Annotated in this window: 40 protein-coding genes (2 of these 40 running past the window's edge); 22 read left to right on the forward strand and 18 right to left on the reverse strand. The window is 60.1% G+C overall.

The window, feature by feature from the left end; genetic code table 11:
- Both KQI84_17905 and KQI84_17910 read left to right on the forward strand, forming a co-directional pair.
- Positions 1-167: the end of a type 1 glutamine amidotransferase gene (locus tag KQI84_17905; protein ID MCB2156755.1), read on the forward strand. The gene continues 430 nt to the left of window position 1, outside the view; 167 of the gene's 597 nt are visible here — the last part of the coding sequence; its start codon lies off the left edge, out of view; its stop codon occupies positions 165-167.
- A 111-nt stretch (positions 168-278) separates the two neighbouring features.
- Positions 279-1193, forward strand: a complete 915-nt coding sequence (locus tag KQI84_17910) for a SpoIIE family protein phosphatase (protein ID MCB2156756.1) — start codon at positions 279-281, stop codon at positions 1191-1193.
- A gap of 20 nt (positions 1194-1213) precedes the next feature.
- Here the strand turns inward: KQI84_17910 and KQI84_17915 are convergent, their stop codons facing one another.
- A complete protein-coding gene (locus KQI84_17915) occupies positions 1214-1873 on the reverse strand; it encodes an LON peptidase substrate-binding domain-containing protein (protein MCB2156757.1) in 660 nt (219 codons plus the stop codon).
- A gap of 394 nt (positions 1874-2267) precedes the next feature.
- Here KQI84_17915 and KQI84_17920 point away from each other — a divergent pair, with 394 nt between their 5' ends.
- Together KQI84_17920 and KQI84_17925 are read left to right on the forward strand one after the other, a co-directional pair.
- Positions 2268-2414: a hypothetical protein gene (locus KQI84_17920; protein ID MCB2156758.1), complete on the forward strand. Its 147-nt coding sequence runs from the start codon at positions 2268-2270 to the stop codon at positions 2412-2414.
- A gap of 211 nt (positions 2415-2625) precedes the next feature.
- Complete coding sequence (locus KQI84_17925) at positions 2626-5076, forward strand: right-handed parallel beta-helix repeat-containing protein (GenBank protein MCB2156759.1); 2451 nt, start codon at positions 2626-2628, stop codon at positions 5074-5076.
- Positions 5077-5083: 7 nt separating this feature from the next.
- Here KQI84_17925 and KQI84_17930 read toward each other — a convergent pair whose 3' ends face one another.
- A complete protein-coding gene (locus tag KQI84_17930) occupies positions 5084-7627 on the reverse strand; it encodes a heavy metal translocating P-type ATPase (protein MCB2156760.1) in 2544 nt (847 codons plus the stop codon).
- A 104-nt stretch (positions 7628-7731) separates the two neighbouring features.
- Between KQI84_17930 and KQI84_17935 the strand changes: the two genes are divergently transcribed.
- Positions 7732-8976 (forward strand): glycosyltransferase family 4 protein, encoded by a 1245-nt coding sequence (locus KQI84_17935; protein MCB2156761.1) that lies wholly within the window; start codon positions 7732-7734, stop codon positions 8974-8976.
- Between the two features lie 127 nt (positions 8977-9103).
- Entirely contained in the window at positions 9104-13549 is a 4446-nt protein-coding gene (locus KQI84_17940) for a lamin tail domain-containing protein (protein ID MCB2156762.1), read from the forward strand.
- Positions 13550-13561: 12 nt separating this feature from the next.
- Here the strand turns inward: KQI84_17940 and KQI84_17945 are convergent, their stop codons facing one another.
- The 4 genes from KQI84_17945 to KQI84_17960 all read right to left on the reverse strand — a co-directional run bounded on the left by KQI84_17945 (position 13562) and on the right by KQI84_17960 (position 18215).
- Complete coding sequence (locus KQI84_17945; GenBank protein MCB2156763.1) at positions 13562-14524, reverse strand: hydroxyacid dehydrogenase; 963 nt, start codon at positions 14522-14524, stop codon at positions 13562-13564.
- An 89-nt stretch (positions 14525-14613) separates the two neighbouring features.
- A complete protein-coding gene (locus KQI84_17950; protein ID MCB2156764.1) occupies positions 14614-15759 on the reverse strand; it encodes a PLP-dependent transferase in 1146 nt (381 codons plus the stop codon).
- 156 nt (positions 15760-15915) lie between these two features.
- Positions 15916-17367 (reverse strand): NADPH-dependent glutamate synthase, encoded by a 1452-nt coding sequence (gltA, locus tag KQI84_17955; protein ID MCB2156765.1) that lies wholly within the window; start codon positions 17365-17367, stop codon positions 15916-15918.
- Positions 17364-18215 (reverse strand): sulfide/dihydroorotate dehydrogenase-like FAD/NAD-binding protein, encoded by an 852-nt coding sequence (locus KQI84_17960; protein ID MCB2156766.1) that lies wholly within the window; start codon positions 18213-18215, stop codon positions 17364-17366. Before KQI84_17960 ends, gltA begins: the two co-directional genes overlap by 4 nt.
- Before the next feature lie 811 nt (positions 18216-19026).
- On the opposite strand from KQI84_17960, the gene KQI84_17965 reads away from it, so the two are divergent.
- Positions 19027-19842 carry a ferredoxin--NADP reductase gene (locus KQI84_17965; protein MCB2156767.1) on the forward strand — a complete coding sequence of 272 codons (816 nt, stop codon included), beginning with the start codon at positions 19027-19029 and terminating at the stop codon, positions 19840-19842.
- A gap of 57 nt (positions 19843-19899) precedes the next feature.
- Here KQI84_17965 and KQI84_17970 read toward each other — a convergent pair whose 3' ends face one another.
- Positions 19900-21459 carry an AAA family ATPase gene (locus KQI84_17970; GenBank protein MCB2156768.1) on the reverse strand — a complete coding sequence of 520 codons (1560 nt, stop codon included), beginning with the start codon at positions 21457-21459 and terminating at the stop codon, positions 19900-19902.
- 214 nt (positions 21460-21673) lie between these two features.
- Here KQI84_17970 and KQI84_17975 point away from each other — a divergent pair, with 214 nt between their 5' ends.
- The 5 genes from KQI84_17975 to KQI84_17995 all read left to right on the forward strand — a co-directional run bounded on the left by KQI84_17975 (position 21674) and on the right by KQI84_17995 (position 25357).
- Positions 21674-22216, forward strand: a complete 543-nt coding sequence (locus KQI84_17975) for a hypothetical protein (protein ID MCB2156769.1) — start codon at positions 21674-21676, stop codon at positions 22214-22216.
- Positions 22206-22991 carry an ABC transporter permease subunit gene (locus KQI84_17980; protein ID MCB2156770.1) on the forward strand — a complete coding sequence of 262 codons (786 nt, stop codon included), beginning with the start codon at positions 22206-22208 and terminating at the stop codon, positions 22989-22991. The genes KQI84_17975 and KQI84_17980 overlap by 11 nt, the downstream gene beginning before the upstream one ends.
- Entirely contained in the window at positions 22988-23761 is a 774-nt protein-coding gene (locus KQI84_17985; GenBank protein ID MCB2156771.1) for an ABC transporter permease, read from the forward strand. Before KQI84_17980 ends, KQI84_17985 begins: the two co-directional genes overlap by 4 nt.
- Complete coding sequence (locus tag KQI84_17990; protein ID MCB2156772.1) at positions 23761-24717, forward strand: hypothetical protein; 957 nt, start codon at positions 23761-23763, stop codon at positions 24715-24717. The genes KQI84_17985 and KQI84_17990 overlap by 1 nt, the downstream gene beginning before the upstream one ends.
- 73 nt (positions 24718-24790) lie before the next feature.
- The gene (locus tag KQI84_17995) at positions 24791-25357 is read left to right on the forward strand and encodes a redoxin domain-containing protein (GenBank protein MCB2156773.1); all 567 of its coding nucleotides are present in this window, start codon (positions 24791-24793) and stop codon (positions 25355-25357) included.
- 135 nt (positions 25358-25492) lie between these two features.
- Here the strand turns inward: KQI84_17995 and KQI84_18000 are convergent, their stop codons facing one another.
- Both KQI84_18000 and KQI84_18005 read right to left on the reverse strand, forming a co-directional pair.
- On the reverse strand, positions 25493-26272 hold the full coding sequence (locus KQI84_18000; GenBank protein ID MCB2156774.1) for a hypothetical protein: 780 nt from the start codon (positions 26270-26272) through the stop codon (positions 25493-25495).
- Between the two features lie 37 nt (positions 26273-26309).
- Positions 26310-27731: a hypothetical protein gene (locus KQI84_18005; GenBank protein MCB2156775.1), complete on the reverse strand. Its 1422-nt coding sequence runs from the start codon at positions 27729-27731 to the stop codon at positions 26310-26312.
- A 229-nt stretch (positions 27732-27960) separates the two neighbouring features.
- Here KQI84_18005 and KQI84_18010 point away from each other — a divergent pair, with 229 nt between their 5' ends.
- The 3 genes from KQI84_18010 to KQI84_18020 are packed head-to-tail and all read left to right on the forward strand — an operon-like array spanning position 27961 to position 30962.
- Entirely contained in the window at positions 27961-28980 is a 1020-nt protein-coding gene (locus KQI84_18010) for a zinc-binding dehydrogenase (GenBank protein MCB2156776.1), read from the forward strand.
- A 26-nt stretch (positions 28981-29006) separates the two neighbouring features.
- Positions 29007-30320, forward strand: a complete 1314-nt coding sequence (gene hisS / locus KQI84_18015; GenBank protein ID MCB2156777.1) for a histidine--tRNA ligase — start codon at positions 29007-29009, stop codon at positions 30318-30320.
- Positions 30321-30374: 54 nt separating this feature from the next.
- Positions 30375-30962, forward strand: a complete 588-nt coding sequence (locus KQI84_18020) for a TlpA family protein disulfide reductase (GenBank protein MCB2156778.1) — start codon at positions 30375-30377, stop codon at positions 30960-30962.
- Positions 30963-31064: 102 nt separating this feature from the next.
- Here the strand turns inward: KQI84_18020 and KQI84_18025 are convergent, their stop codons facing one another.
- Positions 31065-33311, reverse strand: a complete 2247-nt coding sequence (locus tag KQI84_18025) for an ATP-dependent RecD-like DNA helicase (GenBank protein MCB2156779.1) — start codon at positions 33309-33311, stop codon at positions 31065-31067.
- Positions 33312-33515: 204 nt separating this feature from the next.
- Here KQI84_18025 and KQI84_18030 point away from each other — a divergent pair, with 204 nt between their 5' ends.
- The 3 genes from KQI84_18030 (at position 33516) to KQI84_18040 (ending at position 36227) form a co-directional block, all read left to right on the forward strand.
- Positions 33516-34271 carry a hypothetical protein gene (locus tag KQI84_18030; protein MCB2156780.1) on the forward strand — a complete coding sequence of 252 codons (756 nt, stop codon included), beginning with the start codon at positions 33516-33518 and terminating at the stop codon, positions 34269-34271.
- A gap of 517 nt (positions 34272-34788) precedes the next feature.
- Positions 34789-35745, forward strand: a complete 957-nt coding sequence (locus KQI84_18035) for an ABC transporter permease (GenBank protein ID MCB2156781.1) — start codon at positions 34789-34791, stop codon at positions 35743-35745.
- Positions 35746-35756: 11 nt separating this feature from the next.
- Positions 35757-36227, forward strand: coding sequence for a hypothetical protein (locus KQI84_18040; protein MCB2156782.1), 471 nt, complete (start codon positions 35757-35759; stop codon positions 36225-36227).
- Between the two features lie 7 nt (positions 36228-36234).
- Here the strand turns inward: KQI84_18040 and KQI84_18045 are convergent, their stop codons facing one another.
- Together KQI84_18045 and KQI84_18050 are read right to left on the reverse strand one after the other, a co-directional pair.
- On the reverse strand, positions 36235-37644 hold the full coding sequence (locus KQI84_18045; GenBank protein ID MCB2156783.1) for an MBOAT family protein: 1410 nt from the start codon (positions 37642-37644) through the stop codon (positions 36235-36237).
- Positions 37641-38729, reverse strand: a complete 1089-nt coding sequence (locus KQI84_18050; protein ID MCB2156784.1) for a hypothetical protein — start codon at positions 38727-38729, stop codon at positions 37641-37643. The genes KQI84_18045 and KQI84_18050 overlap by 4 nt, the downstream gene beginning before the upstream one ends.
- Before the next feature lie 163 nt (positions 38730-38892).
- Here KQI84_18050 and KQI84_18055 point away from each other — a divergent pair, with 163 nt between their 5' ends.
- The 3 genes from KQI84_18055 to KQI84_18065 all read left to right on the forward strand — a co-directional run bounded on the left by KQI84_18055 (position 38893) and on the right by KQI84_18065 (position 44091).
- Complete coding sequence (locus KQI84_18055) at positions 38893-40494, forward strand: radical SAM protein (protein MCB2156785.1); 1602 nt, start codon at positions 38893-38895, stop codon at positions 40492-40494.
- A 168-nt stretch (positions 40495-40662) separates the two neighbouring features.
- Positions 40663-42105 carry a PAS domain S-box protein gene (locus tag KQI84_18060; GenBank protein ID MCB2156786.1) on the forward strand — a complete coding sequence of 481 codons (1443 nt, stop codon included), beginning with the start codon at positions 40663-40665 and terminating at the stop codon, positions 42103-42105.
- Positions 42106-42165: 60 nt separating this feature from the next.
- The gene (locus tag KQI84_18065) at positions 42166-44091 is read left to right on the forward strand and encodes a response regulator (GenBank protein ID MCB2156787.1); all 1926 of its coding nucleotides are present in this window, start codon (positions 42166-42168) and stop codon (positions 44089-44091) included.
- Here KQI84_18065 and KQI84_18070 read toward each other — a convergent pair.
- The 4 genes from KQI84_18070 to KQI84_18085 form a co-directional block, all read right to left on the reverse strand.
- A complete protein-coding gene (locus KQI84_18070) occupies positions 44085-45620 on the reverse strand; it encodes an ABC transporter permease (GenBank protein ID MCB2156788.1) in 1536 nt (511 codons plus the stop codon). The genes KQI84_18065 and KQI84_18070 overlap by 7 nt on opposite strands.
- A 9-nt stretch (positions 45621-45629) precedes the next feature.
- A complete protein-coding gene (locus KQI84_18075) occupies positions 45630-47309 on the reverse strand; it encodes an ABC transporter permease subunit (protein ID MCB2156789.1) in 1680 nt (559 codons plus the stop codon).
- Positions 47310-47389: 80 nt separating this feature from the next.
- Complete coding sequence (locus KQI84_18080) at positions 47390-49669, reverse strand: hypothetical protein (protein ID MCB2156790.1); 2280 nt, start codon at positions 49667-49669, stop codon at positions 47390-47392.
- A gap of 194 nt (positions 49670-49863) precedes the next feature.
- Entirely contained in the window at positions 49864-50625 is a 762-nt protein-coding gene (locus tag KQI84_18085) for an alpha/beta hydrolase (GenBank protein MCB2156791.1), read from the reverse strand.
- A gap of 348 nt (positions 50626-50973) precedes the next feature.
- Here KQI84_18085 and gyrB point away from each other — a divergent pair, with 348 nt between their 5' ends.
- Positions 50974-53571, forward strand: a complete 2598-nt coding sequence (gyrB, locus tag KQI84_18090) for a DNA topoisomerase (ATP-hydrolyzing) subunit B (GenBank protein MCB2156792.1) — start codon at positions 50974-50976, stop codon at positions 53569-53571.
- A 1188-nt stretch (positions 53572-54759) separates the two neighbouring features.
- Here the strand turns inward: gyrB and KQI84_18095 are convergent.
- Both KQI84_18095 and KQI84_18100 read right to left on the reverse strand, forming a co-directional pair.
- Positions 54760-57465, reverse strand: coding sequence for a formylglycine-generating enzyme family protein (locus KQI84_18095; GenBank protein MCB2156793.1), 2706 nt, complete (start codon positions 57463-57465; stop codon positions 54760-54762).
- Between the two features lie 87 nt (positions 57466-57552).
- Positions 57553-57671, reverse strand: partial view of an O-antigen ligase family protein gene (locus KQI84_18100; protein ID MCB2156794.1) — the end only. It continues 1315 nt past the right edge of the window; only the last 119 of its 1434 coding nucleotides appear in the window; the start codon falls outside the window, past its right edge; its stop codon occupies positions 57553-57555.

The raw sequence follows: 57671 nt of genomic DNA on the forward strand, positions 1-57671 counted from the left end.
GCAAGACCTTTACCAGCGTCGGCGCGATCAAGACCGACTGTGTGAATGCTGGCGGGAAGTTCGTAAATCGCGAAGTCGTCGTGTATGAGAACCTTGTGACCTCGCGCGTCCCGGACGATCTTCCGGCCTTCATGCGCGAGATTCTGAAGAAGCTGGGCGTCTCGTAGAGCGACCGGGCGACGGCCCCCGTCGTTCTCTGTCAGCGGGCACATTGCCTCTTGCCAATGTGCCCGCGGGGCTGCTCCCCTTTCGCATCTTAATTCGGATTGGGTCAGTTCTTGTCGCCAGAGAAACCTAATCGCTTTGCCCAGGAGTTAGAGCTGCTTCATTCGCGTATTGAAGCGCTGAAGGCAGATAATGCCAAGTTGCGCCAGCAGGCCGAACAGGCCGCCGCCCAACTGAACAACGGTAACAGCCACCAGGACATGAAGCACCTGCTCGATGCCAGTCGTCGGCAGATGCACGAGATTTCCCGCGTCCATTCGCGGTTCCTGCCCATGCGGTTTCCGATGATGGGCGGGTTGGAGTTCGCCGCCCACTGTCGGCCTTGCGCCGACGTCGGCGGCGATTTCTATGATGTGATCAATCTGCCCGATGGTCGCATCGCCGTGGCAATGGCGGACGTTTCCGGCCATGGTGCCTCGGCCGCGGTGGCGATGGCGACAGCGCGGGCGCTGCTGCGTGCCGCCCTCGCCGACGCATTTGGCGACACCGGTCCAGCGGAAATCCTCATGATGCTGTCCCGCTGGATGCAGGGCCAGCTTGAGATTGAGCAGTTCGTGACCATGTGGCTCGGCGTCTGGGATCCGGCCTCCGAGGAACTCCAGTACGCCAGCGCCGCCCATCCCCCGGCCGTCATCTGGAACAATGAGGATCGGGACCCCACGTACCTCCGAGTTTCCTCCACCACGCCACTTGGTTTGACCGGGGTGGAGCCTCTGCCGGCGGAGGAGGGCAGCGTGAGCCTGGAAATCGGCGACCGCGTATTCCTGTACACGGACGGCTGGAACGAATCGCCATCTGTCAGCGGTAAGTTCCTTGAGGGCGACGCGTTCCTGGAACTGCTGGCCAATTCCGAGGGCCAGCCGGCCTCGCAGGTTCCGCTCATGCTCTTCACGGAATTCGAGCGTCACGCCGCCAACTCGCGCATTCGCGACGACATCAGTTTGTTGGTTTTCGATCGTTTACACTGAGAGAAGTTGGGGAAACGGCCTTACTCTTCCCGCTGGGTCTCGTGCTGGCGGGAGGAGGCGTTTCGTTCCTGCTCGATAGTGGCGCGCAGTTGGACGTTGACGAGCTGCAGCCGGCGGAGGACCCGGCGTTCCTCCAGGATGCTTTGCCGATCGTAGGCATCCTTGATCAGGACCGAGGCCACTTGGTCGGCGATGATGCCGGGGTGAAGGTGGGTATTCTCCAGATTCGTCAGCGAGTGCCGCAAGTTGGGGCGCAGGGCAGCGAGCCGTTCGGCGTTGCGAACGAGATGCGCGGTGGCCTCGTCGATGCCGGTCCGGTCGGCCTCCGGCATCAAGTCAACCAGCGAGACCACCTTGGCGCGGCGATAGGGGCGGCCTTTCAGCTCCTGGACGACCGCGGCGCGCTCGATGCCCTCGAGCAAGACGTCGAAGCCGCCATCGTCGGGTTCTTCTTCGAACAAGATACGGGCGATCGTGACGGTGCGGAATACGGGCGGCCGGCCGAAGTAGTTCTGCTCCCAGCCTCGGCGCAGTTGAGCGGTGGCTACGCGGCGCTCGCCGGCGATGGCATCCTGGATCATCTTCACGTAGCGGGGCTCGAAGAAGTGCAGCGGGATCGTCGTGCGCGGGAACAGGACGAGCCCTGGGAGCGGGAATAGTGGAACTATCTGGTGATTCACAGCCGCAACCGCCTCTCTGTGTTGTCGATCGTTTGCCCTTCCCGGGTGTTGGTCGCAGCCGGGGCGATGGCCGCACATCAGAAGCATAGGCCCATAGGGGCCTTCTTCGTCAAGCCGCCAAGGGGAGAAAAACTCACCGAAGCTCACGTCAGGGAATGTTGCATATGTGCATCCTTGATTTGCGACTCGCATTGTCGCCTTGCATCGGGGACTCGCGTCCCAGAGCCAACTCGGCCTCGTATGACAACTGATCTCATTGGGCTTAGGGCTGTTTTTGAATTTTGGGTGAAATTCCCGTGAGCTGGTACGAGCGTTGATAACTCTAATATTGGCAAGTGAATGAGGACAGGGGTTCGAGAACGAACGGAAGCAAGCAAAAGGGGGAATATCAAAAATGTCTGAGAAAATCGATCGATGTGCCGATTGGTGGCTGGAAAATCGCTTACAAGTGATGTCGGGTGTGAAATGGGGGGTGCTACTGCTGGCTGGATGCGGCTTTATCTACTTTCTCACCCAGTTTGACTGGTCTACCCTGACCTGAAGCGCGCGCAAGGACAGTTTGGAATCTCTAATCGAGTGGGTTCGATTCCCCCGGCCATGGCGGCCGGGGGAATCTGTTTTTACTGCTCCTCCGGCTGTTAGACCTTGCAGCTTTCCCTCGACAATGTGCGGGCGCAGCCCACAATCGGCCCATCAGTAACATCATATTCCTGCCCGCTCCATCGCGGTGACGGGTCCTTCAGGAGCCTGCCTTGAAACAAAAGCTGATCAACTGTCTTCCTCTTTTCCTGGGAGCCCTGATTCTCGCGCCGACGGCTCGCGCGGCGAATGTTGATTTCCAGGCGGCCATCAACGGCGCCGCCGGTGGGGTGCTGAACCTGGATGCGGGGAACCTGTATGTCGGTCCCGCCTATCTGGGATCGGACCTCGTGATTAATGGCAATGGGGCCACCGTCGATTTGGAGATCGGGGCGGATCCGGGAGAGTCGCTTTGGCTGATGGCCGGCGAGGGGGTTACGCTGACGATCAACGATCTGACGTTCATCAATGGCGAAGTGGGGGTCCTTTTTGGCGGGGGGGCTGTTGGCACTCTGACCAACGTAACCTTCGAACAGATTAAGACCGGCGGCCAGGGCGTCAGCGCCGCCGGGGGCGGGGCGCTGGATCTGACGAATTGCACGTTCGACGGGATGGATCATGCCGGTATGTATGTGGGCTGGAACATGGCTGCGTTTGGCGGAATCGCCATGACCGTGGATCAGTGCAATTTTACGAACGTTGGCAGCGGCATTATCGGAAATGGCGGGAGCCTGACGCTGACATCGACGGATTTCCAGGTGAGCGACGTCGGTGTTGCAATGGGCGGCAACACGATAACGGCCTCGGGATGCACCATTCAGGGGACGCCGGACTACGGGTTTCATCTTTACGTTTTCGACAGCACAAACCCGACCCTGACGTTGGAACAAACCACGATCTCGAATGCTGCGACTGCGGTTCAGATCGCAAATGGCGATCTGACAATTCGGAATTGCCAATTCTCGAACGGCGTACAGGGCATCTCGGCCATCAGTGGTTTGGGATCACCCGGAAAACACGCGGTGATTGAGAATGTCGACATCACCGGCGCCAGCCTTGTTGCTTTCAACGTTCCGAATGGAGGCTATGTCGATATTACCGGCGGTGCCTGGAATCAGTGTCAGGGAACGATGTTTCTCGACAACGGTGTGCACGCAACTGTGGCGAATTTCTCCGCCAATGTGGAGCCCGTTCACACGCCTGGAGACAGCATCCGCTTCCAGAATGGCTCGACGATGACGATCACAAACTCGGTTCTGACGGGTGGGGTGAATAACCTGAAGTTCGTCAGCGATTCGACTTTAGTCGCTCGAAATGTTCAATTCATTCGTCCGTATTTCTCCGGCATTATCTGTGAAGACAATTCCAATGCCGATGTCGAGAATTGCGAGTTTATCGACAATGGAATGGACGGCTTCTATACCGGGCTGGCCGTCCTGAATCGGCCGAGCAATGGACGAGTCGTGAATAACCGAATTACAAGGGCTGGCGCGGGCGAGCCGGATGAATCCATCGGTCGCCCTGTTCAGGCCGGCTCCGGGATTGCATTGGCTGGCGAAGGCAACTGGACGGTGACGGATAATGACATTGTCGGCTCTTACGATGTGGGAATCAGCCTTGGCAATAATACCACTTCCATCGTCCGGAGAAATAGCATTGTAGACAATCGTCTGAGCGGAATTACAATTCACAATATTGCATACACTGCGATCGAAGACAATTTGATCGTCGGGCATACCGGCGATGGGCAGTCGGGGATTGTTCTTCTGAATGCAACCTCCGGTGGGATAAACATTCAGCGAAACCTGGTGGCGGAGAATCGGTTTGGCATTTCGGCGTCCCAGGTGGGTGATTCAATTACGATCAGCGATTGCTTGATTCCTTACCAGGATGTTCAAGGCATCGTAATGAACGCTGGGACGGCCTCTGCGTATCGGTGCGGTCTTGTCAATGCGACGGACTTCCTCGTTGTCTTTGCCGGTCCCGCGGCGGGCGTGATTCATGACTCCTCGCTGATGTCTACCGCAAATCTGGGTGTGTACCAGGGAACCGGCGGACCCGCCGATGCAACGAGTAACTACTGGGGGCCGAATGGAGCAACATCCGGTCGCGCAAAGACCGTTTACCACAATGCGAACGTGAATCCGACTCGTTCATCGTCGCCGGTGGAACTGTATTATAGCGGCGACACTTTCTCCGGTCGCGCACCAGTCACTGTAACGAACTCTGGCAGCACGTGGGCGAATGTCTCGAGTCCCGCCGCGACCGAGTCGCGAACGGTGATGGGAATGATGCGCCGGATTTCGGACTTGGCAGACACCCCGCCGACCGGAGTTTCGGATGCACGCGCGATCTCTCTTTGGACGTCAGAGAACTGGCGAAAGCGAACGGATCTCGTGACGATCGATGTGCAGACAAGCGCCGATCGCGATGGGCTGGTTCTGGCGCTCTACGATCGGGATGCGGGTGAGTTGATTCCCGTTGCTCTGACAACGCCGAAGGGCGGGACGACGGATCATGTGGAGTTTTCTATTCGCGCATCCGATATGAAATGCGGCACGTACTATCTGGCCGACATTCCCCTCACAGTGGGGGCAACGGGATTCATGATGACCGGTCCGTAAGTCTCGCTCAGTCGTCGAGTCGGAAGCGTTTCAGGAGCAGCGAATTGCTGACGACGCTGACGCTTGAGAGGGCCATGGCGGCGGCGGCGAACATCGGCTGCAGCACGCCGGACACGGCGACCGGAATCAGAATGATATTATAGATGAATGCCCAGAAGAGATTCTGCACAATCTTGCGCATCGTCGCACGAGACAGGCGAATCGCGCGGTCCACGCCGAGCAGATCGTCGCCGATCAGCGTAATGGAAGCGGACTCGATCGCGACGTCAGTTCCGCTGCCCAGCGCGATGCCGATGTCGCTTTGCGCCAGCGCCGGGGCATCGTTGATTCCATCGCCAACCATCGCAACGAGACCATCGGTCTCTTTCTGCAACTGGCGAATCTTATCTGCCTTGTCGCCCGGCAATACTTGCGCGAGGACGTGCTCTTCAGAAATCCCCGCCTCGCGCGCGACGGCTTTTGCCGTTCGTTCATTATCGCCGGTGATCATCCAAACCTGCATGCCGGAGGCGGAAAGGCGCTCCACCGCTCGATGGCTGGATGCCTTGATTCGATCGCCGATTGCAAGGAAGGCAAGGAGCGAGCGTTCTTCCAGGTCAGTCAGGCACACTGTTGTCTTGCCTTCGCCTTCAAGTTCCGCCTTGCGCTGGGTTTGTTCATCCGAAAGAGCGATTTCATATTTCTCCAACAGGCGTGTTGTTCCGATTGCGTAGCGCCGGCCGGCGACATCGGCGATGACTCCCGCGCCGGTTTCGGACTGGAAGTTCTGCGCTTCTTCCAGCTCAACCTCTTCATCGGACGCGGCATTGACGATTGCCTGCCCCAGTGGATGTTCGCTCGACTGCTCGATGCTGGCAGCGATTTTCAGCAGTGACTGGCGATCATCGCCGTAGACTTCGATGTCGGTCAGCTTTGGTTTGCCTTGCGTGATTGTGCCTGTCTTGTCGAGCACGACAACACCGAGACGTTTTGCACGTTCGAGAGATTGTGCGTCGCGAATGAGGATTCCGTGCTGTGCACCGAGACCCGTGCCGACCATAATCGCCGTCGGTGTCGCGAGCCCCAATGCACACGGACAGGCAACGATTAGCACGGCCACGGCGTAAATCAGTGCGGCCGTCCAGGACGAACCCAAAACGCCCCAGCCGAGAAATGCCAGCGTTGCAATCGCGATTACGGTTGGAACGAAGACGCTTGAGACTTTGTCGGCAATGCGCTGGATATTGGCTTTGCTGGCTTGCGCTTCTTCGACCAGTTTCACGACCTGCGCCAGCATTGTGTCGCTTCCAACGCGTGTGGCGCGTAATTTGAGTTGTCCGCTTCCGTTGATGGTCGCGCCGATCACCTCGTCGCCATCGGACTTGTCGACGGGCATCGGTTCGCCGCTGATCATCGATTCGTCGACGGACGAGGAACCGGAAACAACCTTGCCGTCGGTCGGGATCTTCTCGCCTGGACGCACGAGCAGCACATCGCCCTGCTGGACGTCTTCGATGGCAACTTCCACGTACTCGCCATTGCGTTCCACGCGCGCCGTCTTCGCGCCGAGTTCGAGCAACTTCTCGATCGCATCGCCAGCCTTGCCTTTCGAGCGCGCTTCGAGCCACTTGCCGATGCTGATAAACGTGAGAATCATCGCGGCGCCATCGAAGTACACTGCCCCGCCGCCGATCTTCGTTCCCAGCCAGAGCGCAATCAGGACGGCAACCGAATACAGGTAGGCCGCGCTGGAACCCATCGCGATCAGTGTGTCCATGTTGGTGCTGCCATGGCGCAGCGATTTGAGTGCGCTGACGATAAACGGCCAGCCGACGAACACCATCGCGGCCGTCGCCAGTGCGAGAATGATCACCATTCGCCCGAGGAAATCGAAACCGCTTCCAAACCAATGAGGCCCCATCTGCAGAACTGCCAGCGGGATGGAGACGGCGATTCCGATCAGCATCCGCCGTCGCCATTGCATGGCATCGCGGTGCCGGCGTTGGGCACGCTCTGATCGAAGTTGCATCGATTCGGCATGGGTGCTGTGCGACTCATCCGCGATCGATTCGACGGAGTAACCCGCGTCGCTCACGCACTGGCGCAGATGGGGCTTGATGTCGTCCGGATCGGCTCCTTCGGCCAGGGACACCGTTGCCTGCTCCGTGGCGAAGTTGACTCGCGCGGCAGTCACACCGTCCTGGCCGGCCAAGGCCTTCTCCACGCGGGCCACGCACGAGGCGCAGTGCATCCCGCCGATGTCCAGCGTCAGTGTCGCGGCGCCTTCGGGCAATTCCGGCACCTCCCGCTCGGTTGGGGGGACCGGGCATTCGGCCGGGGCCTCTTCCTCATCCCACGGCCTGGCCGAGTAATCCTCCTCGGCCAGCACCGCGTTGATTGCTTCGATTTCGGGGCTGGCACCCTCGGCATTTACGATCGCGCGGGGCGGTTCGAGCGTAACCTCGGCGGACTCCACGCCGTCCATGGCCTCCAAGGCCTGCTTCACGGCGCGCACGCAGTGCTCGCACGTCATTCCGTCGATGCGATAGCGGCGTTCTGTGAGCTCCGGCATGGGGGAATCCTCGGGGCGCGGGAGTGGTAAAGGTGCGCCGGTAATGTATCGGTGCAAATTCCGCGCCGTCGTCTTGCGGCTTGCCGCCGCGAGGCGATCCTGTCATGATTCCGCAAGTTCCGCAATGGGAGCAATCCGTGCGCATTCTCCACGCACTCAATTCCTACGAAGAGGACGGTCCAGGACACCTGCTGTTCCGGCTGTGCCAGCGCTGGCGCCCGATGGAAGGGTTGCAGATTGGCACAGTGGCGCTCAGCCGCGGCGGGCCGCTGGAGGATCGATTCCGCGAGTTGGGCATCTCGACGGAATTGGTCGAATCGCGCGGTACGGCCGGGCTACTGCATTTGAAGGAGTGGGCCCGCGGCCTATCCAAGCGCCTGGATTCCCCGGACGTCATCCACAGCCATCTCTTGTGGCCGGACCTTTCGTTGCGGCTCGTGCACAAGGAACTTGGCAGGATCCCACTCGTGTCAACATGCCACGGGCTGCACGCGCTGGACGAGAAGGGAATCGTCAAGGGTCTCGCGTACCGCGTGATGGAGCGCTCGACCCGGAAGCACTGCTCGGCGTGGATCGCGATTTCCGAATTCGTGCGCGAGCAGATGCTGGCCGCGGACTATCCAAAGGAGCGCGTTCACCTGGTTCGCAATGGCGTGGATTGCGTGCAGACGTACCCGATTGCCTCGCACAGGAAGCAGCAACTGAGGCGCATGTTGAACTTGCCGCTGGAGGTCCCTCTGATCGGTGCCGTCGGTACGATGCGCGCGTTGAAAGGGCACGACTATCTGCTGCGTGCGATGCCGGCGATTCTGGAGAAGCATCCGGAAACGCACCTGCTTTTGATCGGTGCGGGACCGGCAAGGGACGAAATCGAGAGCGAAGTCAGTCGGCTCAATCTAGACGACCGCGTGACGATCATTGGTCCGCTGTCGACGATGCTGCCGCAGATTATGTCATTGTTGGATATATTGGTACATCCCAGTTTGATTGAGGCGTTCGGTCTCGTTGTCGCCGAAGCGCAGGCCTGCGGCACGCCCGTGATCGGCAGTCGCGTCGGCGGTATTCCGGAGAATATCGTCGATGGGGAAACGGGCTTCCTTGTCGATCCGGCCAGCCCGGATCAGATCGCCGAGAAGGTCATCCTGCTGCTGGACGATCCGATGCTCCGGGCGCAATTGGGGGCACAGGGACGCGCTTTCATCAATGAAGAGAGGGAGTTGGGCACCACCGCTGAGGGCTACGTGGAGTTGTGGCGCCAGATCGTCGGCTGGACCGAATCGTCTCTCTTTCCCGAAGATGACGAAGAACAAGAGCAGGCCTTCGATACGCGCGAGTTCAAGCTGGACTGATTCCAGAACAAATGACCGAAATTCTGTCGGGTTTCGTTGCGCGGGCGCGCGAGCCGTTATAACGTTAATGTCAATGCGTCGCGCCGTCGGGGGGCGCGTGCCATTCGATTCAGGAGATTCGCGCGATATGAAGAGACGATTCAGTACGGGGACTTTGCTGGCCTGCGGGCTGGCCGCGATGTTGACGGCGACCAGCGCGCCGGCCGGCGAAGTGATTCTGCAGTACTTCGAAGGCAAGTGGGAAACCATCGAGCGCCGCGCGCCGGATATCTTCATGGCCGGTTACGATGCGGTGTGGGTTCCGCCTCCGGGCAAGGCCGACAGCGGCGGTTATTCCGTCGGCTATGATGTCTTCGACCGATTCAACCTCGGCACGCCCGGCGATCGAACGCTCTACGGCACGGAGCAGGGCTTCCACCGTATGTCGGAGGAGCTCGATCGCGCTGGTATGAGTCTGTTCATCGACACCGTGCTGAATCACAACGGATTCCGCGATGCCTCGACAACGGACTTCGAAGCATATGGCGGCTATCCCGGCTTTGTAACGACGTTGCCGGAAGACATCGATGGCGACTTCCACAGTTCCTACGCCGGTGGTGATATCGAAGGTCGACTCGCCGGGTTGATCGATATCGCGCAGGAAAAGAACCATCGCTTTATTCGCAACCCGGTTCCGGGTTTCTCGAATCTGATTCCGAATGAAACGCCGCGTGAATCGAATCGCGCGTTGTATCCCGATCTCGATCTGCCGGAGGAATACGGCCGGCATCCGTTCAATTTGGCGAGTCCATTGGCGGGCGATCCCGTGGAGGAAAACGCGACGGGACTGCTGCAGCGCTACTGCCAGTGGATTTCGGAAGTTCACGGCGTGGATGGCTATCGACTCGACGCCGTGAAACACGTTCCGACGTGGTTCTGGAATGGCTACTTCGACCCCGCCGTTTACAACGTCGGGCGCAATCCAATCGATGGGTTGGCGCGTACGCCGTTCAGCTTTGGGGAGAACTTCACCGGCGACTTCGGTTTGCTCGCGGCGTATTGCCGCAAGGACGGCTATGGCAATCGCGACACGCTGGACTTCCCTTTGTTCTTTGCGATGAAGGGTGTTTTCGATGCAGGCGGCTTCGGCGACATGCGCAATCTGGAGTACGCCAGCTTCGACGGCGTGGACGGCAATGCGAACGATGGAACGTTCGGCGTTCTGTTTGCCGCCAGTCACGATGAGTTCGGCCCCGGCAAGTTCAATGGCTTTGACAATATCCCGCACGCGCACATTCTGACGCGAACGGGTTATCCCGCGGTCTACTACAATGCCCATGAGTTCGGCACCAATCGCGACTTCCCGAAAGACGGTCGCGGCGATGCGATCGGCAACTACGGCGTGACTCTTCTGCCGACGCTTGTGCGAATCAACGATGTGTATTCGCGCTCCGGCCACAACACGCGCTGGATCGACGAGGACATCTATATCTACGAGCGCTGGAATTCAATGCTGGTCGGTCTCTCCGATCGCGGCGACGATGGCTACGATGAGCGCACTGTCCAGACGGCGTTCGGCGCAGGCACGGTCCTGACTGAGTTGACTGGCAATGCGACCGATGCCACCGTTGATCCGGGTGACGATCTTTTTGACACCGTGACGGTAAATGGCGACGGAACGGTGACCATTCGTGTTCCGCGCAACTCATCGAATGGCACTCAGCACGGTCGTGGCTACGTGGTCTACGGTCCTGCGACGCCGGCTTCGACGCTGGTTGTGACAAATGAAGCCAGCGTGATTCCGCCGGATTCCGCGAGCAAGGAACCGGAGTGTACGAAACGTCTGACGCCGTTGCATGTCGTCACGGACGATACGATCGACGTGGAACTGACCGTTGTCACGACAGCGCAGACCCCGAGCGACAATGCGCTGATCAAGGTCAACTTCGGCGAGGTCGACGTCGATGGAGACAACAGCCGGAATCCCAATGGCGAGTTCGCCGGGTTCGAGAGTTTCCAGAACCACACGGAGGATGCCGGAACGCACACCTATACGGCGAGCATCGATGCGACGGGCCTGCAGGAAGGCTACACATATCTTGAGACGGCGGCGTTCCTGCAGCGGTCCGAAGGACTTCCAACGTTGTTCAATAACCAGCGGATGGTCGTGTGCCTCGATCGGTTACCGCCCGAGCAATCCCTCACCTATCCGGGGCAAACCGGTACGGCCGACATCACAAGTGCCGACTATGAAGCGGTGATCTCCACCGACCACACGGTTACCGACGTGCGCGTGATCAAGAACCCAGGCGCAGGAGCGACGGACGAAGACCTTTACAATCAGGCGATCGCCAACAGTTCGACGCAGGCCTGGCATCACGATCGGCTCGAGTACCGCTATCTGCTGAGTGGCCTCGTGAACGGTTCGCTCGAACTGGCCGTCGTGGCGATCGAGGAAACAGGTAACTATTCGGTGCAGCGCTACACGAACATCGATGTAGAAATCGCGGAACCCGAGATGGCCCTTGGCGTCGATGTCGACACGAGTTCCGGAAGCGTAAACTTCCAGGGCATGCCGGGCAGCATCTCTGTTCCTGCCTACGAAAACGACATCGTCGTTCGCGTGAAGCCGCAAGCAAACGGTCAGCCGATCAGCTTCCCCAGCGACTTCACGGTTTCACTGCAGGTGGACGATGGCGATGTGATGATGGCAGTTCCCTACAACCCAAGCCTCCTTCCTCCCGTCGGGCGGCTTGTTCAGAACGATCAGAATCTCGGCGACGAGTTCGACGAGTATCGCTTTGTCTGGCGGGGCTATTCGACCGGATCGCATACGTTCCGGGCCACGGCGCAACTGACGGCTGGCGGCTCGCAACCGAACGTCGCGATCGGAACAATCAATGTCTCGGAGTCAACATCAGGACCCGCGGTAACGATCATCTCACCGACGCCTGGGTCAACGGCCTCGGCGCCGGCCACTATAACTGTCGAAGCGCAATTCGACGACAATGCGGCGAGCGGCGCAAAAGTCTTCTTCGAGCCGGCGAGTGGTTCAAACTCGTTCTTGCTGGGAACTGTTTCGAGCAACACGCCAAAGACCTTCAGTGTCAGTCGCGCGGCCTCGAGTTTCACTAGCGGCGACACAATCCCGGGCGACTCCGTCCCTGTTTCCGAAGGCCTCTACAACATTCGTGTCGAGGCTTCGACTGGGCCAAATGGCACCGGCATTGTCGGCACGGCGGAATCCGATCTGACGATCGAAGGCCTTCCCGCCTTCCCGCAATTGCCTGTCGTGAAGATCGATGGCGATGCGGACGATGTCCTGACTCACGCGCCGGCGATCGCCGTGTCGATGGCCGACGGACCGAATGGCGATGCGTCACCACTGGACTTCGGTGCTGATGGGACGCTGACAGAACTGCGGGCGCTTGTACGCGATCAATCGCTGTTTATGGCGCTGCGTGGCGACATGTTCGGCGAGACCGGAACGGAAAACAACGACAACGCCTCGCTGTTGCTGGTCGATACGGCGTTCGGTTCCGGAAACGGCGCGACAAATCTCGTCAACGATCTGACGGACACACAGGATGGCCTTCGCACGACGGTCAGCAGCGCGGCCTTCTCGCTTGCGACCGATCTTGTGACCGGCGGCGGTGGCTTCGATACCATGGTTGCCATCACACAGCCTGACATCGGCGTTGGATACGGTCTTGGCACCGACGGTGTGGAGGGCGCATTCGACAACCTGAAATACCAGTCGACCGTGCAGGTTTCGTACGACGATGCAGCAGGTGCACCCGCCGCCGCAGTCGGCACCAGCCATGCCGGATCGGACGCCGTGGAAGTGCGATTCCCGTTGTCGGATCTCGGCAACCCGGACATCCACGCGATGCGTTTCGCGGCGGTGACGCTGAGCGATTCCGGCTACTCGAGCCCAAACACGTTGCCGGAAAACGCAGGCGATTCGTTCGAGGCAACCCCCAACGCACAAGTGCTCGATGCTCTTGCGCAGATTCCTGCCGCCGCGGATATCGTGATCAACGAAGTCTTCGTCGGCGACTCCGACTGGGTCGAGCTCTACAACGGCACCGGCGCCGCGGTGGACATTAGCGGTTGGTCCCTACGCGTCACCGACCAGGCAGGCGTGACGACGTACTACTTCATTCCACCAGGCACGACGATCGCTGACGGAGCGTACCTCGTCCTGTCCGACGATGGCATGTTCACCCCGCAGGTTCCGCCGGCCGGCGAATTGGCTGTTGGGTTCAACATTCCGTGGGATGAATCGCGCGGCGGCGCGGTTGCCTTGCTCGATCTGTTTGGAGTCGGTGTCGACTATGTTGTGTGGCGCGATGCGGACGACGAACCGTCGAGTGATTTCGGTTCCGCGCCGTACGGCACTGCATTCGCCGGAACCATTGCCGGGCCCACCAGCAGCACGTTCGGCCACAGCCTGGCGCGCGACGCGAGTTCGACGGACACCGATGCCGCGTCGGATTGGGATGCGCTCAGCGGTGTCGACGCGATCTTCCCGACGCGGGGGGCGCAGAACAGCACTCCGCCGATCGATTCGAATGGGTGGTTGTTGTACTAAGTCAGGACGACATCAGTATCTCGCGTTGACATCGATGCGATTCGGGATGGGTTTGCCGGCGGCTGCCGCGTTGAGAAGTTCCGCCAACGCGTTCAGCCGCCGGTCCATATCTTCGCCGGTCAAGCCGCCGCGATGTGGGCTGAGGACAACGTTGTCGAGTTCGTGAAAGACAAATCGCGATGGACGATTCGATGATTCGCCGCTCATCAGGTTGCTTGGGTACTGCCACCAGACGTCGAGTCCCGCCGCATCGATGCGTTTGTCGCGCAGCGCGTTAAAGAACGCTTCCTCGTCGATCACTGGGCCGCGGCCGACGTTCACGACAATGGATGGCGACTGCAGTTGCGCCAGTTCGCGTTCGCCAATCAAGCCGATGCTCTCCGGCGTTTCCGGCAGACAGACAACCAGGACGTTTGCGCCATCGAGCGCTTTGTCCAGATCGGCCACGGCGTGGACCGGAACGCCATCGACTTCGTCCGACGACTTTCTTCGCACGCCGCGGACAGTCATCCCGAGCGCACGGCAAACGTTCCCCACACGTTGCCCGATCGAGCCGTAGCCGAGAATCACCGCAGTCTTGCCCTCCAGGCAGATCGCAGAGTGATCGGCCCACATGCGCGCGGGCCAGCCATTGGCGCGGAAGTCCCGATCGCGCGACATCAACGCCTTGGCAGCGGACATCAGGAGCGCCACCGCCATCTCTGCCGTCGCGGACGCATTGTGGTGAAGATTGTGAGCCGTTAAATGGGGACGGAGTTGCAACTGTTGCGTCAGGCGCTCCGGCGGACCGGCCCAGGGGATGATCACGGCACGCAGCGATGGAACGTCCAGCGCTTCGTCTCTGATCCGACCACCGATGGCGATCTCGTAGTCTTCGGGTGGATCGCCCATCGAGAGCTGGATCCCATCGCTGATGCGCCCTTGCAGATCGCGAAACTCGTCGTCTTCGATGTGGAACATCACATGAACGCGCATTGCTTTACCCCTGGTGTCCGGTTCATCGAATCCGCCAGTGCGGACAGGATGAGGACCCTATCACGGTGCGCCTGCTGTTCAAGCCGGGATTACTTGTGGGCTGCTTTGAACGCCTGCTCCAAGTCCGCGATCAGGTCCTCGACATTCTCGATGCCAACGGAGAAGCGGAGCAGGTTTCGTTCCGTTGTGGATTCGGGCCCCTCGGCCGACGCGCGATGCTCCATCAGGGACTCTACGCCGCCAAGGCTGGTTGCGTTCGCAATGATGTGCGTGCGGCGCGCGATGTCCTTCGCCACCGCTTCGCCGGCGGCCACCAGAAACGAAACGACGCCGCCGAAGTCTCGCATCTGGCGCGCTGCCAGTTCGTGGCCGGGATGATCGGGAAGTCCCGGATAGAAGACACGCTCAACCTCGGGACGGCCGATCAACCATCCGGCAATCGCCTTTGCATTCTTGCAGTGCTGCGCCATCCGCAGCGGCATCGTCATCAGCCCGCGCCGCGCGAGCCAGCAATCGTGAGGCGATGGAACTCCACCGCCCGCGATCTGAATCTGCCGAATGCGATCGAGGAGTTCGCCCTCTTGCGGAATAACGATCAGACCAAGCAGCACATCGCTGTGGCCGCCAATGTACTTCGTCGCGGAGTGCATGATCAGATCGGCACCGAGTTCGAAGGGGCTTTGCAGCAATGGCGTCGCGAACGTGTTGTCGGCGGTCATGATTGCACCGGCTTCATGAGCGACTTCCGCCAGCGTCGCGAGGTCCGAAATCCGAAGGCACGGATTCGACGGTGTCTCCACCCAGAGCATTGCCGTCTCCGCGCGCACGCGGCTGCGCACGAAGTCGACGTTCGTCATGTCGACCTCTTCGATATCGAGACGATCGTGGAAGAGCTGCTTCAGGGTCGAGCGTGTGCCGAAGTACATGTCCTGCGGCACGAGGACATGCTTGCCCACGGGCAGCATCGAGAATACCGCTGCGATCGCGGCCGTTCCGGAGCCAAACGCGACGGACGCCGCGGCATTTTCCAGTTCGGCGACAGCGACTTCGAGCGCGTGGCGATTCGGATTACCCATGCGCGTGTATCGCGGCCGATCGGGCGCATCCTCGGGTGGATGCTCGAAGATCGTGGACAAGTGAATCGGCTGCGTCACCGCGCCGGTGGTCTTGTCCATGGCGATGCCCGAATGTACGCATCGTGTGCGATTGCCGTGGGGGAGAGGCTTGTCGGTCATGTTCGGCTCCAGACTCAATAATCCCTGATGTGATTGGGGCGCAGGCGAAGAGTCAAGTGTTGTGAGCGCTGATCCGGCGAGCGCCAGCAAACAAAGAAGCGGAAGGCTGATCGCCTTCCGCTTCTCTCATCTTGCTTCGATGTTTCCCGCTGTCGGTCAATCTTCCCACTCGCCGGTTTCGAGGTACTCGTGGATTGCGCGAGCGGCGGTGCGGCCGTCGCCCATGGCGAGAATTACGGTGGCCGCGCCGCGGCTGACATCGCCGCCGGCGAACACGCCCTTCTTCGATGTGCGCATTGTGCCTTCCTGGAACTGCACGGTGCCGCGCTTCGAAACGTCGATGTCCGGCGTTGTGCGCGGGATCAACGGGTTCGGCGCGTTGCCGATCGCAATGACCACAGTCTGCAGCGGAACCACGTGCTCGCTGCCTTCAATGGGCACCGGGCGGCGGCGTCCGGAATCGTCCGGCTCGCCGAGTTCCATCTTCATGCACTTCAGGCCCGTCACCCAACCATCGTCTCCGGCTTCGATTTCCATCGGGTTCGTCAGCAGCATGAATTCGACGCCTTCTTCCTCGGCGTGATGGATTTCCTCAACGCGCGCGGGCAGCTCTTCCATGCCGCGGCGATAGACGATGAGGGAACGCTCGGCGCCCAGGCGCAGCGCCGTGCGCGCGGAGTCCATGGCCACGTTGCCGCCGCCGATCGTCGCCACCGTCTTCAGATTCTGGATCGGCGTGTCGTGCGTGGGGAATTCATAGGCCTTCATCAGGTTTGTGCGGGTCAGGAACTCGTTGGCGGAATATACGCCCAGCGCGTTCTCGCCCGGAATGCCGAGGAACCACGGCAGGCCTGCACCGGTCGCGATGAACACCGCATCGTAGCCCTGCTCATCAAGCAACTCATCCACCGTATCGGTCATGCCGATGATCTGGTTGCAGCGAATCTCGACGCCCATCTTCTTCACGAGCTCGACTTCGGCTTCGACGATGTCCTTCGGCAGGCGGAATTCGGGAATGCCGTAAATCATCACGCCGCCGGGCTTCTGAAGCGCCTCATAAATGATAACCTTGTGCCCAAAACGGGCCAGGTCCGCCGCGGCGGTCAGGCCGGCGGGGCCGGAGCCGACGATGGCGACCTTCTTGCCGGTTGGCTCGGCCACTTCCGGAACCTTCACCTCGCCCTCGTTCCGTTCCCAGTCGCCGATGAAGCGCTCGAGACGGCCGATTGCGATCGGTTCGCCCTTCTTGCCAATGACGCAGAGCTCTTCGCACTGCGTTTCCTGCGGGCAAACGCGTCCGCAGATAGCGGGAAGCAGATTGGTTTCTTTCATCGTGCGCGCGGCGGCGCTGAAGTCGCCATCGGCGATCTCCGAGAGGAACTTCGGAATGTTATTTTCCACGGGACAGCCGACGACGCACTTCGGGCGGCCGCAGGCCAGGCAGCGCGTGGCTTCAGCCACGGCTTCTTCCACGCTGTAGCCGGTGGAGACTTCGTCGAAGTCGCGGGCGCGTTCCTTCGCGTCACGTTCGCGCATCGGCATGCGCGGCGTGTTCATCTTCTCCTTCGTCGTCATTTCCTTCCGGGCTACCGGTTTCTTGTCGCTCATTTAGCCTTCTCCAGATTGCAAACGTGGGATTTCTGAAAACGATCCAACGCCTCCCGCTCCTGCTGCTTGTACATGGCCTGGCGGCGAACCAGCAGGTCGAAGTTGACCAGGTGGCCGTCGAATTCCGGACCGTCGACGCAGGCGAACTTGGATTCGCCGCCGACTTCGACGCGACAACCGCCGCACATGCCTGTTCCGTCTACCATGATCGGGTTCAGGCTGACCAGTGTCTTGATTTCGTACGGCCGCGTGACTTCGCACACAACCTTCATCATGATCGCCGGGCCGATGGCGACGCACTCGGCGATCTCGCGGCCCGCATCGATCAGTTCCTGCAGCGCCTGACTGACGAAGCCCTTGCGGCCCTTCGAGCCGTCATCGGTACAGATGATCAGTTCGCTGGCGATCGCGCTCATTTCCTCTTCCATGATCAGCATCTCGTCATTCCGCGCGCCCAGGATGCAGATCACTTCATTGCCGGCTGCCTTGAAGGCCTGCGCAATCGGGTGCAGCGGGGCGATTCCGATGCCGCCGCCCACGCAAACCACCGTGCCGACCTTGCCGATGTGAGTCGGTGTGCCGAGCGGACCGACAACGTCCTTGAACTCGTCGCCCACGGACATGGCTGCCATCTCGGCCGTCGTCTTGCCCACTTCCTGGACCACCAGGGTAATGGAGCCGCGCTCGGCATCGGCGTCGGCAATGGTCAGGGGGATGCGCTCGCCGTCGGGGCTCGGGCAAACCAGCACAAACTGGCCGGCCTTACGCTTCTTGGCGATCTTCGGAACCTCGACCACGTACTTGGTGACCTTCGGTGCGAGGGTCTTTTTTTCCAGGATCTTGGGCATTCGTTTTCTTCTCCTCTCCGATATTGAGGAATGTCTACATAGACATATCGGAGTAGTATTGTCTTCTTTCGGAAGGCCTAGTGGAGCTCTGCGCCCATGTCAAGCGGCGCGCGAAAGAAGAACACCTGTAGTAATGAAATTCAGAGAACTTCAAAACCAGACCGTTTTGGTCCCCTATTGGAACCCCGGCAAATCGGGGCGGAGGATATGTACTCGGAGGTGGCGGTCGCTGCACTCCTTTTTTTGAGGTGTCGGAGGTCGTGCGTACCTCTTCGCCCCCTTCGGGGACGGGCGACCCATCTGCGCCAACCCCCGGGTTCCCTCCCGTTGGTCGGTCACCCGGGGCCATTCAGCTTTGCCCCCCTGCCGGGGGACATCATGCGAATCCCCACTAATCAGTTGGGCGAAGCCAACAGGATTTCGATCCCGGTATGCGTCGATGGATTCGTTGAGCCCGCCCATCGATCAGTTGAGCGACTGTTGTACGGCCTCCGCAGGACTCCTCCGAAGGAGGATCAGTTGAATAGCCCCGGGCGACCCGCTTGTCCGCCGAAGCGCAAAGCGCGCAGGTGGACGGGAGCCCGGGGAAGAAGATCGACCTCATCCCGGTCCCCGGAGGGGGCCAACACGACCAAGGGCGACTTGAGTGCTCGCGCTCAGCGAAGCGGTGCTCGTAATCGAAATCGATCCGCACCATCCCCCCGCGATTTCTCGGGAATGGCCCCCCTTTTCTCCTAGCGGCCTCCGCCCGAACCTCCCAATACTCCCTATGACGCACCGTCCGGAAATGCCGGGTGCAAGGAGGACTGACGTGGGAAACATGGAGCTGAACGCAGTCGTGACCCAACGGCACACGCTTGCTCCGGGGCTGATGATCATGCGCGTGGCACCCGACGGGTGGGAGCTGCCGGAGTTTCAGCCGGGGCAATTCGCCGTTCTTGGCCTGCCGCCGACCGCTCCGAAGTGCGAGGAATCGGACACTGCAGATCCGGACCTCAAGCCGGACCGCCTGATCCGCCGGGCGTACTCGATCGCCTCCTCCTCCAAATCACGTCAGTACGTGGAATTCTTCGTTGTCCTCGTGAAGTCCGGCGCCCTGACCCCGCGGCTGTTTGCGCTGGAACCAGGCGACAAGGTCTTCCTCGCACCGAAAATTACTGGAATGTTCACGCTACAGGACTTGCCGGACGGCAAGAACGTCATTCTGGTCAGCACCGGTACGGGCCTGGCGCCCTACATGAGCATGCTGCGGACGTACCTGGCCCAGCACCACTGGGAGCGCGTCGCGACCCTCCACGGTGCGCGGCATTCGTGGGACCTGGCCTACACGGCGGAATTGGACACGATGGCGGCCCTGGCGCCGAACTTCACCTACATCCCTATCATCAGTCGCCCGAGGGACGAGGCGATCCCGTGGGAAGGCTGGTCCGGCTATGTCCAGGATCTCTGGACGAACGGGGTGATCGAGAAGCAGTGGGGATTCAAGCCCGAGCCGGAGAACACACACGTCTTCCTGTGCGGCAACCCGGCAATGATCGACACGATGGTGAAGGTTCTAGAAGGCGAAGGGTTCAACGAGCACACCCGCAAGGGACCCGGCAACATTCACCTGGAGCGGTACTGGTAGGGGAGACGCCTGTTTGAGGTGGCTTGGACATCCTTGTCCAAGCGCATTCCCGAGCGCTTAGCCCTCATCCCACTCGAAGAGCTCTTCCTGATCGGCGGTGCGCCACTTGGGCTCCAGCGCCCAGGCGTATTCGACGATTTGGCGGGCAGCCTCGATGTCGGCATTGGCGAAGGCGCGCTGGGCCAGGCGGCGCAGGGCGAAGAGGCGGCGGGCTCGCAGGCGGGCGCGTTCGGCGCAGCCGACTTCCTCGATCGGCCAGAGCTGCCAGCCGGGCCGGGTGTAGCCGAGCCATGGGGCTTCGTCGCCGTTGCCCGGGCAATTGCTGGCGGCGACCAGGAGAATTTCACGGCCTTCAGCCACTTGCTCGTCCCACCAGGCGCGCAGACTGCCGTCCTCGAGCATCGCCGCGTCGGCCGCGAAGCGTTCCGTCTGGCCCATGGCAATCGAGTAGGCATCGACCTCCAGCCAATCCCAGAAAAACTCCGGGTCCTTAGCGTCGTCGCGAGCGTTCGGCAGGTTCAACCCGAGCGGCGCCAGTCGCCAGTGCCCTTCCTCGTCCTTCATCAGATGACAGTCGAGAGCAATGATATCGGAGGCGCATCGCCAGAAGGCGGTGCAGTCGGCCAAGTCGGCGCCGACCTCAGCCAGGTGGGAGGATAGCCCGGGCCGTGGACCGTGATTCCATTCCGGCAGGATGAGACGCCCGGTTCCGGAGTCCGGAGCGGCTCCGAGCAGATCGGCGGCGGCTTCCTGGGTGCGGGAGAAGATGGCAAGGGCGCGCTCTCCGGCGGAGCAGGCGCGGAACAGGCCGCGGCGGAACCCGGCGGCTTTCAGGCGCTCGACGACTTCGTCGTAGCAATCATCGGGATCGGTCGTCTCGACGGGTGCTGGGGCAAAGGGGGCCGGGATCGAAAGCTGCCACGGCAGGTCGTCGGGCACGGTGCCGAGGCGCTTGCGGGCGTCCTGAAGTTCCTCTTCCTGCGGGGCAGCTTCTTCGAGCTGAACGCGGGCCTCGCGGACGAAATCTTCTTCGACGATGTGACCGGTGCCGTGCCCGAGCGGACGCGGCGGGCGAACGGTCAGGCGGTCAGGCGGACGAACGAGGCCCTGGGCATCGATGACAAGCTCCAGCCCGCGTTCGGCGAGCGGATCGACCTGGAATGTGCCGGCGAAGCCCTCCAGTGGCAGCGCCATGCGGGCCACGCGAAGTTCCTCGAACTGGCGGGCGAGCACGCGGCGGCCGACCTGACGCCCCCGCGAGCGGTCGCGCGCAAGGCATTGTTCCAACGGAATATCGAAGACGACGGCATACGCGGGCAGGTCATAGCGCTTGGCGAGTTCCAGCAATGGTGCCCGGGCGCGGCGGATCAGCCCGGTGCTGTCCGCGACGGTCAGGCGGCCGAGGCGAAGGCGCTCTTCGATCAGGAAGTAGAAGGTGCGAAAGGCCGCGGCGGTGCGATCCGGGTGGAAATCTTCCGTGTCGGAGACCAGGCGACGACACTCGTCCGAGGAGACGATTTGGGTGCGTTCAAAGAACCGGCGTGAGAAGGTTGTCTTGCCCGCGCCGGCAGGGCCGACGAGCACCACAAGGGCAGGATATGGGAGGCGAAATTCCACGGGCAGGGGACCGGATCAACAGTGGCTGGTCCTCACGGCTAGCGCCGTGGCGCCCGGCGGGCAAGAGGCGTTTCAGGAAAGTTTCTGAGGGCCGGAGCGCTGAGTTGAGAATCTGTGAATATCGCCATGTTTCCTGTCGTGTCAGCTCGCAAGAACGGCCCTGTTTATGCTAGCTCTCGTAATGGAGCCATGTGACTTTGGAGGTAGGTGAATCATGAAGACCACTTCCTTGTTTATCGCACTGTTGAGTGCGACAATTCTGCTCCTCGGATGCGGGAGCGACGAGTCGCCGGCCCCCGCTGGCGGAGAGACTCAGCATGCCGAACATGCGGAGACGCACGACGGGCATCATCACGCTCACGGTACCGTGGGGCCGCACGGCGGGCCGTTGTTCCATCTGACGCCGACCGCCCTGGCGGAGATCTTTGTGGATCCCGAAACCGGCGACGCGGCGGCATACCTCTTCAGCGAGCAAATGGACCCGCTGCAGATTGAGGTAGCCCGCGGCGAGGAACTGACAATCACGGCGAGTCCGGCCGTGGGCGATCCGATCACGGTGGATCTGGCGCCGGATGCCAGTTCTCTGGACATCACCGCGACCAGGCTGAAGGGAAATGCGCCGGAACTGGAAGGCATCGAATCGTTCGAGGGCGTGCTGGTAGGGCACCTGAATCTGATGTCGGAGAACACGACCATTCACGCGACGTTCCACTGGCCGGCGCCGCATCATGATGATGAGGCGGATCATGCTGAGTAGTCTGCGCAACTTGTGGCTGATCGGGAAAACGATCCTGATCGAGTCCGTTCGCCGACGCGAGATCTACATCGTCGTGCTTGTGGCGCTGGCGATGATCATCTCGCTTCGTTTCTTCAGCTTCTTCGATCTGGAGGGGCTCGGGAAATTCTATCGCGAAGTGGCGATGAAGATCATGAACGTCGCGACGGGCCTGACCGTGATTGTGTTGTCCGCACGCCAATTGCCTCGCGAGTTCACACAACGAACGCTGTATCCGCTGCTCGCGAAACCCGTCTCGCGCTTCGCGTTCGTGATGGGCAAGTTCTTCGGAGTGCTGATGGCTGCAGCGTTTTGTTACGCGATCTTTATGGTCATCTTCATCCTTGGAAACCTGACGCTGAAGACTCCGTTCAATGTGCCCCTCTTCATTCAAGGCATCTACCTGCAATTGTGGAGCCTCGCCATTCTGGCCGCGATGTCGTTTCTTCTTTCGCTGCTTTTGAACACAGATGCGGCCGTGACGATCGCCACGATCCTGTACCTTGGATCGCAGATTCTGCTGGCGATGCTGACCTATGTGTATCCGGAGATGGGGCCGATCTATCGCAAGGTGATCGTTGTTGTGTTATACGCGATTCCACAACTGACCTTGTTCGATGCGTCGGGTCGAATCGTGCACGGTATCTGGGATGCGCTGTCGCTAAAGACGATGATGGGGCTGACGCTCTACGGCGCGATCTACACGGGCCTTTACCTGGGGCTGGCAAGCTGGCTGTTCAGGAGGCGTGCGCTATGAGATCCACGCTTCTCGTTACCTGGGGTGTCTTCATCGAATTCCTTCGCCGGCGGGATTTCTACATCATGCTGATCCTGCTGGCGCTGTACCTGACCGGCGTCGTTGCGATGCGCATCATTGGCGTGGAGGATGTCTATACGGCGCGATTCCTGATGAGTCTCGGCCTTTCGCTCAGTGCATCGCTGGCCGCGATTCTGACGGCCGTGTTCACTGCTCGCGAGTTGCCCGACGAGTTCGAGAATCGAACTATCTATCCGATGCTCGCGAAGCCGATCTCGCGGTTCTCGCTTTTGCAGGGCAAACGGCTTGGCGTGCTCACAATCGGCGTCCTGACGCTATGGGGGTTCTCGCTGCTGGCGTGGTTGCCTGTGCCGAATGCACCGGATCAGCAATTCAGCCAGTTGTTGTTGGTGCTCGTTCTGCGGAGCCTCGCGCTCTGGTTGCTGGCAGATTTTGTAATGTTGCTGTCCATTCGTCTTTCAGCCGTCGTTTCGGCCAGCCTTGGGCTGGCGTTGTGGTTTGTCGGCAGTCCCGTGATCAACATGGTTGTGCGCGAGTTCGATTCGTTGCCCTCGCTGCAAACGATCATGCAATACGTGCTCTCGATCTTGCCGGACTTCTCGATTTTCGATTTCACGCAGAACTACGTGCAGGGTCTGGCGCCCGCGGTGACAAGTTCCACATTGGGCGGCGTGCTGCTTTACTTCGTCGGGCTGGCAATCCTCTACAACGGTGGAGCCATCTGGTTCTTCAGCCGGAGGAGGTTGTGATGAAGGCAACTCCCGTGGCGATGATTCTTGCCGGCCTGCTGATCGCAGCCGCGGCCGGTCCTTCCGTGCGTGCCAAAGCGGACGCCGATCGCAAGCGCGCGTTCGAAGGGCTGACCACTTACGAAATCGAGAAGCGAAATACGAATCCCTTTGCCGTTATCATGGGCGAGATGCGCACCAGCGCCGCAGACTTGATGTACGTGAAAACGGAGCGCTACATTCACTCCGGTGTTGGCTACACGCCGCATCTTTCTACGGAAGAGATGGCGCGCAGTGGTGCCGTGACGACCGGGACCGCCGATGAATCTGGCGGATCCACTACGATCATCCCGACGGTGCGCGATGACTTCCGTGGACCGATCGGCGATCTGGAACGCGCCGTCAAACCCTACGTCGATCCGTCAAAGGAACACATGGCACACATCGGCGGAGAAGAGGTCCTACCCTGGTTCCGAGTCATGACCGCAGCCGATCCCCATTTCATACGCGGCTACCGCATCGGGGCGATGTGGCTGATCAATACGCGCAAGTGGGATCAGGCTTACGACTTCATCCAGGAGGGAATTCGCTACAACGAAGGAAACCCGGAGCAATTCCGCCTCTACACGTCCCTCATCACGTACTACATCAAAACCTGGACGGTTCGCGACAGTCACCAGGGCAACGATTGGGTGGAGCCCGCCCTGAAGGCCGCGCGCACGGCGTATCGACTCGGGCTGGCGGAGCGCCCGCCGCTCGGCGAGGAAGGCGCGATGGGCAAGCACGTTGTCTGGACCACTGACCTGGAAGAGGATTTCCTTTCGGCGGCACGCTACGTGCCGATCTTCTTGCGCCGCCTGGGGCGCAACGACGAGGCACTGCAGTTCGCGCGACAAGCCGTGAAACAGGCGCCAACAGACGGCCCGTTGTCCGAGATTCTGCGGGATCTCGAAGCAGAAGCGGCACCAGCCAACTGATCTGGCCGCTTGTTTGCTTCACTGAACCCTGCAAGCAAGCAACGACTGATTTGTGGTCAAAGGAGAACTCCAAATGAAGTATGTTTTGATAAGCGGTGGACTATTGGTGAGCCTGGCAGTCCTAGCGTTCGTGCTCGTGGGCTGCATCAGCACGGTTCCGGCAGGAGGGGGATCAAAGAGCGCTTCGGGCGTCGAGCGCGATCCGTCGGAGATTTTGCCCGTCGGCGTCGAGGCCCCCGATTTCGAGGAAACCGACCAGAACGGCAACGTCGTGAAGCTATCCGACTTCGCCGGCAAGAACAACGTGGTCCTGATTTTCTATCCGGGCGACATGACACCCGGCTGTACGAAGCAGCTTTGCACGGCGCGCGACGATTACTCGAAGTACCAGAATCTGGACGCCGTGGTCTTTGGTGTGAATCCCGCCGGCGCGGGCTCGCACATGAATTTCGCCGAACGCTACGAGTTCCCCTTCCCGCTGCTGGCGGACGAGGACGGCTCGATGGTTCGTCACTACGGGTGCCGCGGAATCGGCGGCATCACCACGCGCACGGTCTACGTGATCGACAAAGAAGGCAAAATCGTCTTCGCCGAACGCGGCATGCCGTCGACACACACCATTCTGGAAAGTCTGAAGTAAGAGGTCGTACAACTAGATCGCTGAAGGGGCAGGCGGCTGGTTCGCCTGCCCCTTTCTTCATTTTACAAGACGACTCGCCAGGCCGGAGCATTCCGCCTCCCTCAAACTCCAGGAGTGCTGAGCGGACGAGGCGCTTTACACGAATCTCTCGTACTTGCCGCTCGTTGCTTCACCCAGGATGTCGCAAACGTCGTCCAGGCACTCCTCAATATCTTCTGGTCTCAGACATTCTTCTTTGGCATGGTCGAAATCTCGGAATTCCATTTCGTTGAGCAGTACTACGTCTTCGGGAACAGGCCATTCCGGGGCTGCGGTCTCCCAAACTCTCCAACCGAGCGATTCGATGTGATTGAGGCGATTGAAGAAAGGGAGCGCAACCTGGCGGAGCGCACGACCTGTTCTCAGAGACGCCTCGATCTTCTCACTTGCTTTCTTATTCGGTGAATCAATCTTCGGAATGAGCCAGAGGCTGTCGATAATCCGAGGTGAGCCGTCTCTCGGATAGGACGACCATGCGTAGTGCGCCTGCAGAATCGTCCAACTGGAGATTAGAAAAGGCGGGGCAAGCTGCAGATTCTCGTGCATCGCTTCCTCGGCGGATTGGCCTTCGGCCAAGCGGCTCGTCTGGCGGCACAACATGACAGGGCCGTCTGCCGGCGAACCAGCGCCAGCAAGAGCAAAATCGTAGAGCCCCACCATGTAGCGGAAGCGATCGCCCGAGAAGTGCTTATGCAGGGCAAGACGACGCAGGGCTGACTGAACTGTGTCCCTGATCCCTTCGAGCGTGGGTACGCTGCAACGTATCCCAATGCGAAATGCCCGGAGCGGTTCGCCGTCCCTGCTCTCAACGACAAGCGGATCGACGAGCACGCCCATCGGGGGATCGAGTGTTCGAGGTGCAGGGGTGAGGGGCATAGTGATGAAGGTCCAGAGACTCTAATGAAGGCCACGATTACTGGATGCCCTGCCGGTACGCAATCACGACGGCGTTGAGTTCGCTGGTTGTCAAGATTCCGTTGCCATCGGCGTCAGCACTTGAGGGCACCGGGGCGAGGCCACGGAAGGCGACCACTGCTGCGTTGAGTTCGACCAGTGTGACGACTCTGTCGCCGTTTGCATCGCCTGGCGTTGGGCTGATTGAGTACGTGATCCATTCGAGATCGTAGCCGCCATCATCGGTGTCGCGTCCCGTTCCATTGTTCCAGATGGCGACCGTTCGTCCAATCGTGTTGCGGGCAAGGCTGAGGTAGTAGCCGTAGTCCGGCGGCGGCAACTCGTGACGCGGCCGTTCCTGGAAATCAGGCATCAGATCGAACACCATCCCGAACCATCGTTCCGGATCTACCGAGTCAGCCACCGACCAACCGACGAGATATCCACTGCTGGATGGGATGGCCGAGATTCGCGCCAGATCCGATACACCCCATGGGCCATACTGGGGGTGATCAATTGCAAGGTCCATCGCGAGCGTTTGAGAAGTTCCCCCGTCATTGACCTGAAATGCTCCGATGCTGCGGCCGCCGCTTCCATCGGATTTCTGGTAGAAGAGCTTCCAGTGATCGGACTCGGGCGCGACTCCGAAGAGGCGGGAGTAACCTTCGTTGGAAACCTCCGCAGGTACGGTATCCAGTACGGATCCATCGCTGCCGACGCGCATGGCTCGCAGCCCGTATACCGGCCACCCATCATCGTAATAGCTAAGGAGAAAGCGACTTCCACTTGCCGAGACATCGACGCGCTCGGCCTGCGATGCAGCGGAGAGCACAACCGAGTTCATCAAGACAGTTCCATCCGGCGAGATCAGAGACCCGCATACACCGACGCTGGTCTTTCTCCAGGCCAAGAGGATGTTCTGGCCATTGTATGCGCAATCGAAGCTACTTAACGTCGCGTAATCGCCTGCCTGACCCACCAGCGTCGGCGTCGTGACGGTGCCCGAGTTCGCTGTCACCTTTGATCCATACATGCGCTCGAATGGCCAGTCGCGGCTGAAAAAGACCCAGTAGTCTTCACCGGTCGCACAAACCGTTGGATACATCTCCGGATTATAGTTCAAGGCTGCATCGATGAAAATCCCGTCCGGATCGAGGACGTTTCCCTGCTCATCAATACGCGCCACGTAGACATCGGCCCAGTAGCCTGTATCCGTGCCATAGTACTGCTCGTACCAGGCAACCAGGAAACCGGTGCCATTGGTCGCGATCTGTGGGCGGTACTGGCGGTTGTTGTCATCTTTGAATCGGGGAGTAGCTGGGGACTGAAGCGGGTAGTTGACGAGGTTCTGACGATTCGAGAGGTCGAGCAGTTCGCCGCGCGTCGTCGTTGCCAAAATCAGCAGGCCGATCGCCAGCCAAGAGGAATATCTGGAGGTCATGATTCCCTCCCTCCGGGGCGTTGGACACCAAGGGCTCCTCATCCCTCGGATTGCGCCGTGGATGTTCAACACTCACCAGACTCCGATTTGCGGCAGAGGTCAACCGAGATGGCGGAATTGAGAAAGGCGTCTGGCCCTCCCCAAATGTGGCCGACTGGCGCCACAGCACTTGCGCTCGCGGCGGGACTCTGCTGATGTGGGAGAAACTCCTCGTTCGGGGGCAGCGCTCATGAAAGTCGTTATCGCTCATCGCGACGGATCGCCCAAGGTGGTGGACCTGCCAGAGCCTGCGCTCGGGCGAAACACCGTGCGCGTGCGCGTGTCCCATTCGGCGGTTTCGCTGCCGGAGGAGATGGATGCACTGAAGTCGGTCGAGGGACGCCTGAAGCCCGACGAGGACGGTCTGCCGCTCGGATCTTCCTGCAGTGGCTTGATCGAAGATTTGGGCAGCGACGTGCGGAGCCTGAAGAAGGGCCTGCGCGTGGCGGCGTTCGGGCGCCCGTATGTTTACCATGCAACACATCTGAGTGTGCCGGAAAACATGCTCGTCGAATTGCCGAAGAAGGTGAATCACGAGGAGGGGGCGTTTGCGGCACAAGGCGCGCGAGCTATGCACCTGTTCCGCCAGTCGGGCGTTGAGCTGGGCGGATCGCTGCTGGTCTTCGGCGGCGGGATGATGGGAATCCTGGTTGCGCAGATCGCTCGCGCGGCCGGGGCGGCGGTTCTGCTGATCGATGACCAGGAGCACCGCTTGACCAAGGCCCGCAATGTCGGAATCGCCCAGACGGCCGGCTACGATTCGAATGAGCTGGTGCGCGAAGTCAGCGCCATGACCGGTTCGCAGGGCGCCGACGGCGCAATCGTCACCGCCGACGCGACCGACAAAGCCATTGACGAAGCGGCCCAGTTGTTGCGCTTCAACGGGCGGCTGATTCTGACCGGACGCTCACCGATGCCGTTCGATTCGGACCTGTTGGTGGAAAAGGAAATCTGCGTGCGTCCGGTGACCCACGCAGGAGCCGGCCACCGCGATCCGCATTACGAGCGCGACGGCATTCGATACCCGCGCGGGCTGGTTCGTTGGACGGTTCGCGACAACGTCGTCGTGTTCCTGAACCTCGTGGCGGAACGAAAGGTGCAGATCACACCGCTGATTTCGGAGCGCCTTCCGCTCGAACGCGCTGCGGCGGCATTTGAGAAAATCCAACGCTCGCGCAACGCCGTCATCGGCGCGGTGCTGGCGATCTGACAATCAATTCCAATCGAGAAGGTTTCATGGCAGAGAAGATTATCCAGGCAATTCGCGGAATGGACGATGTGTTGCCCGCGGGTGCAAGCAGTGTTGTGTACGAATCGAAGCGCTGGACAGTGCTGCGCCGCCGCTACAGCGAGTGGGCGGAACTGCACGGCTACCGCTATATCGAAACGCCCGTCGTCGAGTACACCGAGTTGTTCAAGCGCACGTCCGGAGCGACCAGCGATATCGTGTCGAAGGAAATGTACACCTTTGAGGACCAGGGCGGTCGGTCGTTGTCGCTTCGCCCGGAAGGTTCGGCATCGGTTTGTCGCGCCGTCGTGCAGCACGGCCTTGCCGCCAGCGGCAGCGGGCTGAAGTACTACTACATCGCGCCGATGTTCCGCAGCGAACGCCCGCAGCGAGGGCGCTATCGCCAGCACACGCAGGTTGGCCTGGAAGTTTTTCGCGAAACCGATCCGACGGCGGATGCCGAAGTCATCGCCGTGCTACACGGTTTCTTCAAACGGCTTGGTCTCGACCGGTTGACCGTTCACATCAATAGCGTCGGTTCGCCCGCATGCCGTCCGGCGTATCGCGATAAGCTGATCGCTTATTTGCAGAAGTACTCCGACAAGCTGAGCGAAGATTCGCGCCGCCGATTGGACGTGAATCCGATGCGTATTTTGGATTCGAAGGACGAGGGCGATCAGGAAATCGTGGCCGGTGCGCCGATGATGTTGGATCACCTGGACGACGATTGCGCCGAGCACTTCGCGGGTGTCCGCACGGCGCTCGACAAGATGGGCGTGCCCTACGAAATCAATCCGAAGCTTGTGCGCGGGCTGGACTACTATACGAAGACGGCGTTTGAAGTGACGTGCGATTCGCTCGATGGCGCCATCAAGGTCATCGGTGGCGGCGGGCGCTATGATGGGCTGGTCGAGCAGATCGGCGGGCCACCGACGCCGGCGGTCGGATTTGGCTCCGGCATCGAACGCGTCATGCTTGCGCTGGATAGCCAGGGGATCGTTCTGGAAGACGAGCCGCGCCCCGTGACGTACATCGCCTACCTGGGCGAAGACGTGAAGTTCGATGCGTTGGCCGTGGCGGAAAACCTGCGTCGCGAAGGCATCGAAGTGGAATTCCCGTATCGTTCGCGCGCGCTCGGCAAGCAACTGACCGCGGCCGCGAAGTCCGGTGCGCGCTTTGTCGCGATCATCGGCGGCGAAGAGTGGGAGCGCGGTGAAGTCGGGCTGAAGGACCTCGTGACGCGCGATCAACGGCCGGTGGCTTTGGAGAAGTTGGCCGCCGCCATTCAATCGGCGCCGAATGCCAATTCGCCCATGCTCTAGTCCGCCAAGTCTGGCAGGATTCTTGATTCGGACTCGGGCAGGAGGCGTTGCCTGATGGACGAAAAGACGAAGAAGTGGCTGGCGATCGGCGGGATGTCCTTCGGGGGCACGGTGCTGATCGGATTGGCGACGCTGGCCCTTGTCGGCGTGATCGTCATGCGTGTGTTGACGGCGTCCGGCGTGATCGAAGGCTACCTTCCCAAGCCGAAGGTCGACAAGGCGGAGATTGGTCCGCAGGTCAATCTGGACTGGACCGTTCAGTCCATCACGGGCGACACATACCCGTTCGAGGCTGCTCGCGGGAAAGTGATCTTCATCAACTTCTGGGCAACATGGTGTCCGCCATGCCGCGCAGAAATGCCGAGCATTCAGCGCCTTTATGACGAGCTGAAGGACGAGAAGATTCGCTTCTTCATGGTCTCCAATGAGGACTATCGGACCGTCACGGACTTCATCACGGAAAAAGGGTACACATTCCCTGTCTACACTATCGATCAGGCCCCACCCGAAGAATTCATCACCCAAGGCATCCCCGCCACGTTCGTGATCAGCCCAGACGGGGAATTGATCATGACCCACGTCGGCGCCGCCAAATGGGACGACCCGGAGGTCGTGCAATTGCTGCGGGACCTGATGCCGTAGCACCGAACCAAGACAGAATTCACCACAGAGGCACGAAGGACACGAAGTTGAGATCTTGCTTCGTGCTCTTCGTGCCTTCGTGGTGCTCTCCTATTGTTCTTCCTAAAACAGCCCATCCCGTTCAGGTGGCCGCGCCAGCCATTGGCGCAAGGCTGAGAGGCGTTCATCGCTTTGGGCGTTCTGCACAGCCATGCGGAGTGCCCGGTGGCTGCCGAGCAGGATGACGAGTTTCTTGCCTCGCGTGATTCCCGTGTAGAGCAGGTTGCGGCGCAGCATGATGAAGTGTTGCGTGTGCACAATCATCACGACGGCGGGATACTCGCTGCCTTGCGATTTGTGAACCGTCATCGCGTAAGCGAGCGAAAGCTGATCGGCTTCCTCCCAGCGATATTCCACCGGGCGTTTGCCGAACAGAATGCGCAACGTCATGGACTCGCGAGAAATCGACGTGATGCGCCCGACATCGCCGTTGAACACTTCGAGGTCGTAATTGTTGCGCGTTTGAAGCACTTTGTCGCCGACGCGAAGATTCATGCCGCCAATATTGAGTGGGGCAGAATCGGGATTGAGAGTTTGCTGCAGAACCTGGTTCAACTCGTTCGTGCCCAGCCCACCGCGCCGCATCGGCGTCAGGACCTGAACATCCTCGACAGGATTGAAGTTGAACTTCTGCGGAATGCGGCGCGTGACGACCTCGATCAGCACATCGCGCAATTCCATCGGATCGTCGCGCTGGACAAAGAAGAAATCAGACTTCTCGCGCTGATCGTCCGTGCGTGGGATTAAGGGATACTGCCCTTCGTTGATGCGGTGCGAGTTGACGATGATGGCGCTGCGTTTTGCCTGGCGGAATATCGTGTCGAGTCGCGTGGTGCGAATGCGTCCGCTCTCGATCAGGTCGCCAAGGAAGTTGCCCGCGCCAACGCTTGGCAACTGATCCTTGTCGCCGACAAACACGACGGTCGCGCCGGGTTTCAGCGCTCCGAGCAAGTGATACCCGAGTGGGATGTCGAGCATTGAGCTCTCATCGACGATCAGCAGATCGACCTCAAGCGGTGTGTCCGGGCCGTACTGAAAGCGGTGCGTCTGTGGTTGGAACTTCAGCAGGCGATGAATCGTGCATGCGTCGTGGCGCGTTGTTTCGGAGAGCCGTTGGGCCGCGCGGCCGGTGGGGGAGCAGAGCGCCACGCGCACATTTTCGTCGCGCACGACGTGCAGCAGCGCACGCACGAGCGTTGTCTTGCCCGTGCCGGGGCCGCCGGTGATGACGCTGACGCCGCCTTCGAGAACGGAGTGAATCGCCTGGCGCTGCATCGGTGCGAGTCCGAATCGAAAGCGTTCCTCAAACTCATCGATGCGGCGGCCAATGTGGCTCGGGTCGACAACGGGACGCGCGGTACTGATCAGTCCATTCAGCAGGCGAGCCGCACCGGATTCAGATAAGTAGAGGCTCTGCAGGAAGACCGCATCCTGTCCCTCCGGTAGAGCAAGCCGTCGGATCAACTGTGCGCGTTGCGCTTCGTCCGCGAAGACCTGCTCGACCAACGTGGCATCCACAGCGAGCAATTCGGTCGCGTCACTGATCAACTTCTCAACCGTCACATACGTGTGACCTTCATCCGATGCGCGCGACAGCAGATGCACCAGCCCGGCGCGCACGCGGTCCGGTGAATCGCGTGCAATGCCGATGTTCGATGCCATCTGATCCGCAGTGACGAATCCGATTCCGCTGACTTCGATTCCAGCGCGATAGGGATTCGTGCGCAGGACGCTGGCCGCTTCGTTGCCGTAGTGCTTGAACAGTCGCCGCGCCAGCGCGGGCGAGATGTTGTGGCTTTGCAGGAACATCATCACTTCGTGCGTTTGGCGGTGAGACTCCCAGGCAGCACCGACGGCTTCGGCGCGCTTGCGACCGAGACCCTGGACTTCGCGCAAGCGCTCTGGCGCGTGCTCGAGAATGTCGAGCGTCTCTTCACCGAAGTGATCGACGATGCGCTTCGCGTAGGCCTTTCCGATTCCTTTGACGAGACCGCTGCCCAGGTAGGCGTGCATCATTTCCGTGTTGGTCGGCATGATCGGAACGTAGGAGGCAACCTCGAACGTCGGTCCGTGCTGGCGGTGCATCTTCCATTCGCCGTGAATGTGCAGCGGTTCGCCCGCCGCGATGCCCTTCAACGCGCCGGTGATGGAGATCAGGTCCTCCTCGTTTTCCGGTCGGAAGCGGGCCACCTGGAACAGCCCGTCGTCAGAGGCATAGACGATGCGCGCGACTGTGCCTTTGAACTCCGTCTCGGAACGGAGCTGCTGGAAGACATCGGGGGGCTTTTGTCGGCGGCGCCAATCTGACATGGCGGCAGTTTTCCGCGGGGTCGAGAGTGCGTCAATGGGTGGTATTGTCGCAGTCGTATGCTGGATTTACAGGGAACGGCGGATTTCGTGCGGTTGGGAAAAAGGCTAAGGCCAACGATTTCAAATGTATGCTGTATTGGTATGAAGGTCGCAGAGGCTTTCTCCAGGCGCACTCTCGCGCCACACCGCAAAGGAGCACTTAAGATGAAGACAACGCGTTTCGGGCAGACCCTTGCCCTGTTTGCAGCACTCTGTTTCGCGATCGCCACTGCCGGCCCGGCCGTTGCCGAAGGCGGCGAGCACATGGAGGGTGGCATGGGCCACATGGAGCATATGGAGCACAAGAAGGACGACATGAAGGCGGACGCCCACGCCGAAATGGCCAAGCACAAGGCCGCCGTCTATCCCCTCGACTACTGCATCGTCAGCGGTGAGAAGCTCGGCAGCATGGGCGAACCCGTGGAGATGAACTACGAGGGGCGCGACATCCAGTTGTGCTGTAACGGTTGCGTGAAGTCCTTCAAGGCCGACCCCGCCAAATACATCGAGAAGCTGGACGCTGCGATCATCGCGCAGCAGAAGGACAATTATCCCCTGAAGACGTGCGTCGTCAGCGGCGAGGAACTTGGCAGCATGGGCGAGCCCTTGATGCGTGTCTACGACAACCGGCTGGTGGAGTTCTGCTGCGGCGGGTGCATCAAGACGTTTGAAGCCGATCCCGAGGCCTACTTCGAAAAGATCGACAATGCCGTGATTGCGCAGCAGAAGGACAGCTATCCCCTGAAGACGTGCGTGGTCACCGGCGAGCCGCTGCCGGCCGAACCCATCATGGTCGTGAGTGGCACGCAGTTGGTGGAGCTGTGCTGCCCGGCTTGCAAGAAGGCCGTTAAGGCCGATCCGGCGAAGTACGTGGCGAAGATCCATGAAGCTGCCGAGGCTAAGAAGGAAGGCGGGATGTAATCCGCGTCCGTTGGGAAACTCTACTTTCTTGAACACGCCCCGGCCTTGATTGGCCGGGGCGTGTACTTGTTAGGGGACCCTGTTCGCCCCCTCCGGGGACGTCTTCGCTTGCTTCCTCAACCACGGGTTCCCTCCCTTCCTCCCGCGCGCTTCGCGCTTCGTCGGACGAGACGGTCGGTCACCCGTGGCCATTCAACTTGGCCGCCCTTCGGGCGACCCATTGAGCACCGAACATCGGCACTTCATCGCCAGAAACTGGAGATCGATCGCAATTGCCTTCGAAGCACCTGCTCAGGGCTTCGGGTCGATTAGCCGAGAGATCGTTGAACGCCATGGACCGGGCCTCCGAAGGAGGCTCACCTGAATGGCCCTGGGCGACCATTGGGAGCCCAGGGTTATCGGGACTGCGATCCGGTCCCCGAAGGGGGCAAAGGCATAAAGCTCCAACTCCTTGCGCATTCCCCCCACGCCTCGCCGGGCTTGACGGCGTCGCGCGTTGTGCGCTCCCTTCGAGGACATGGAAGACGCCACAGCCATCACTGAGACTCAGCCCGTCGCGCTTCGGCGCACATCGTGGCGGACGCGCTATCCAGCGCTCGCGCGCTTCACGCGCAGCGCCGTGGCCGTGGTTGCGCTCGTCGGCATCCTCGCCATTATCCTGATCGCTGTCCTCGGGCCGATGGTCTGGCACTTTGACGCCAACACGATCGACGAAGAATTGATGGGCTCGCCCCAGGGGCCCTCCTGGACCCACCCGATGGGCACGGACATCCTGGGGCGCGACGTGATGGCTCGCGTGCTAGTCGGTGCGCGGATCAGCCTCGCCGTCGGAATCGTCTCGATGCTGATCAACCTGGTGATCGGAGTCGGGATCGGAACGCTGGCGGCGTGGTTCGGCGGATGGATCGATACCGTGCTGATGCGGATGGTCGATGCGCTGTACAGCATCCCGATTCTGCTGATCGTGATTATCCTGCAGGTCTTTGTGAAGCCGCTGATTGAGAAAGCGATCCCGCCGGATGCCGATGTGCCGCTATTGCTTACGCCGGACCTCGTCAGCATCTACCTGGCGCTCGGCGTGGCGAACTGGCTGACGATGGCGCGCCTGTCGCGCAGCGAAGTGCTCAACCAGAAGGGGCGCGACTACGTCTCGGCGATCCGATCGCTGGGCGCGGGTCAGCCGCGGATTCTGCTGCGACATGTGCTGCCGAACTCGATGGCGCCGCTGCTCGTTGCGGCAACGCTCGCGATTCCCGAAGCCATCTTTATAGAAAGCTTCCTCGCCTTCATCGGCCTGGGCGTTTCGGCTCCGCAGGCCTCCTGGGGCACGCTGGCCTCCGACGCTCTGCAAAGCCTCGACGTCTCGCCGCACCTACTGATCTTCCCCGCCATCGCCATCAGCCTGACGATGCTGTGCTTCAACCTGTTCGGCGACGGCCTGAGGGACGCGCTGGACCCATCGGCATCGAAGTAGGGGAGCGACTCATGTCCGGGAAAATGGTACTTGGGATTTCCGTTTGCTGCCTCGGGATTCTGGTCTTTCTGTCTCGCGCGGGGTGCATTGGCAACTCCCTTGTTCATCCTATCTCAATCACCGACCGACACATGGAAATCGTCAAAGGTGTCTTTGACCTGGAGGAACTGCCCGCCTCCGTTGTGGTGGAGCGGGCAAAAGGGATCACGGAGGCGACCGGAGTTATTATCATCTACACGATCAAGCTCGACCCTCGTGACCTGAAGGAGCTGACGCGTAACGTCGAGGTTCAGGAAAGGGAGTACGATTATGGAGAGTTAATCGGTGAAATCTCAAACGACCGCGCGATAACTTGGGTGTATGAGGGCTACAACGAGTTGAGTAAAGCCTACCTTATCGGAACCCGCCCCGACCGCCGACGCGGAGCGTATTGGCTCGTGGAGGATGAAGATCGACTTACGATGTATCTGCTTTATCCTTAGCAGATAGCTAAAACTGAAAGTAGATAAACGGCGTCACGCCCAGGGGTGAGAAGTAGTATACGCACAGCAGGGCAAGGAAGGCTAGGGCGAGGTGGGGGACTCGTTCGAAGGAAAGGTCCTGGATGTGCACGTGTCGGTATTCTCCCAGGTAGTGACTGAAGATCACAAGCGGCAGGACGATCAGAACGAGCGGCGTGAAATACCATTCGAGGAATCCGAAGTTGTTCAGGCCGAACATTCCGGAAATCATCAGCAGCGATTGTGAGAAATCGGGGCTGCGGAAGAACACCCACGTGCAAAGCACGAAAACGAAAGTTCCTGTCCATCCGATGACGGCGCCGATCTTGCCGGGCAGCAGAGGTCCTTTCCCCCAGATCTCCATCTTCAGTTTGTGAAGAACCAGCGCAATTCCGTGCAGGATTCCCCACATGACGAAATTCCACGAGGCCCCGTGCCAGAGGCCGCCGAGCGTCATGGTCGTCATCAGATTAATATAAGTTCGGCGGCGCCCTTTGCGATTACCTCCGAGCGGAATATACAAATAGTCCCGTAGCCACGTGGAGAGCGAGATGTGCCACCGGCGCCAGAACTCCGTGATGTTTGTTGAAACATACGGCATTCGGAAGTTGATACCGAGATCGAACCCCAGCATTCGCGCGGCTCCGATGGCCATGTCGGAGTAGCCGGAGAAGTCGCAGTAAATCTGGATCGCATAGGCAATCATGATCAGCCAGAGCGTGCCGGAACTCCAGACCTGGTAATTGTGAAAACCGGGATCGACAAACATCGCCATCCGGTCTGCGATCAGGACTTTCTTGACGAGACCGAGCAAGAAGCACTTTGCGCCCGTGGAGAGATTCTCTCGCTTCAGTGCAATGGGATGATTGAGCTGCGGAAGGAAATCGGCGGCACGCACAATTGGGCCTGCCACCAACTGGGGAAAGAAAGCGACAAAGAGTGCAAAGTCGATAAAGGCGGGCTTGTTCTTAATCTTTCCAAAGTAGACATCAATGGAGTAACTCATCGTCTGGAAAGTATAAAACGAAATCCCGACCGGCAGGATAATGTCGAGATTCGACACGCCGACACCGAATCCGCTCAGGATTTCATTGGCTGAGTCGACGAAGAAATTGAAGTACTTGAAGAAGCCGAGCAGGCCGAGATTCGTTGCCAGGCTGATCGCGAGAACACGCTTGCGGTGGGTACCATTCGGGTGATTCAGCAAATAGCCGCCGGCCAGAAAGTCGACGATCGTCGAGAAGAGGATCAGCCCCAGGAATCTCCAGTCCCAGTAGCCGTAGAAATAGTAACTTGCCGCGAGCAGGAAGAGTTTCTTCTGTCGATTCGACCGAAGAAGAAATGTCACCAGCAGGACGACTGCGAAGAAGATATAGAAGGCGAGACTGGAAAAGATCACGGGGCTGCCGGAGCCTCCCGGTTAATGATCGGTTCCAGCGCCTGCGCCAGCGCATCGGCGATGAGCGCGTGCCCGCGCGGATTCAAATGACCTGTCGCCGGATTATGGCGACTGAAGCCTCGTCCAAACTCCTGGTCGGAGGCGTATAGCCCGTAGAAGCTCGCCTGGCGAACGTACGTAAGATGATGCTTCTTTGCCAGCGCTCGATACACTCGCCGCTGTTCCTGCTCGATCGGCGGTGGTTCGATCGCGATTCCGTTCGAGTTCACGGCCGGGTAGCCGGGAACGTCGAGGAGCACCACGGGAACCGGGAAGCGCGCGGCCAGTTCCCGCAACTCCCAATCCGCGCGATCTCGCTCGATCTGCGGGACTTCGGGCGACTTGACTTCGGGTTTCCCCTCTTTCTTCGGGGGCGCGTCCTGCTTCTGGCCTAGATAGAGTTTCAATCGGAAGAGCCCGTACCTGGCGAGCGCAGAGTGGCAGTACAAGGGTCCAAGGATCGGGTTCGTCAGCACTCGGCCGCCGCTCGGGTCATTCTGTACAAGGTGGATGTCTTTGCCTTCGCCGGCGATTTCCCAGAAGCCCTGGCCCTTGCCGATGGCGTTCGACGTCAGATCCCGCCACGCCGCCTGAACGACGACCAGATCGGGGTCGAGTTTCTCCTCGAAGAACGCCGCATTCCCCAGCACATCCGGCATCGACCACCCGCTTGACCCGGCGTTGACGACCTGGACGCCGGGGTGCGCTTCACGCAGGCGCTGCTCCAATTGGTTGCAGAACGTCACCTCGTCGCGCACCTGCATCGCTTCGGTGATGGAATCGCCAATTACGAGAATGCGGAACCCGCCGTCGGGCACAGGAGGAATGTGCCCACCTCGCCAGCCGTATTGCCCGGCGCGCGACACCCCGTAGCCCTCGGTCCCATCGATCAGCAGGGAGCCCTCGCGGGCGATCCACCCGAGGTTCGGATCCAGCCGAAGAGGAATCGGGTACGTCACCGCCAGGCGCAGGATGACTTCCATCACAGCGAGAGCCAGCACTGCCGCAGCGAGGACCTTCAGAATCTTGGAGAGCTTCTTCTTCACGCCGTGCTGCCCGTCCCCCTTGTCGCAGAAATCGTGGGCTCATACCAGCCCCCCAAGCCGGACCGCAACGGCGATCATCCAGTGGTTCGGGACGCGTGGCTTCAGGTCGCCGCCCCTTTTCTCCCTTGCCTGAGGCACGCGTCTTGCCCATCCTCCCCGCGCTATGGGCCGTGAGAGCATTTCCAGACTTCTGCTGATCAATCCGCCGACGGGGCTGTACCGCCGGGACGATCGTTGCCAGTGTACGGTCGAAGACCAGACCGTTCAGATCGTCTTTCCGCCGATGGATCTGGCGATGGCGGCCGCCTGTGCGGAGCGCAAGGGCGTGGAGTGCCGCATCGAGGACTATCCCGCCACGGGGCGCGGTTGGGACGACTATCGCCGCGATCTGGGCGAATTCAAGCCAGATGGACTGGTGGTCAACTCGACCACGGCGACGCTCGATGGCGATCTGCAGACCTGTTTCCTGGCGAAGGAACTCCTCCCTGACATTCTGACGATGGCCAAGGGCGAGACGCTGATCGTCAATGCCGCGACGGTTCTTGTCGACCATCCGGAGCTGGACATCGTCCTGCCGAACGAGGCGGAAGAAGCCGTGGCGGAACTGGCGGGAGGCACGCCGTTCTGTCGCGTGAAGGGCATTCATTTCCGCTCCGACTTGCTGGAGCGCGTTGGCGAGGAGCGCGAGGATTCGCTCGTGACGCCGGAGGGCAAGGCCCAAGTGGCGGCGCGGAAGCGTAAGCGCTTACCGCCTGAGACACCCGCCGCAATCCAGGCCGGCGCCGAGGCCCAGGCGGTGTACTTCACGGGAAAGCGCGACCTGCAGCAGGATCTCGACGGTCTTCCGTTGCCCGCGCGGCATTTGCTGAAGAACGAAGTCTACACCTCGCCCGAGACCGGCAATCCACTGACGGTCGTGCACGGCAATCGCGGCTGCCCATCGGCGTGCATCTACTGCCCGGCCGGCGTTTTGACAGATTTCACGGTTCGCGCGCGCAAGCCGGAGAACATCGTCGCGGAGTTGAAAGAATGCGTGGAGAAGTACGGCCTGCGCGAGTTCCTCTTCCACGGCGATACGTTTACGATCAATAAGCGCTGGCTGCTGGAGCTGTGTAACGGCATCGTGGATGCCGGGCTGGATATTCACTGGGGCTGCAACAGCCGTGTGGATACGATCGATGACGAGCGCGCCGCGGCGATGAAGCGCGCCGGCTGCTGGGTCGTGGCGTTCGGAATCGAGAGCGGCGACCAGGACATGCTGGATCGTATGAAGAAAAACGCGACGTTGGATCAGGCGCGCGAAGCGATCGCCGTCTGCAAGCGCAACGGCCTGCGGACGCACGCATTTATGGTGATCGGCCTGCCGTGGGAGACGGACGAGACGCTCGAACGCACTTACCAATTTCTGCGCGAGTTGAATCCGGATTTCTTCGACTTCAACATCGCGACGCCGTTGCCCGGGACTGAACTGCACGAAATCGCCGTGCGCGAGAAGTTGTTCGAGCAGGATTACGACCCGGCGCGGGCCGGCTATGCGACCGGTGGCGTCCAGACGCTGTCGGGGATTTCCAGCGCCGACCTGGTGAAGTGGCGGCGCGAACATCTGCTGAAGATGTACCTGCGCCCCACTTATATCGGGCGGATGCTGGTGCGCGCCGGCGGCCCGAAGAACACCCTGCAGTACATCAAGGCCGGCGCCCGCCGGCTGCGCCAGCTCACGGCTCGATCGAAGCCCGAAGCGGCGGAGTCTTCCGCCTCCTCCTGAGTGCCTCGCCCTCACTCTTCTATGCAAAAATAGGCATTTCGTGCCCCATAGCGCTTGATTCGGCCGAATATTGCGCTTATGCATGAGTTGTATCGCACTTGGGATTCTCCGATCGGCAGTTCCTTCGCGGAGCTGTCCAATCTTTGTGGGCTTCAGAAAGCGATTCCGATGAATGCCCAGACGCGTTCCATTCTCATCGGTGCAGGTCGAGTCACCGTCATCTACGCGATTGTCGGCGCGCTGTGGATATTCTTTTCGGACTCCGCCCTCGAACTCTACTTCAAGGACGCCGAGAGTCTCAGCATGGCCCAGACGTACAAGGGCTGGGCTTACATCGCTGCGACTGCAGGTTTGCTGTTCCTGCTGATTCACCGAGAGCTGACGCGCTACACGATGCTTCGCGACAAGGCCCGTCGCGAGGAGGAGAAGCTCTCCGCCCAGATTCTCGATTCCGAGCAGGCGCTGCACGCCAGCGAGCGCAAGTTCCGTGCGATCTTCGAGGCCGCGCCGGTCGGCGTGGTGACCGTGCGGAGCGATCGCACAATCGGCATCGGCAACCCGGCCATGGCAAAGATGCTGGGCTACAAGGTCGGCGAATTGGAAGGGAAGCACATCCGGGAGATTACGCATCCCGACGACCTGGAAGAGGATGGGCGCCTGTATGCAGAGCTGGCGGCCGGTAAGCGGACTCAATACAGCATGGAAAAGCGCTACATGCGAAGTGACGGGGGATTTGTCCCGACGTTCTTGACGGTGGCGTCGATCCGAGGCAACGAGGGCAAGTACCTCTTCGCCGTCGGCATTGCGCAAGACATCACCGAGTTGAAGCAGCGGCAGGAGGAGATTCGCCAACTGAACGAGGACCTGGAACAAAAGGTCGAGGATCGCACGTGGCAGTTGCAGTTGGCGAACCGCGAGTTGGAAGCCTTCTCCTACTCCGTTTCCCACGATCTGCGGGCGCCGCTGGACGCGATCGAGGGCTTCGGCAAGGCCGTCCTCGAGGATCACGGACCCAAGATCGGCAGCAAGGGGCTCGACTATCTGAATCGCATCCTGAGTTCGACGACTCACATGCGGCGGCTGATCGACGATCTTTTGCTGCTGTCCCGAACGTCTCGGCAACAGATGGACATGTGTGAAACGGACTTGTCGAGTATTGCTCGCGGGGTTTTCGAAGAGCTTCGTCGGCGGGACTCGACGCGGGATGTCCAGTGTTTAGTGCAGGGCGGCCTTGTGGGCCGGGCCGATCCGGGGCTGATGCGCGTGCTGCTGGAAAACCTGATCGGGAACGCCTGGAAGTTCACGACCAAGAGCGGCGAGACTCGGATTGAGTTCGGGCGATGCGATTCGCTGCCCGACGGGCTTGAAAATCCATCCGGGGTATGCGCATACTTCGTGGCCGACAATGGAGTTGGCTTCGATATGGATCTTTCGGACCGGCTTTTCACACCGTTTCAGCGCCTGCACAGGGAGGCCGATTTCCCCGGCACGGGGATCGGGTTGGCCACGGCTCAACGTGTTGTCACCCGGCACGGGGGAGAGATTATCGCGCGCAGCAAACCGGGAGAAGGTGCGACATTCTATTTCACACTGCCTGACGGGCGGTCATGAGGGGAGTCTGATGAAGAGGTGCGAGCGGCTCAGGGGCCACGGAGAGGCGGGCCATCCATAATGTCCGACAAGATTCGAGCATTGATCATCGAGGATTCCGAGAACGATCTCCTTCTTCTGCTGCGTGCGCTCGAGAAGGCCGAGTTGAACATCGACCACCAGCACGTCATGACTGCCGATGAAGTGAAGGAAGCCATGTCCGAGGAGTGGGATGTTATTCTCGCGGACTACCGGCTGGAAGATTACGACGGGCTCGATGCGCTCAAGATCGTTCGTGAGAAGAATGAAGACGTTCCATTTATTCTGGTGTCGCGGACAATCGGCGACGAGCGTGCCGTGGAAGCGATGCAGGCCGGCGTGCAGGACTATGTTCTGAAAGAGAACCTGATTCGCCTGGCGCCGGCGATCCAGCGCGAGGTGCGCGAAGCACGCAGCCGCCGGAATCGCCGCATCGCAGAGGAAGCACTGCTCGATCGAACGCGCCAGTTGCAGGCTATCGTCGACACGACGCCCGACTTGATCGCCCGCTACGATCGCCAGTTACGGCACCTCTTCGTGAATCAGGCGACCTGCGAAGCGACCGGGATTCCGTTTGAGGACTTCATTGGTCGAACCAGCGACGAGCTGGAGATGAAGCCGGAATTGATCAAGAGATGGAATGCGAGCCTGAAGGCCGTCTTCCGTTCCGGCAAGCCGCGCCGACTGAGTTTCGCGTACGAACTACCGGATGGCGTTCATTACTACGAGACGTTGATTGCGCCGGAGATCGTGAAGGACAGCAAGATCCAGACGCTGATCTGCAACACGCGCGACATGACGCGCGAGGTTGCCCTGCAGACGCAACTGCGCCAGGCGCAGAAGATGCAGGCCATCGGTCAGCTGGCCGGCGGAATCGCGCACGACTTCAACAACTTGCTGCAGGTCATCGGCGGCAATGTCGAACTCGTCATCGACGAAACCGGACCCGCCTCGCCCGTTGCAGAAAACCTGCGTGAGATTTCGCGGGCGACGAAGCGCGCTACAAACCTTGTGCGCCAGCTTCTGATCTTCAGCCGACGGGATGAGCTCGAGTTGAGTGAACTCGACCTTTCTCAGTACCTGCCGCAGTGTTTGCTGCTGATTCGTCGCGTGATTGGCGACCACATTGAACTCGAAAGCGAAATCGAAGACGGGCTGCATCGCGTTTCCGCAGATCCGGGTCAGATCGAACAGGTCTTGATGAACCTTTGCATCAACTCGCGCGATGCGATGCCCAACGGTGGGACCTTGTCCGTGAGCTTGCAGAATTGTGTGATGAGTGAACTGAATGCCGAGCGTCGTGCGAATGCACGGCCTGGAGCCCATGTTCGGCTGCGCGTTTCGGACACCGGGTGCGGCATTCCGAAGAAGAACCTAGACCGCGTTTTCGAGCCTTTCTTCACGACGAAGGAAACGGGATGGGGAACCGGCCTTGGACTCGCGACGGTTTACGGAATTGTCGAGCGGCACGGTGGCTTTATCGAGGTGAATAGCACTGTCGGCGAAGGTGCTACGTTCGATATTTATCTCCCCGCGCACACATCGTCGCAGCGGCAGAGCAAGGATCCGCGATTCGATCATGAACCGCAGCCCGGCGAAGGCCGGTGCGTGTTGCTGGCGGAAGACGATGACCAGGTGCGGCGTCTGGCTCGGTCAATCCTGGAGCGCGGCGGCTACGAAGTCATCGAAGCACGCGACGGTGAAGAAGCGATCGCGCTCTTCGAAAAGACCGCGGCGGCATTCGATTTCGCAGTTGTCGATGTGATGATGCCCAAGAAGAACGGAGACGAAGTCTATCGCGCCATTCGGGCTATTCGTTCGCGATTGCCGGTGCTCTTCACAACAGGATTCGATAACGAAGTGATTGAGCGGCAGCATCTCCCGGAGGACCAGGCGGCATTGCTGCCGAAGCCGTATTCCTCGAAGAAGCTGTTGGCGATGATCGAGAGTCTCTTGTCCGATCAGTGATCGCGCCGAGGATCGAGTGCGTCGCGGACGCCTTCGCCCACAAGGTTAAAGCACGTCACCGTCAGGAAGATTGCGAAGCCCGGGAACACGGTCAGCCACCACGTTCCCTGCACATCGTTGCGCCCGTTATTCAGCAGATCGCCCCAGGAGGCCATCGGTTGCGGCACGCCGAAGCTGAGGAATGACAGCGCCGATTCCACCAGAATCGATCCCGCGATACCGAAGCTGATCATTACGAGGATCGGCCCGAGGGCGTTCGGCAAAATGTGCAGGAAGATGATGCGCATGTTCGAACCGCCGAGTCCGCGAACGGCCTGCACGAAGTCCTGGTTCACAATACGCAGGAATTCACCGCGCTGGAGACGCGCCACGCCAGTCCACCACACAAGTCCTAATGCCGCCATGATGTTGAAGATGCTCGGTTTCAGATAGGCTTGAACGGCAAGGATCAGGAACAGCACAGGGAAACACAGGACGATCTCGATCAGGCGCGAGATGATCAGGTCGGCCCAGCCGCCATAATATCCCGCCAACGCTCCGAGAATGATTCCGATCGTGACGTAGATCGACACCGCCACGATGCCGATCAACATCGAAATACGCGCGCCGTAGACCATGCGAGACAGCACATCGCGCCCGTTCGTATCGGTGCCCAGAACATGGTAGTGCTGGTTGTCGACGTACTCGGCCTTCGGCAGCAGGAAGGTCGGCGCCTGGCGATTTTCGGCGGTCAGGTTTTCATTCTCGCCGTATGGCACCATCGTGCGGACAACGCTCCATCCAGAGTCCTTGAACTCTTGCGACTCGATCAGTCGGCGATAGGGGTATGTGTCCTGCACAGGCGGCCAGATCATCATCCAGATGGTTGCGCAAATCGCCGTTGGAATCGCCACGGCGAGCATGAAACGCCATGCTTTCTTGAAGCGCTTTCGATTGAACCACATGATGTGGAAGAAGATGTAGAGGAAGATGAAAATGATCTCCCCGGGCGTCAGTGTTCGCGTGGCGGGGAAGCGTTTCTGTGGAACGAGTTCGACGTTCGAGTAGTCGAACTCCTCCTCGAATGAGGCGAGTGCTGTCTGGTAGGTTTCTTCGCCACCGTTGGAAGGCGCGCGGAAGTAAGCCGCAATCTGTCCGGAGAGCTCGTGCAGGCGACCGTGCTTGTCCGTCTTCAGATGATTCTCGATGCGATCGAACGTGTCTTCCATCCCTGAAACGAGACTGCGGATTTCGGACTCATCTCCCTTGGCAAGCGCAGCGTCCATGCGTTGTGCATAGTCGAGAATGACAAAGTAATTCTCATCGTAGTCATCGAGGAAAATCGCCTTCACGTACAGAGGGCGCGAGTTGGCGATCAATGGGCAGAACACACCGATCGTGGCGACCAGCCACGCGATCAGCAGGCCAAACATGGCGAGTCGATTACGACGGAAATCCTGCCCCACCAATTCCCAATAGGATCGCGGCGAGCCAGGCCCTTGGGGCTTCTGCTCGGGGGTTTCCTGGGGAGTTTTCGTTTCCTCAGTCAATGCAGTACCTCACTCGTATTTGATCCGCGGATCGGCCAGCGCATAGGACAGGTCGGCGATCAGAATACCCACCAGCGTCAGCGCGGCCGAGAACACCAGAATCGCGTTCACAACGGGATAGTCGCGATAGAGAATCGCTTCGAAAGACAGGAGCCCCATACCTGGAATCGAGAAGATCGATTCGATAATGATGGAGCCCGCAAAGAGCTGCGGCAGCAACGTTGCCGACAGCGTGATGATCGGAATCAAGGAGTTGCGCAGGACGTGCTTGAAGATCACAACGCGCGGGTGCAGGCCCTTTGCTTCGGCCGTGCGCACGTAGTCCTGACTGATTGACTCGAGCATGGAACTGCGCATTTGGCGAGACAGGAAGGCGAGGCTGCCGTACGTCAGCGATGTGACAGGCAGGATCAGGTGCAGGATCAGATCTTTGATGGCCTGTGGGTCGGCAGTGCGCCAATCGAGTCCTTCGCTGTTCATACCGCGCGTTGGAAAGAGCTCCGGCCACTCGCCGCCCCAGGGCGTTGGCCCGCCAGTCAGCGTCAGCAGCAGCATCTGAGCGACCCAGAACGTCGGCAGCGCGTAGAGAACGAACAGCGCGACGGTCACCAGCTTATCCGTGCCGGAACCGCGTTTGACGGCGGAGAAGATCCCCAGCGGGATCGAAATCAGGTACGAGAAGAAGATCGAAAGTCCCGCCAGCATCACCGACACGGGAATGCGCTCCAGCATCAGGCGCGTGACCGAACGTTTGTGCTTGTAGGAGGTCCCGAAATCGAACTTCACGACCTGGGCAGTCCACACGCCAAATTGCGTATTCGTCAGAATGTGCATGACATCCTGGAACGTGTTGAAGTCGCGGAAGCGAATGCTCTCGCGATTGTAGAACGTCTTCCAGCGCTGGATGATCTCAGGCTTCTCTTCCTTGAATGCTGCCGGCTGGCTGAGGAAGTTGAAACCCGTCAGGCCGCTGAGCGCATTGTTCGCGCGCAGCACCACGGCGTCGTCCGGCGACTCGAGTCCCTTCACTAAGAGTGGAATCGTGTAGCCACCGAGCTTCTGCACGTCGGTCGCTTCGACGTTGCCATCCAGGTAGCTCTGGACCGTTTGCTCGACCTTGGCAGGTTCGAAACGTTCCTCGTTCTCGTCGTACCACTTCTTCCAGTACGCTAACTGCTCGTCGACGGGCTTCTCGCCGAGACCCTCCGGGCGATGCTGTGCCAACGCCGGCATCAGTTCCACCAGTCGCTGCATGCTTTGCTCGACATCGACTTGCTTGTCGAGATCGTTGGTTGGTTCGAACTCGTGATCGATCGGGCCGTCGACTTTGCTCAAGCGATCGGCCATGTCGAGCGCAGGCTTCATGGCGATTGTGCTAACCATGCGCAGGCGCTTCGACGCATCGTCCTGCCAGAACTTTGAGGGGCGCAGGAAGTCATGTAGCGCGCGGCGCGCCAGAAACTCGCGATCCTCGAAGTTCAGATTGAACAGCATGGGCTTGTCGAGACCCAGCATGCGGCGATTCTGCTCAATCAGGTCCTCGTAGCCGACCGTGCTGCTGGCGGTGGCTTTCTGGCCGACGGCCGCGGGTTCGCCGGGCGTCAGCCGAGTCAGGACGAATGTGATCACCATGATGCCGAACAAGGTGATCAACATCAGGAGCAGACGCTTTATGATATACTGAAACACGCGTTGGCCTCGTGACTGTCAAAGGGTAAAGAAAAGAGGGACGGAGTCGCTTGCGGGCTCCGCCCCTGGAAAACCACGACCTAGTTCTGGGATCGGCGATCGGCGTCCGCCCACCACCATTCGCGGAAGTCGTAGGGATACGTAGAGGGATACAGCTTCACGCCCTGCAGTCCGCGATTGTAGAAGTAGGTCTCGTAGAATCCGTAGAGGAAGCACACCGGCTGGTCTTCGGCGACGAGGCGATGGATCTTGCGCGCCATCTCCCAACGCTCGATCGGGTCGAATGTCTCGCGCATCTGAACCATCAGGTGATCCGCTTCGTCGTTCTGGAAGGAAACGAAGTTGTCGCCCTTGTTCTTGATCTGGCTGGAGTGCCAGATCTGATACGGGTCCGGATCAAGCGCTGTGCCCCAGGCGAAGCGCACGGCGTCGAAGTTCTTCTCGCGAACCTCCTCGCTGAACACCGTCCAGTCGAGTCGCTTGATCGTCACCTTGATGCCGGCCTGCTCGATGTGTTCCTTCACGATGTCGGCAACTTTCTGGTGATAGTCGCGTGCGCTGTGAATCATGTATTGGAACTCGAACGGAACCATCTCGCCGTCGATTTCCTTTTCGATCACACCGTCTTCATCGCGATCCAACCAGCCCGCGCGGCGCAGCATGCGCTTGGCCTTCTCAGGATCGTATGGAACCTGCGGGACGTTCGGATCGTAGCCCGGGCCGCGGCTGTAGAACGGACCGGTGACCAATTCTGCAAGGCCCTTGTGAATGTCGGTGGCAATCTTCTGGCGCGGGATCAACATGTTCAGCGCCATGCGCACGTCCTTGTCCTCGAAGAGCGGGCGGGCGCAGTTCCATCCAACGTACGTGTACAGGAAGCCGTAGCGCTTCGCGCGCACGATGCGTTCCTTGAAATCGTCTGTGTTTGTTTCATCCAGGAACCACTGATCCGGCTCGATGTCCATGTCCGCATCGATGCTGCCCTTCTGCAGTTCCTTCAACGACGCCGTCTTTTCCATAATGATCGCGAAGATGATGCGATCCATGTAGGGCTGATTCGGCTCCCACTTGTGCAGCGATTCGGCGGGCAACTGGCTTCCCCAGAAATTGTCGTTGCGTTCGAGAACGAGCGACGAGCCCTGGTCCCAACTCACGAGCTTGAACGGCCCCGTTCCCAGCGGCTTCGTGCGGAACGGATGCGAGTTGAACGCGTCGCCAAGGGCCTTCTCGTCACCGCCGTATTGATCGGGATTGAAGACGTGGCGCGGCAGCACCGGCAGAATGCCGACGAGAGCGGCAAACTGATTGAAGTATGGTTTGCGGGCCTGGAAGTGAACCGTCGTGCCGTCGTTCTGAACTTCGCACATGGTCACATCTTCCAGGTAATTCCGAATGTGCTGTGCGTTGACGTTCAGGTTCATCGCGATTTCGTAGCTGAACTTCACGTCCTCGCCCGTCAGAGGTTCGCCATCCTGCCATGTCACGCCCGGGCGAATGTGGAAGTAGAACGCGCACTCCTGCTTACGGTAGGGGCGGTCAGTGATCTCGCCGCCGACGCGATCGCGCCATGTGTCGAGGTCGCCCATCTTTACGCGTACGACGTTGTTCTTGTTCGCAGGATCGTAGCCTGTGTTGACTTCGTACGTGGTCGGCATCGTGTTGATTTTGCCGTGATAGGTCGCGCCGCCCCACTTGTCCTTCAGGGTCAGCGAACCGCCTTCGACATCGACGGCTGCGAGATCGTACTTGCTGAATGTGTAGCGCTTGGCGCCGGGGACGAAGGCCACTTCTGAATTCGAATCGTTTTCTTCGCCGAGTTCCAGGAAGATGCCTTCCTGCACCTCGCCGCCCTTCGTCTTCATCAGGTCGGCCTTCTCGAAGGCCCAGGCGGTCCAGGGGAAGTACTCGAGCGTATCGAAGTCCTGCTTCACCAGGTCGTCAAAGATCAGACGCTCGACCAGCGCTTCGGGCTGGCCAGTGCTTGTCATCGGGTTCAGTTCCTGGAAGTCGCTTGGGGACCGCACGCGCAGCACGCCACCGCGAATCGGCTCGGCTTTGCCGCGCATGCCTTCGGGGACATCCGGATTCCACTCGTCGAGGATCGACGGCTTCACGTAATCGCTCAGCTTCGCGGTGCGAACTTCCTCGGCCTGTTCGACAGACTCATCCTCCGTTGCGGCCTCATCGATGACCTGGGGGGAATCGTTCTTGTTCTCGGTCTGTGCGGTGGCTGTCTCGCTGTTGGGACTGTTGCTGGCCTTCTCGCCGCCGCTGCAGCCGATCAGGAAGGAAATGGAAAGCATCGTCAGCAGCGCCACAATCGCCGGGCGCCGCAAAGCTGTCGCGTTCTTGAACATCATGGGTCGTCATCGTCTCCCGAAAAGGATAGGCCGCTGCGCGGTTCGCGAGTCTCGTCGGACACCAACACAGATCACCCCGGGTGTGTGCATTACTCCCGGGACTGGCCTTGAACCCAAAGAGTGTCATTGGGCCGGGGCCCCACTGCAAGCAGGGAATGGCTGGTCGATGGTGGCGGACGCTGTGCCCGACTCGGCTATCGATGCACGCCTTCCAGGAAGTGGGCCAGGATGTGCCCGACGGCGCGGGGCTGTTCCAGGGGCGAAAGGTGGCCACAATCGTCGAGAATGTGGAGTTCGGAGCCCGAGATGGCCGCTGCCATGCGCTCGGATTCCTTCGGCGGCGTCAGCATGTCGTCGTAGCCACACAGGATCATCGTTGGACACCTGATTATCGGGGGCACGGCGTCGTAGTCGCCGCGGGCGGCGATGGCTTGCGTATCCGCCGACATCGTCTCCGGTCCGGCATCGTTGGTCATTGCCAGGACTCGGGCGGCGATTTCCGGATTGGCCGCGTGGCGGGGCGAGAGGATCCGGTTCAGGAACGGCCTCACCACGAGGTCATAGCGACCGCGCTCGCACAGGCGCACGACGGACCGGCGACGTGCCGCTGCCAGGACGGAGTCGCCCTTCGCGGCCGTGTTCATCAGGCAAAGGGCGCGGAGGCGCTCCGGAGCCAGGCGGGCGAATTCGAAACAGACGTAACCGCCCATCGACAGGCCACCGAGGGCGAAGCGGGAGAATCCACAGGCGTCTGCAACAGCTTCGATCCGGCGCGCGGCGGCGGGCAGCGACCCCGCCTGGGCGATTCGAACCACCACCACTCGGAAGCGATCCGTCAGGCAGCCGAGGATAGGCTCAAACAGACGTTCATCGAGAGCAAGGCCCGGCAGCAGGATCACCGGAGGGCCGGATCCACGGTCGGTTAGTATCCAGGATTTCGGGTCCTTGGCGGTCACTTCGAGCCAATCTCCAGGCGAAGTCTTTGCCGACAGCAAACCGCATTCGAGAGTCCGGGACAAGGCTTTCAAGCGGGTTTCCGGCCATGAATTTCAAGCACCGGCCGTGGACTTTGCAAGTCTAGAATTATCAAAGGTTTGCAAGTCAAAAAAGTTGCATTTTCGAGAGCCCCTGGACTTGACAATCGGCGGCTGCCCGCAGAAAGTCATCATGCCTTTGCGCTTGACGGGTCGGGCCTTGTTTTTCCCCCAACATTTTCCAAATCGAAGCGCGAAGTGGCCCAGTCTCGCGGCATCATTGCGAGCTTCGGTCCGAACCCCTCTTGAATCCAGTCCGGAGTTGCTCTGTTGAGTCCTGAGAAGAAAGCGAACAAGAAGAACAAACCAGTCGGCCAGTCCTACGACGAGTCCTCAATCCAAGTCCTGGAAGGGCGCGAAGCGGTCCGCACGCGTCCGGCCATGTACATCTCGAACACGGACTCGCTGGGTCTGCACCACTTGGTCTACGAGATCATCGATAACTCGATCGACGAGGCCCTCGGCGGCTACTGCGACACGATCCAGATAGTCATCCATTACGACAACTCAGTAACAGTTGTCGATAATGGCCGCGGTATCCCTGTGAAGGAACACCCGCAGCAGAAGGGCAAGTCGACCGTCGAGGTCGTGCTGACCATCCTGCACGCGGGCGGCAAGTTCAAGAAGGACGCCTACAAGTACTCCGGCGGCCTTCACGGCGTGGGCGCCGCGGTCGTGAACTTCTTGTCCGAGTGGATGGAAGTCGAGGTGCGTCGTAACGGCGAGACGTTCTTCATGCGATTCGACAACGGCGGCAAGGTGACGAAGCCGCTGGAGGCGATTGGCAAGTCGCGCAAGACCGGCACACGCATCCGCTTCAAGCCCGATCCGACGATCTTCCAGACGATCGAGTTCAACTTCGATACGCTGAGCACGCGCTTCCGCGAGCTTGCCTTCCTGAACCCGGGCATCACGATTTCTATCGAGGACGAGCGCAGCGGCAAATCTCACAGCTATCGCTACACGGGCGGCATCACGGAGTTTGTGCGGCACCTGAACGCCGCGCGCCAACTGGTTCACAAGCCGGTGTACTTCAACCGCGAGCGCGAATATGTGCGCCGCAGCAACAAGGAAGAAGTCACCGACACGATCCAGGTGGAGGTGGCGCTGCAGTACAACGACAGCTACGATACGCGCGAACTGAGTTTCGCGAACTCGATCAACACGCGCGACGGCGGCACGCACCTGACGGGATTCCGCCGCGCGCTGACGACGACGATCAACCGCTACGCGACGAAGAACGATTTGCTGAAGAAGCTGAAGGGCAGCAATTCGCTCTCCGGCGACGACGTGCGCGAAGGCCTCGTCTCCATCATCAGCGTTCGCGTGACTGACCCGCAGTTCGAAGGTCAGAACAAGGGCCGCCTTCTGAACCAGGAAATTCAGGGCGTCGTCGAAGGACTTGTGAACGACGCCATGATGGAGTGGCTGGAAGAGAATCCGCGCGAAGCGAAGAAGATTGTCGAGAAGTCGATCACGGCGGCGCAGGCCCGTGTGGCGGCGCGGCGCGCCCGCGAAATCGTCCGCAAGTCGGCGATGGAAACCGGCGCGTTGCCCGGCAAGCTGGCCGACTGCGCAGAGCGCGATCCGGCAATGGCCGAGCTGTACCTGGTCGAGGGCGATTCCGCCGGCGGCTCCGCCAAGCAGGGACGCGACCGGCACTTCCAGGCGATCCTGCCGCTGCGAGGCAAGATCATCAACGTCGAGAAGGCCCGCATCGATCGCGTGCTTTCCAACGAGGAAATCCGCACGATCATCACGGCGCTCGGCACGGGTATCAAAGAAAACTTCGACGTCTCGAAGTTGCGCTATCACAAGCTGATCATCATGACGGACGCGGACGTCGACGGCGCGCACATTCGCACGCTGTTGCTGACGTTCTTCTATCGCCAGTTCCTGGAACTGATCGAGCGCGGCCACATCTACATCGCGCAGCCGCCACTGTATCGCATCAAGAAGGGCCGCCGCGAGCAGTACCTGGATACCGAAATGCAGAAGGATCGCTTCCTTCTGGACGAAGGCATCGAGGACGCCACGGTCATCGTGCGCAACGGCAGCGCGAACGGCACCGAACTGAGCAAGAGCCAGATCCGCCAGTTCTGCGACATGATGATGGACCTGGACAAGCTGGGCGGGATTCTCCGCCGCAAGACCGTTAATCTGATCGATTTCCTTGAGAAGCGCGACGAAAGAGGCCGCTATCCGATCGGGATGGCCATGCGTGGCGACGAGCAGGTGTGGGCCTATACCGAGAAGGAACTGGCAGCACTGGAAGAAGAAGCCGCTTCCTCCAACGGCAACGGCAACGGCGAGGAAGAGGAAGAGCAGAAGGTCAAAGGCAATGGCAGCGATCTATTCAGCGCCGGCGACGAAGAAGATGTCGAGCAGGATGCCGCCGAGGCCGTCGAGGAACCGGTCGTGCCGATCGATTTCTACGAGCTGCCGGAGGGCAAGGAGATCGAAGCGATCGTCAAGGCGCTCGAGAAGATGAAGTTCGACCTGAGCCTGTTCGATGTCAGTCACCTGGACCGCGGTGAAGGTGGAACGGACGAAGCCGCTCCCTTCTTTGTCCACGACAAGGGCAAGACCGAGCACCCGTGTCACTCGATCGTCGAAGTATTCGATCGCGTGAAGGACATCGGTGCGCGCGGCATTCAGATCCAGCGCTACAAAGGTCTCGGCGAAATGAACCCGGGGCAGTTGTGGGAGACCACGATGGATCCGAAGACGCGCCGCCTGCTGCAGGTGAAGCTCGAAGACGTCGTCACGGCGGACGAGATGTTCACCACGCTGATGGGCGACGAAGTCCTTCCACGCCGCGCCTTCATCCAACGCCACGCCCCGGAAGTGCAGAACCTCGACGTGTAGGAGCAGTGGCGAGTGGGTAGTGGCTAGTGATTAGTGGCTAGTGGCTAGTGGCGAGTGGCTAGTGGCGAGTAAGAGAAAATAGCAATCGCGATGGGCGAGAGGCTGTTATGGCTTCTCGCCCATTGTCATTTGTCGCGACCCTTCAGGCCGCGGACGTGGGTCCGTCCGGGGACCCAGGCCTGACGGCCTGGGCTAAGGAATCGCCGGCCCGTTGGGCCTGGGGATGGGTGGAAATGGCTGCTGTATTCTGAGGCAAACCGCTGAGCGCCAACGGCGCGTCATCCCTTAGCCCAGCCCATCGGGCTGGGTTCGAGGCGCGTTGGTTTTTTCGAGCCCTGAAGGGGCGACACATCATCCGTGGTCGCGGCCCTTCAGGCCGCGGACGTGGGCCGATCCAGGAACCCAGGCCTGCGGCCTGGGCTAAGGAATTGCCGGCCCTTTGGGCCTTTGTGTATTGGTGGAAGTGGATTGGGGCAGTAGAACGAAACGTCCCTGCAGGCCCATTGAATTTCCAGGCCATCGCGTCTGAGGCGTCGGTCGAATCCCAGCGAATGCACAGTGCTGTTTTGAGCGCCAACGGCGCGTCATCCCTTAGCCCAGCCCATCGGGCTGGGGTTCAGGCGCGTCCGTTTTTTCGAGCCCTGAAGGGGCGACACATCATCCTGCATCGCGGCCCTTCAGGCCGCGGACGTGGGTCGATCCCGGGAACCCAGGCCTGACGGCCTGGGCAAAGGAATCACCGGCCCGTTGGGCCTTGGGGTCCGGCGGGAATGGCAGTCACGTTGTAAGGCTCACCACAGTTTGAAATCCAGGCGGGTAGCCCGAGCGTGTTGTTGAAATCGATTGCCGCATTCCCTATCGAACACCTGAGCGCCAACGGATTCATTGCCTCGTTGGGCACGGGGTGTTGGTGGAATTGGATTCAAACGAATGGGCGGAACATTCTTGAGCGCCAACGGCGCGTCATCCCTTAGCCCAGCCCATCGGGCTGGGGTTCAGGCGCGTCCGTTATTTCGAGCCCTGAAGGGGCGACACATCATCGGTGACCGCAGCCCTTCAGGCCGCGGAGACGGGCCGATCCGGGTACCCAGGCCTGCGGCCTGGGCTAAGGAATCGCCGGCCCGTTGGGCCTGGGTGTTAGTGAAAGAAAGGATGGACTTGTGCCCAATCAGCCCTCAGGCTGCGGATTCATTTTGCTCCTTCTCCGACATCCCAATATCCAGCGAGCCTGAAGCCGTATCCTTCGTTTCGCCATGCCGTGTCAGCAAAAGAGACAGGGTCGCGAAAGGCAGAACGGCACGCAATTCCGCCCAGCTCGAAGTTCCCACCACGTTCGATCCGCGCGGTTTCACTCAGATCACCTTCCCAAGCTGACCCGTCAGATGGGGCCCCTACATAGTTGGTATGAACCTCGTCCTGACACCATTCTCCCACGTTTCCGCTCATGTCATAGAGGCCCCAGGAATTTGGGAGCTTCTGTCCTATGGCATGCGCGTATTCCTCACCAGTATTGTGCCTGTTCCAAGCGAAACCGTATACTATCTCGTAGTTGGGATCATCCCCCCAATAGAACCTCGTTGTTGTGCCCGCCCGACAGGCGTACTCCCATTCTGCTTCAGAAGGAAGTCGCACGCGGAAGGATCCCTGGTTTGTAGCCCGAACATAGTCGTTGAGTACCGCAATGTAGTCCTGGGCGTCATCCCATGAAACATAGCTCGCGGGTTGCAAGGTATAGTGGGGAATAGCAGTAGCCTCTTCCGCCCATGGCTCTGTTTCCATCAACGCCTTCCATTGCCCTTTCGTGACCTCATATCTCCCCATGTAGAAGGAGTGGTCAATGTCAACTAGATGTTGCGGAGCTTCGTAGCCGTAGCTGTCTTGCTCTCCCGGATACCTCCCCATCAGGAAGCTGCCGGAGGGGATGGGAACAAACGTGAGAGGGACATCGCCGGGGAGCATGATGGTGACTTCTGTTGGTGCCGAGCGAATCTCAACGCTCTCCAGGAAGAAGGAACCATCCGGATCAAGTATCTGGTGCTCCGGATCGGCCAATAAGTCAAGAGACTCGAGCAGACTCTCGCCCACGCCCATGTTCGGAGGGAAGTAGACTGTATACTGCCGGGAATTGCCCAAGGTCGGCGTGTTCAAGGCCTGCCCTGTGGGGGCAACAACCGTGTAGCGTCCCGTGCGGAAGAGCGATTCATTCATGCGAAGTCGGAAGGTCGGGGCCAACTGAGGATCTTCGTAATCACTAGCGATTGTGAAGATCCCGTAGTACATCCTGCCGGGTTCGATCAGGACGTTATTCTCCGGGTCGAGGGAGGAACCCCAGAATCCGAATTGGTACTCATTCGAATCGGATGGCGAAACAGAGAGTCGCTGTCCGTCTGAATCATAAGAGAATTCCGGAGGATCAAACAGACCTGGAATGTCGAAGTGCTGCCAGCCATCCGTTCCATTCGCGAAATCATAAACCCGTTCGACGCGGGATTGAGAAAGGCTGGAGTCCGACAGGGGGGCGATGGAAACGTGATCCAGCTTAAGTGTCGCGGTGTTCGAGTCCTCCGGAGAGAAATTCAGCATATCGAAATACAGTTCAAAGATGGAACATGTGGCGGGCGGAGAGAAGTAGAGGTCGTAGTAGGAACCGATTTGCCGTGGGGAGTAGGTGCCTCCTGCATTTGATTCGACAACAAGGACGTCGGATTGCTGAGCGTTCTGCGTTGTCATGCGAATGCGGAACGTGGGAACGATGGAGGCGTCATTCTGGTCGCTCAAAATCCTACAGGATGCCTTGAAGATCGTGTTGCCATCGGCCCGATCGACGGTGAGTCGAATGCTGCTGGAATTGCGAAGGGTAGCATCGGATTCGGCAACCTCGAAGGCGGGGGATTGCCAGATGCCGACGAGGTTGGAATTCGATGTGGCCGTCATGTTCAACGTCCCTGGTTCGCCAATCGTGCTCGAGAACCCGGGGGCATCGAACGGAGGCCAACCGAATGGCTTCCATCCCTCGCGATCTCTCTCGAAATCGAATGTGACTGGCACTGGATCGGGATTCACCAACGGCACCGGCGTTGCTGGGAAGACAACTACGCGCAAGCCGACGAGATTCGATTGGGCACTCAACCAAGCTAGGTCATGGAGCAAGTCGAAGCAACTCGGTACAGTCTCGTTCAAGCCAAACGATTCCCTTGATGTACCTGTACAAGAATCGGCAGCGCTGTCGCTGCTTCCTCCGTAAGCTCTTACGTAGCTATACCAGTGCCCATCCGGATCCCAAGGGGGATCCGGAGCCACACAGGTCTCACGCCGATAGGTCGTCCACTCGGCCACATTGCCACTCATGTCGTAGAGACCCCAGGCGTTTGGGAGCTTGCCTCCAACTGGTTGTTTTACGCCGTTCGCATTGTCCTCGAACCAGGCGTAGTTCCCTATCGCCGTGTGGCGTGGGTCATCACCCCAGTAGTAGTCCGTGGTTGTCCCAGCCGCGTAGGCGTACTCCCACTGATCGACCGACGGTAGCGCCGCCCCGGCAAAGACCTCGGGGTACTCAGCGCGCAGATAGTCACCGAGAGTCTTCACGAAGTTCACAGCCTCGTCCTGCGTCATGTTGGTGGCCGGTTTCAAGAAGTCCGGTGACTCCGGATCGCCCGATTCGCCGGTGGGCGTGGAGCCAGTGAGAGCTTGCCATTGGCCGTTCGTGATCTCGAACTGGCCCATGTAGAAATCGCGTGTGATACCCGTGCCTTCATCCGATCCCCGCGGCGCGCGGACAAAGATCAGGGGCAGCTCAACGCCGCCGGGGAGGATGGCAGTGAAGTCGGCAGGCACAGCATCGCCGCAGACCCCATTCACACAGATCAGACACAGTATAAGCAGAAGTGTTCTCATCCCGAATCCCTCCGATCCTGGCGACAACAGTCCATATTGTGGCGCGATGATCAGTCAGGGCAATCTGTTTCTCGATGCAGAGGCCCCTCACCGCCGCCTGGCCAGGACATACAGCGGGCCTCTTCCGATTGCGAGGGACACGGCGATCAGGAAGCAGAGCATGACGAGCGGGACGCGGAGGGGGAAGTCGAGGAGTTCGTGGGCGG

The sequence above is a fragment of the bacterium genome (genome assembly GCA_020444065.1).
GTDB lineage: Bacteria > Sumerlaeota > Sumerlaeia > SLMS01 > JAHLLQ01 > JAHLLQ01.

Excerpts from the sequence above, each read along its gene's own strand:
- KQI84_17920 (MCB2156758.1), top strand. The coding sequence starts at position 2,268 with ATGTCTGAGAAAATCGATCGATGTGCCGATTGGTGGCTGGAAAATCGC.
- KQI84_17930 (MCB2156760.1), bottom strand. The coding sequence starts at position 7,627 with ATGCCGGAGCTCACAGAACGCCGCTATCGCATCGACGGAATGACGTGC.
- KQI84_17935 (MCB2156761.1), top strand. The coding sequence starts at position 7,732 with ATGATTCCGCAAGTTCCGCAATGGGAGCAATCCGTGCGCATTCTCCAC.
- KQI84_17940 (MCB2156762.1), top strand. The coding sequence starts at position 9,104 with ATGAAGAGACGATTCAGTACGGGGACTTTGCTGGCCTGCGGGCTGGCC.
- KQI84_17945 (MCB2156763.1), bottom strand. The coding sequence starts at position 14,524 with ATGCGCGTTCATGTGATGTTCCACATCGAAGACGACGAGTTTCGCGAT.
- KQI84_17950 (MCB2156764.1), bottom strand. The coding sequence starts at position 15,759 with ATGACCGACAAGCCTCTCCCCCACGGCAATCGCACACGATGCGTACAT.
- gltA (MCB2156765.1), bottom strand. The coding sequence starts at position 17,367 with ATGAGCGACAAGAAACCGGTAGCCCGGAAGGAAATGACGACGAAGGAG.
- KQI84_17960 (MCB2156766.1), bottom strand. The coding sequence starts at position 18,215 with ATGCCCAAGATCCTGGAAAAAAAGACCCTCGCACCGAAGGTCACCAAG.
- KQI84_17975 (MCB2156769.1), top strand. The coding sequence starts at position 21,674 with ATGAAGACCACTTCCTTGTTTATCGCACTGTTGAGTGCGACAATTCTG.
- KQI84_17980 (MCB2156770.1), top strand. The coding sequence starts at position 22,206 with ATGCTGAGTAGTCTGCGCAACTTGTGGCTGATCGGGAAAACGATCCTG.
- KQI84_17985 (MCB2156771.1), top strand. The coding sequence starts at position 22,988 with ATGAGATCCACGCTTCTCGTTACCTGGGGTGTCTTCATCGAATTCCTT.
- KQI84_17990 (MCB2156772.1), top strand. The coding sequence starts at position 23,761 with ATGAAGGCAACTCCCGTGGCGATGATTCTTGCCGGCCTGCTGATCGCA.
- KQI84_17995 (MCB2156773.1), top strand. The coding sequence starts at position 24,791 with ATGAAGTATGTTTTGATAAGCGGTGGACTATTGGTGAGCCTGGCAGTC.
- KQI84_18000 (MCB2156774.1), bottom strand. The coding sequence starts at position 26,272 with ATGCCCCTCACCCCTGCACCTCGAACACTCGATCCCCCGATGGGCGTG.
- KQI84_18005 (MCB2156775.1), bottom strand. The coding sequence starts at position 27,731 with ATGACCTCCAGATATTCCTCTTGGCTGGCGATCGGCCTGCTGATTTTG.
- KQI84_18010 (MCB2156776.1), top strand. The coding sequence starts at position 27,961 with ATGAAAGTCGTTATCGCTCATCGCGACGGATCGCCCAAGGTGGTGGAC.
- hisS (MCB2156777.1), top strand. The coding sequence starts at position 29,007 with ATGGCAGAGAAGATTATCCAGGCAATTCGCGGAATGGACGATGTGTTG.
- KQI84_18020 (MCB2156778.1), top strand. The coding sequence starts at position 30,375 with ATGGACGAAAAGACGAAGAAGTGGCTGGCGATCGGCGGGATGTCCTTC.
- KQI84_18025 (MCB2156779.1), bottom strand. The coding sequence starts at position 33,311 with ATGTCAGATTGGCGCCGCCGACAAAAGCCCCCCGATGTCTTCCAGCAG.
- KQI84_18030 (MCB2156780.1), top strand. The coding sequence starts at position 33,516 with ATGAAGACAACGCGTTTCGGGCAGACCCTTGCCCTGTTTGCAGCACTC.
- KQI84_18035 (MCB2156781.1), top strand. The coding sequence starts at position 34,789 with ATGGAAGACGCCACAGCCATCACTGAGACTCAGCCCGTCGCGCTTCGG.
- KQI84_18040 (MCB2156782.1), top strand. The coding sequence starts at position 35,757 with ATGTCCGGGAAAATGGTACTTGGGATTTCCGTTTGCTGCCTCGGGATT.
- KQI84_18055 (MCB2156785.1), top strand. The coding sequence starts at position 38,893 with ATGGGCCGTGAGAGCATTTCCAGACTTCTGCTGATCAATCCGCCGACG.
- KQI84_18060 (MCB2156786.1), top strand. The coding sequence starts at position 40,663 with ATGAATGCCCAGACGCGTTCCATTCTCATCGGTGCAGGTCGAGTCACC.
- KQI84_18065 (MCB2156787.1), top strand. The coding sequence starts at position 42,166 with ATGTCCGACAAGATTCGAGCATTGATCATCGAGGATTCCGAGAACGAT.
- KQI84_18080 (MCB2156790.1), bottom strand. The coding sequence starts at position 49,669 with ATGATGTTCAAGAACGCGACAGCTTTGCGGCGCCCGGCGATTGTGGCG.
- KQI84_18095 (MCB2156793.1), bottom strand. The coding sequence starts at position 57,465 with ATGAGAACACTTCTGCTTATACTGTGTCTGATCTGTGTGAATGGGGTC.